Consider the following 57,671-nt stretch of genomic DNA (forward strand, 5'->3'; position numbering starts at 1 on the left):
CCGACTGGACAGTGATCGCCTTCATGCCCTGGATGGCCTTCATGCCCTGGTTCTCGTCAATGGTTACCGCAAGCCTTTGCTTTTGCTGCGGCTTTTTCTTCTCTTCCTTTGCTGCCGGCTTTATCTCGCCTGCAGGCCCAACTGCCGTTCCCTTGTCCTGCTTTGCCGCCGGCTTGTTCTTGTTTCCGCCCATATCGTAATCTCTCTGGCTTGTTATCGATTTCCCCTTTAATATATTCATATTCAAAGAAACCTTAAAACGGGAACCGTCCAAGCTCTAGCCGTGGATTTCCAGCCTCTGGTAGAGACGTTTGGCAAGATGGAGGAGACGTCCAGCAGGCTGGCCCTTACCGATCACTTGGTTGCACTGTTGAAAGAGACGCCGGCGGACCTGATAGACAAGGTGACGTACCTCATACAGGGCAAATTATATCCAGACTATGAAGGCATAGAGATGGGCCTTGCAGAGCGCATGGCGCTCCGGGCAATAGCAAGCTCGTCAAGCAGGAGCATGTCCGAAGTTGAAGCGATTTACCGTAAGAAAGGCGACATTGGAGACGCCGCACGCGAGGCGATGGAGTCAAAGGGCCAGTCGACGCTGTTTTCAGAGCAGATGACGGTAGAGCGCGTCTATTGCACTTTTGATAAGATTGCCAAGACGACTGGCCCCGGGTCGCAGGAAACGAAACTGCGCCTTGTCGCAAGCCTGCTCAACGACTCTACGCCGGACGAGGGGCGCTACATCATGAAGTTTGTCATGGGAGCGCTCAGGCTTGGCATAGCAGATTACACTGTGCTTGACGCGCTTGCCATTGCGTTTACCGGCGACAAGGCAAACAGAAAAGTTCTGGAGAACGCCTACAACGTTTCAAGCGACCTTGGCACGGTTGCAAAGCTGCTTGCGACAAAAGGTCTTGCCGCAGTCAAGGCGGTGCAGATAACCCTGTTCAAGCCCATCAGGCCGATGCTTGCCGAGCGCGTTTCCACCGCTGAAGAGGCGATGGAGCGCATGGACAGCCGCGCGGCAATAGAATACAAGCTGGACGGCGAGCGGGTCCAGATCCACAAAGGCAGAGACCGCGTCGAGCTTTTTTCACGCAGGCTGGAAAAGATAACCGACCACTACCCAGACGTCAGCAAGGCGGCAATGTCGCTTGCCTGCAAGGAGGCAATAATGGAGGGAGAGGTCGTGGCGGTAAACCTGCAGACGGGGGAATACCTGCCGTTTCAGCAGCTGATGCACCGAAGGCGCAAGCACGGAATCGAAGAGGCTATGGAAAACTACCCTGTGGTCATCAACCTTTTTGACATCCTCTACCTTGATGGCAAGAGCAGGACTGAACTGCCGTACGAAGAACGCCGCAAGCTCTTGGAAAAGACAGTCAAAGGCGCCAAGGACAACGGGATAATGCTGAAAATAGTGCCGCAGGTCGTTGCTACAGAGCCGGCAGAAATAGACCGGTTTATGGCCTCTGCGATAGAGAACGGCTGCGAAGGCGTCATGGTAAAGATGCCGTCAAGCACGTACCGCGCAGGAGCCCGCGAGTACCTGTGGGTGAAACTAAAGCGCGAATACAGAACAGAACTTGCAGACACGCTTGACCTTGTCATCGTAGGCGCGCTGCACGGTCGGGGAAGGCGCGTGGGCAAGTACGGCGCCCTGCTTTTGGCGGCGTACGACCCAAAGGAGGATATTTTCCGTAGCGTGACAAAGGTGGGGACCGGATTTACTGACATACACCTTGACCAGTTTTACCGCGAGCTGGAAAAGCACGTGATACACCAAAAGCACGCCCGAGTGGACACGGGCATGAGCATGGAAGTTTGGTTTGAGCCTGTGATTGTTATTGAAGTCATTGCGTCGGAAATTACCCTGAGCCCGTCGCACATGGCGGCGATGGATGCCATAAAGGAAGGCTATGGCCTCGCACTGCGGTTCCCCAAGTTCACAGGGAAAATCCGCGACGACAAAGAGCCCGAGGGCGCAACCACCACTGACGAGATTGTGACCATGTACCGGCGCCAGCTAAAGATCCACTCGGAAGCTGCCAAGTCAAAAGAGCAAGAGAAAAAGAAAAAGGAAAGTGAAGAAGGAGAAGAATGAATAGCGGCAGGTTAAATACGGCCGCAGTCTGACAGTAGTCCTGTAGTAATAATAGTATGAAGGTCTCGGAGCTGTGCACAATGATCCAGGATTCCATAAGGTCCGGGCGCTACCCGCTTGCGACAGAGACAGAGAAAAAATTTGCTGGCGCAATACAGGTCATGCTGAAATCCGGCACTGACGACCTGAAGGCAAAGGACATTGCAGTCGAGGTCAGGGTGCACGATTTGTACGTCGTCAACAATTACGTGCCAAACATCCAGCACCTGCCCGGAGTCATTGAAGCCGAAATTGTAGACTCGTACAGGATGATCTGCCGCAAGATAGACCGACTGGACAGCGGCGTGCAGCTGAAAAAGCTCTAGGATAGCAAAAGGTTCGTAGTCTTTGGAGAAAGAGTTCCGCATTCTGCTTGAGAAACTTTTAGACTAATTTTGAAGGCTCTCTAACTTTGTCTTGCGATCTATCATGGTGGATGCAGTTTCATAGGCCGCTGATTATATCCAGCGAAGGACTGCTTCAACAGTGTCACTGGGATTGGTATTGAAACATATTTTTGCAGATGGTGGTGCTTTTTGATGAATAATATTGATTATTTTCTCGAACATGTGGGTATGCTGCGGCAACGCCCTGATGCCCGCACCAATCAATATGCAATCAAATGTTTGTCGTGAAAGCGTGTTTGAGACAACGCTTTCAGCAGTCTCTCCAAGATCAACGAGACAGCCTTGCACTTCGTATCCTAGTTCCTTTAATCTCTTGTCTGCGTCTTGTCCTGCCGCCTGCACCTTTTTGGCATCCCATCCGGTTGTCGATTTACTGAAATCAACCAACTTGGGGTCAATGCCTATCAAGAGAACTTTTTTCCTTGTCATGCATTCATCTATGCCTTTTACTCTTTAACTTTTTGCGTTCTAGAGATTGGGTTGTGAAAGCCATGTTCAAAATTGGATTTGCAAACAAGCCATGTAGCTTGTCTAAGAATGAGGGGCTTGCACTAACTGGGGCATATATGACTGCTGCTGTAAAATGTGCTTCTCCGCATAATGAACCAAATCCATTTGAAATATCAAACTGTTCACAACATCTTTTGGCAGAAGTACAGGTGCTGGAACAGACTATACAAGTTATTTTGACACTTGGAAAGGTTGCTTTTGACGCATATTGCAAACTATTTAGAATTGAAAGATTAGCATTTACTCATGGTGCCTGCTATCGCGTAGATGATCAAAAGACTTTATTGGCTTCATATCATCCAAGTAGCGAAATACTAGTACAGGGAAGCTAACATGGCAAATGTGGGTTGATGTCTTTAAAAGAACAAGGTCACTAATAGCAAATAAATAGTTAATTTAAAATGGCTTATTGGGAATTACGTCACTGATACAATAGACAACATAAGACAAAGCGAGTGCTTATACCATGCTCTCTCACTTTGTTTTAAACGCATAGCTGTAACTAGGGCTTACTACCTTCCCATGGTCTACAATAAGATAATCTCTTTCAATAGGGCGCCCACCAAAGAATCTGACAAGACAATCCTTTGTTCCGTCTGCATACCTCCTTTGTGCTTCCAGCGTGGTACCGGAATAATGTGGAACCATTGCTTGATTTGGCATACGCCGCCATGGATGGTCTCTTGGCGCGGGTTCGGGATACCAAACGTCACCTGCATAACCTGCCAAATGGCCCTTCTCTAGTGCCTCTACAAGAGAAAGAGTATCAACGATCCTGCCTCGCGCACAATTAACAAGATATGCGCCCTTTTTCATACGGAAAAGAAGATCTCTGTTAAACAATCCATCCGTCTGGGGTGTCAAAGGAGCATTGATAGTAATGATGTCGGACTGTTCGACAAGTTGATCTAAAATGACATAACGTGTTCCAAGTACATGTTCTTCTACTGTACTCAAATGGTAATAGTCATAATATATCATTTTAACATCAAATGCCTTCAGTCTTTCGCATACACGTTGTCCAATCCTTCCCATTCCAAATATTCCCACAACTTTATCTTCCAAATCATGTGCTTTTGCCGCAATTTCTGCAATATCCCATTTTCCTTCGGGAACCTGTTGTAAGCAGGAATGTAATTACGCACAAGTGCTAAAATATGCATCACCACTTGCTCAGCCACGCTAACTACATTGCTACCGGTAATCTCGGCCATGATAATGTTGCGTGCAGCTGCTGCCTCCAAGTCAATATGATCAGAACCAACTCCTGCAGTTAGTGCCAACTTGAGTTTGGGAGCCTTTGAAATTCTTTCTTTAGTATCATAAGCTGGCCAAAACGGGGTGGTAATCAAAATATCGGTGGTAGGGAGTTGTTTGTCAAGCTCTGCTTCCTTGTCGGTTAATACAACAAATTCATGGCCTTGACTTTTGAGAAAATCTGTCAATCCTAAAGCATTCTCCGCGCAACCCAAGAGCTCTGGCGTCTTTCTTGCTATTTCGCCCCCAGGATAGAGAACTGCTACGATTTTCATAACTCTTTAAGTTAGAATAGTTTTCATGTAAGAGTTTGGTTCACGTCTTTTTAGCAAACATGATTAGAGAAACCCGTGAAGAATTGAATAGTTGGATATAAACGGCTCTTTCAGAATAAATAGTGACGGACGAAACACGCTCACTGTTCTCCTTCCTCTACTTCCTCCTCCTCTTCCTCTTCGTCTTGTTCCTGATCTTCCACTTCATGTACTTCTTCGTTCGTTTCCTCTCTTTCAGCGTCTTTATTGCTACTACTGCTCATATGATGATTCGGTATACACATATCTGATACTTAACTGGCGAGTTAGAAACAATGTACACACTGGAATTCGCATTTTTCCAAAACCAGCTTTTGATTGCCTGCAAGCCGTGTTAATGCAGCCTTCAAGTGAATGGGTCCGTCTATAACGCGACCCGAATCCGCCAACGCTGTATATGCCTGCCCAAAGTGATTAACGTAAATTTCTATAGGATCTTTAGACGTGTTCGCTTGAGGAATGCCTTATATGGATTAGAGATGATCACAGTCTATGCCGAGGTACACTACGGCGTTAAGAAAAGGGGATTTGCAAGAGGGTAAACCCGTCAGGGTCGATGTTGGCGGTAAGGCAATCGTTCTTGTTATGGTATCCGGCAAGGTTTATGCGATGGATGCGGTTTGTTCGCACGAAGGGGGTCCGCTGGAAGATGGAACGATTGAAGAATACTCTCTTATTTGTCCCTGGCACCAAGGAATTTTTGACATACGTACGGCTAAAGCGTCTCCTGAAACTGATTGGGTTACGGACCTACATTCTTACGGAGTTGTCATCGAAGACAAAAGCGGATTGATTTCAATAGACACAAATCCCAGCGCGTCTAATTCGCCTAGTAGCGTGGGTGGCGGTGGTGGTGCGAGTCATGGTATCGCGCCGCAGGAAACCGCGGTTGCGGAGGAAGATGTAGTCGTGCCAGCACGACCGCTGAAATTCGAATTGAAGTTGCTGGAGAAAGTGTCTCATGCGGGAACGGATGTCATGTCCTTTAGATTTTCTCGTACCGATGACCAGGATAAGACTAGTAATAATAAGCTAAACTACAGAGCAGGACAGTATTCCGTAGTTGATTTGGGAACCAGAGAAGACCCGGAGGGGCCAACTCGCTCTTTTACGATAGCATCTTCGCCGACAGAAAAAGATGCTATCATGATTACCACAAGGATAAGGGACACGCCATTCAAGCAAAAGCTTTCAAAGTTGGAGGAGGGAACAGCAGTAAAAATCACAGCTCCTGCCGGCAAATTTACCCTTCCTGAAGAAGACTATTCAAGGCCATTGGTGTTTTTGTCAGGCGGAATAGGAGTGACCCCGTTTAGAAGCATGATAAAATATGCTTCGGACAAGCAGTTGCCCATAAAGATAACGATGTTCGATGCCAACAGAAATAAAGCAAACATCATATTCAAAGAAGAGTTTGACAGCTGCGCAAAAGCCAATGCCAAATTGAAGATTATCTATACAATTTCAGAGGAAGAGGCAAAAATTCCATCATCGGATTGGAACGGCGAAAGGGGGTACATAGACAAGACAATGCTGACAAAATATTTAACGAAAGACGAGCTAGCCAATTCCATCTTTTACATATGCGGTCCTCCTGCCATGCTAAATGCCATGCGGCAGCTTCTGTCAGAAGAGATCAGGGTGCCTCAGGACAGGATCAAAATAGAAGTATTTACCGGCTACTAGCGCATATGCGATGATCATCGCCACTCGTCATTATCTTGGAGTGTGCCACCGTAGCAAGAAAAGTGAAACCTATTAGTTGAGATGAACGTGGATTCTATTTTGCATCTGATTTTTCTTCCTTTCTTGGCAAAGGCTTTTCGGCGTCTTCCTCTCCCTGTTTTATAAGCCTCTTTATGGTAGCAATTGAAAAATCCGCATCCTCAAAAAAGAAGTGCAAATCTTCGGATCACCTTCGAAACTCTTTATTCCAAGATATACGCATAGGTAAAACATTGTCAAAAAGTAAGAATTCTCAGCCCGCGTCGGCAGACGCTGAAGGGGTGTCGCCTCCCAGCAGAAGTGAGATTATTGCAGGATTAAACGAAGATCTTGCTAGGGAATACAAGTCGATAATTCAGTATGCGGTCTTTAGTTCCACATTAAAAGGACCGGAGTATGGAGATATTGCAGAGCAGCTAAAAAAACATGCCTCACAGGAACTTGCGCATGCGCTGGAAGTGGCTAGGCAGATTGACTACCTGGGCGGAGACCCTACGGTGAAAAGCAAAGACGCGGAATTTTCGGACGATTCAAAAAAGATGCTAGAGATAGATCTTAGAGCAGAACAAGAAACTATCAAAAACTACAGGGAAAGGATTATTCAAGCAGAACGCGGTGGGGAATTTGCCCTTTCCGAAAAACTAAGAGGCATTATCGCGCAGGAGCAAGACCATGAAATAGATCTCAAAGATGCACTCGGGCTGCGATGATATTAAGATCCCAATTGCAATGTTTGAATCGCGTTATAGAAGTATCGCAATGATTGTTTAGGCGACGTTGAGTTCGATATCGCCCATCTGATAATTTCCATCACGCGAACACGTTGAAGGAATTCCTTTCTGTTGATACAAGATCTATCGTTTGAAGCAAGACGTTGTATGGTTATGTAATATAATCAGAACACAACCTTAACGAGATTTTATTACGGCATCCAGCTTCATGCCATCTTTTATCTTTAGTACTCTTTCGAAGGATATCTGCTCTCCCGTGTTTGGAAAGCGAAGCTCATACTCTAACGGGTCAAGCCCTGCTCTTTCTAGTATCTGTTCGGCAGTAAGGAATTCTTCACGTATTGGGATGTCCTTGAATCCGACTGTGACATTCTTTGCGCTTGGACCGTCTGTTACATCTGAAACCATCTGTATGCATATTAATTATCTTGAAGGATTCAAATGATTTTCCAAGGGTGGCAACACATCATGCACATCTATCTATATATGGTCCTAATCATATTCTCCATCGCTTCTACCACCATTTGAAGAGATGTAGCGAATTCTTACCCTGCGATCTTGGTGGTGGCGGTTCTTTCTCATTCTGAAATTCTAGAATTCTTTGCCGCCTTCACTTTCTACCCTTGAAGCCATCTCGTCCAGCTCTTCCATGCCGCGGAATTTCTGGTACGTCAGTTTCTCAAGGGTTACAAGCAGGCTTTTCGCCGCGCGGAACTGGGGTATCTGCGGGTCGTCAATCTCGGCGTACAGTCCTATGCCCTGCAGGCCGGATTCCTTGGCAAGCCCAAGGATGAGGCCGTTAAAGCCCGTGATGAGCGACGAGCCGGGAGTGGGCTCTAGACCGAGGCGCTGGATCTGCCCTGCAAGCTCTTGTGTCGTTGCCGCAAAAAACGTCTTTGGGTTCTTGCCGTACTTTCTGTCGGTGTGAAAAGCGCCAAGCGTGTACACCAGCTGGGCGGAATACTGCCTTGCTATGCCGACGACGTCTTCGCACAAGTCGTAAAGTTCCTGGTTGGTCTGGGGTTGGCCCATCCCGCCTCCAAACACCACGACTGACCCGTCAGAGCCGTACCTGTACTCCCACCTTTCCCGCTGAAAGTCGATGTATCCTCCACTGTCAACGACATAGTTTGGGAACGGAATTGAGATTTGCCTGAATGGCCGCGTGCCGAGGCTTTTGTTGATAAAGTCGATGGCGATGCTCCCGACGTTGCCCATGTCCTGCATGGCCGCTATGACTATGGGCTTGCGTATGTCTGCATCCTCGACCATGACGGCCTTCATTTGCGAGATACTTTCGCAGGCGCCTGATAAAAAGCAGCAGGTAATAACAATAAAAGATTAAAAATCAGGTCCTACTTTGTAGAAAAAAGAGACTTGAGTACTGCTGGTAGCGACGGCAATAATAATGACAAAATTATCCTTTCAGACGACCACCGGGCGGCAATGGCAGGATGGAAGGCGCGGAAAGAACAGTTGCATCGCCAGCAGGAATCCGTATTCAAGGCAAACGACGAGGCAGAAAAGGTCAACCTTGTTTCCCTTTCAAAGAAAAAAAGAGAGACGGCTAGCTAGCCCGCTGCAAGCCCTGGCCTCCACCTTTTGAGCGCAAGCGAGCTTGCAGTCACAGACACAGAGCTTGCCGCCATTGCAAGGCCCGCAAGCGCAGGATAGAGCAACCCCATCGCCGCGACCGGTATCAGAACGACGTTGTAGAGAAACGCGTACGCAAGGTTTTGCTTTATCTTGCCGACCGTCTTTCTTGCAATCTCTACCGCCGAAACCACGTCACGAATGTCGCTTTTTACAAGCACGATGTTTCCTGCCTCTATCGCAAGGTCGGTACCGGAGCCAATGGCCATCCCCACGTCGGCGGCAGTGAGGGCAGGCGCGTCGTTGATTCCGTCGCCTACCATAGCCACAATGCCGTTTTTGTTGCGTATCTCGTTTATTGCGTCTACCTTGCCGGACGGGAGCACCCCTGCATAGACGCGCTCTATGCCGACTTGCCGGGCTATTTCTTCGGCTGTCCTCCTGTTGTCGCCTGTCACCATCACCGGCTCGATGCCAAGGCCCTTGAGCGCCTCAATTGCCTCCCTTGCTCCCTGCTTTGGAGCATCCATCAGGCCGATGACTCCCACAACGTCGCTATTTGCAGACACTAGCACTGCCGTCTTGCCCTGCGACTGCAGTTTTTCCACCACTGACTGCGCAGATGAACTGGTGCCCATGCCTGCCTCTTCCTCGATGAATTCTCTGCTGCCGACCCTCACCGTGACGCCATCCCATACTGCAGTCACGCCCATGCCGGGGGTAACCTGAAAGTCCGAGACTTCCTTTGGCTCTATTCCGGCGCCCTTGGCATGGCCGACTATTGCCTTTGCAAGCGGGTGCTCCGAGTAGTTTTCAGCAGTGGCGGCAAGGAGGAGCACGCCTGCATTGCTGTCCTGCACGCTCTGGCCCTGCGCGCCAATCTCTTGCTTTAGCTGAATGACGTCAGTGACCTGCGGCCTGCCCTGCGTAAGGGTGCCGGTCTTGTCAAAGACGATGGCCTTGACCTTGCTGAGCGCCTCAATCGCGTCGCCGCTTTTGAATATCACGCCATGCGCGGCGCCCTTGCCCATGCCCACCATTATCGCGGTGGGAGTGGCAAGCCCAAGCGCGCACGGGCACGCCACAACCAGTATTGCTACCGCCGGGATTATCGCCGCCTCTGTACCGGCTGATGATGCTGCAAGCGCGTACCAGACGCCAAAGGTCGCAATGGCTACCGCCATCACCGCGTACGCGAAATACCCTGCTACTCTGTCCACGAGTTTTTGCATCGTCGGCTTTTTGCCCGTCGCCTCTTCGACCAGCTTTACCACCTGCGAAAGAAACGAGTCTGAGCCAACCCTTGTCGCCTTGACAAGGAGCACCCCTTCCCTGTTCACTGTGCCTCCGATCGCGCTGTCGCCTGATTTCTTGTGCACCGGCGCCGATTCGCCGGTCGCCATCGACTCGTCGACTGCAGATTCGCCCTGCACCACGGTCGAGTCGACGGGTATCTTTTCTCCCGGCCTGACGATCATAATGTCGCCGGGCTGTATCAGTTCCACCCGAGTCTCGACTTCAGAGCCGTCTGCCTTTTTGACCCTTGCCGTCTTGGGCTGGAGCTCAAGCATCTTGCGTATCACCGCGCCTGTCTTGCCCTTTGTCTTTAGTTCCAGGTACTTGCCTAGCAGTATGAACGTAATCACAAGCGACGAGGCGTCATAGTAGATGCCATGCCAAGTTGGAACAGGAAACGTGTTGTACGCGCTGAATGCGTACGTGGCCGTAGTTCCAAGGACTACGAGCGTGTCCATGTTGGCAGACTTCATCCTTGCTATCCTGAACGCGCCAGAGTAGAACCTGCCCCCTGTGACAAACTGGACTACCGAAGCTGCTGCAAACGCAATGTACGCCGCCGCATTTGTCCCTGCAAGCGGCAGGAAAGAAAACACTTCGGGATAGCTGAACAGGACTGCTGGTATCGTGAATGCGACGCCGAGCAAGAACAAGCCCTTGAGCTTGCGCGCCTCTATGTCGTGGGCGCTTGCCTGCGCGCTCTCTCCAATGACGCTGTAGCCATAGTCGCCCACCTTTTTGCGAATGTCCGCAAGCGACACGAGCGCGGGGTTGTACTCGACAAGCACCTGCGCGTTTCCATAGTTTGCAGATGCCGACCTGACGCCTTCCATCCTTGAAACGCCCTCTTCAAGCCTCTGGGCGTCTGCCGAGTCGGTTATGCCCCCTACCTTTAGCGACACCTTTTCATAGACTACCTTGTAGCCGACCTCTTCAATCGCCTTTTCAATGTCAGGCAAGCCCACCTTTGCGGGGTCAAACTCGACTGCCGCCTTTTCGCTTGCGAGGTTGACCTCCACCTTTGACACGCCGTCAACTGTAGAAACGTGCCTCTGGATGGAATTGACGCACCCCGCGCAGTGCATCCCGCCTATCTTGAGCAGAGCTTTCTTGTTGTTGTTCTCTGCCTGGGTGCTTGCTTCTTTTTCCACGCCTGATTTGCCGGCAGCCGGTTATTTAATTACCGGACCTTACAATTGTAAAGTTTGTTGTTTTCTTGTAAATTCACGCAGTTCCTTTGCCTCTTCTCTGTACGCCTTGACTGTATGGATGCGGCCGTCAGGACACGCGACGGTCACGATGACGATATTGACTTCTGCGTCTGATGCAAACACTGCAGGCTGCACCTTTTGCACCTTGCATCCTTTATGCAGGAGCGCTTTTAGTTCGTCGATGGCTGTCGTCACAGACAACATTTCAGCGTCAAGGAGATAAAAAGCATTGAAAATTTATTATTAGCCGCGCGCTTGCAAGTGACATTATGTCGCTCTCGATGAATGACAAGCTCACTCTGCTCCAGTACGCCATAAACAAGTACGACTCGGAAAACACCATCAAGGAAAAGCTCAACGGCATCCTGTCAACAAAGGATGTCGAGCGGGGAATCGACACCCTCATCGCAACGCAGAGGGTGCGCAGGATAGGCCCTGACGTGATACAGAACAACGTCAGCCACACCGAGCTTCCAGAACTGCCCGACAACCTGAAGGAAATAGTTGACAGGATCTAGGAAGTTTTCAAGCAGGCGATGCATTCTGTCAGTATCCTTGCGGCAAGGTTCGCCGTCAGGCCGTCTGCGTCATAGTCCGGCGACAGTTCCACGATGTCAAAGCCGGCGACGTCGCAATTGCTTATCGTGCCTGTCAGCAGGTACAGCAGGTCTGCGATTGTGACTCCGCCGGGGGAAGGCACGGACACGCCGGGCGCAAACGCCGGGTCGACGCAGTCAAGGTCGATTGAAATGTATACTCTGCTTCCTGCAACCTTTTCCCTTATCATCTGCGCGACCTTGTGGACGCCAAGGTCGGTGATGTCGATTGGCGTGACCATGGCAAGGCCCGCCTTCTTTGCATTTTCGATTTCTTCGGGCTCTGCCGCCCTTGTCCCTACAAGCATGCTTTTCTTGTAATCGACACAGTTTGCCGAGTCTGTCAGAACAGAGCCGTAATAGTTCCTTGCTGACGACACGAAATCGGGGTGCGCGTCAAAATACAGCAGTGCCACTTTGCGTCCTCCGCCGGCGACAGCCTTTAAAATATCAGTGGTAAGCGAGTGGTCGCCACCAAGCGTAACTGGGATCTTGCCCGCCTCGACTATTTTTCGCGCCTGCTCGTACACGGAGTTTCTCTGCACGTTGCCTGCGTCAAAGATGCGCTTGTCCCCAAGCGTCCCGCGCATTGGAACGGTGGGTATCAGCCTGCCGTCACGTACAAAAAACTCGGATTCGTCAGACGCGGCGCGGATGGTGTCCGGCGCGGTGCTCGTGCCCCTGCGCATTGCGTGCGACCTGGATTCGTCCGGCACGCCCATCACGACGATATTTGCATCGCCAAAACTCTTGGCGTTTGCGCGGTGGAACCTTGCCAACGCCAAATACCATGTACTAACCTGCTTTTAACTTCGCACTCTGGACCGCGTGCGACCTCCACACCGTACATGAATAAGCTTTAATTTGAGGCGGGAGCTGCCCCTCTCCCATATGTCCACAATGAAGTATATCCAGCTTGAACCGCACGGCGACATTGCCGTCGTCAGGATAAACAGGCCAGAGGCGCTCAACGCCATGAACGTTGACGTCATTTCAGAGCTTTCACGCACAATAGACATACTTGCCGCCGACGATGGCATAAAGTGCGTCATCATCACGGGCGCCGGCGAGCGCGCGTTCTGCGCTGGAGCCGACATCGCCTTCATGGTAAACATCGAGCCGATGGCCGCAGAGAAATACGCGTCAGCGGCGCAGGCGGTGCTTAACAAGATAGAAAAGCTGGAAAAGCCGGTAATTGCCGCTGTAAACGGCTTTGCGCTTGGTGGCGGCTGCGAGCTGGCTATGGTCTGCGACATACGCATCGCATCCGAGAACGCCAAGATAGGCCAGCCCGAGGTAACAATCGGGATCCCGCCGGGATGGGGCGGCACGCAAAGGCTGTTGCGCATCGTCGGACCTGCAAAGGCAAAAGAGATGATCTACACCGGCAAGATGATAACTGCAGACGAAGCGGCGTCAATAGGGCTTGTCAACAAGGTAGTCAAGCTGGGCGCTGACGACCAGCTGCCGCCAGAGGCTCCAAAGGGCGACGCGGCCGCCGAAAAGGCACGCGCCGCAGAGGTGGCCAAGATACTCAACAAGAAACTGATGGCAGACTGCATGGCACTTGCCAAAGAGATAACGAAGAACAGCTTTACCGCCGTCAAGGTCAGCAAGATGCTCATAAACCGCGGCATGGACTCGGACATCGAGACGGGCCTGCGCCTAGAGATCTACGGCTGGGCACTCTGCTTTGCGCACGAGGACAGGAAGAACATGATGTCTGCCTTCCTCAACAAGGGCAAAAAGTAGAAGAACTAGACTACTATACGCGCGCCCTTGCTTGGCCCGCAGGCAAAGGTCTGGCACTTGATGCCGACCTCCATAAAGCCTGCTTCCATCGCTTTTATCACTTGTTTTCTTTTTGTTTTCCCCTTTAGAAATGCAATCACTGAAGGGCCGGCGCCGCTGATAGTCACCGCAAGCGCGCCTGCGGCAAACGCGTTCTTCCTTACGCTGTCATAGCCGGGTATCAGGTGCTTTCTTGCAGGCTCGACAATTACATCGTTGTCGATCCCGCGTGCGATCATCTCCACGTCGCCAAGTGCAAACCCTGCAACAAGGGTGCTTGCGCCAGATACGTTGTGCACCGCGCTTTTCAGAGGCACTTCTCTTGGAAGCACACTCCTTGCCACTTCTGTCTTTTTGGCCGGCACAGGAATTGCCGGCACGGCCACCACCATAAAGAGGTCTTTTGGTGGCTCGATGCGGATGAATCTGATTCCGTCCTGCCCGACGCTTGAGATTATGAATCCGCCGAGCACCGACGCCGAGACGTTGTCGTAGTGGCGTGTCCCCGCACTTGCCACCTCGCCTTCGGCCGCATACTCGACCAGCCTGTTCTTGTCTAATTTTAGTTTGTAAAGGCCGTCAAACGCAACAGCTGCTGCGGCTGCAGACGCGGCACTTGAGCCCATGCCGTACCCTGCCGGCACGCCCTTTTTCACCACTATATCAAGGTCATCAGTGATGGAAAAGTCCTGCGCCATCTTCTTGATGACAAGCCCTGCCGAGTTGGACTCGGGAACAGACGGTATTGCGCCGTCTGACATTTTTATCGTTATATTGCTGTCTTTTCCTGCCCTCTTTGTTATCGTGACCCTGTCGTACCGGGCGTCAAGAGCAAGGCCAAAGACATCGTAGCCGGGGCCAAGGTTTGCAGTAGACGAAGGCGCAACGGCCGTGCAGGATGATGACGGTTTCTTTTTCACGGCCATGCTATCCATCCTCTCCCTGATTAAGGGTTCGGGCAAGGGCGGCCGCCACGTTTACGAGCCCGTTCATGGTCGTGCTGGAAACTGCGACGAGGCCGGGAGCAAAGCCGGCGCGAGTCATGCTCCTTGACAGGTCTTTGCTCAAAAGTGAATACTCGGCGTCCTTTTCGCCGCTAAGTGCCGATTCCAGCGCCTGTGTAGAAGCCGCCCAGTCAAGTATGTCCTTCAGTCTTTCGATTACAAGATCGCGCTTGGTCAGCACGTTTATCTGCGCAGTTTTCAGGCGCAACTTTACCGCCGAGGCAAGGAGCGATATGGATACAAAGTTGATGGGCGAAGAGACGAGCGTGCCGTCAAATGCAAACACCGTTGCCTTGTTGTCCGCCTGAAGGTTTGAGATGAAATAGGGTCCGCTTGCCCGGAACGCAAACAGTTCTATCTGGCCCGGAGTGTCCACTATCAAGTAGTCGGGGTTTGCCTCGTCAACTTCTTGCTGGATCTCGTCAAGTCTGGTCGCCATCAGGTCGCTTGCCATGATGAGTGCGCCGTTGGGCCCAAGGCCATAGCTTTCCATGAGCGTGCCGATGTCGATGTAGTTGCGGATGTCAATGTCTGGCTCGTATGGAAGCGTGACTGCACCGGGGTCAAGGTTGAGGGTTGTCGGGTAGGCGCCTGTGTCTCTGTACCACTGCAACAGCCTTGAGGTCAAAAGCGACTTGCCAGAACCTGCAGTCCCGGTGACGAAAATGGCGTTTACCATCTTTTTCTCTCTTTGTAGAGTGGGCGCTTTACGAAGTATATATCTGCTTTACACATCATTTCTGTCATCAGCCAACAAAAAACTAGAATTCTAAAAGGCTTTTGACTTTGTCAAGCAGTTCGTCGTGGTTGTACGGCTTGGTGATGGGTAGGATCATCACGCTATCGTCGTGCATGGAGAAAATAAAAGTGTCAAGCATTTCGTAGCTGGTCATGACATACCCTGTCCTGCCAAACAGGTGGTCGCTTTCCTTTGTCATGCTCGCAAACACTTCTGCCCGCACGAACAACTTTTCAAGCTCCCTTGCTGGAGGGATTGGCACCCCCTGCCTGACATACCTGGCCTTCATCTCTCCCCTTGAAACGACCACTGCGGCCTGAATGTTGCCGTGAAGGGCGACGAGGGCCTTGCAAATACCGGCGTAATCCGCGGCTTGAAAATCACATCTGCCTGCTGGATTAATGTTTCTCACAGGGGATCGCGACTGCCATTCGTTATTATATATACCTCCAAAACGTACAAAAAACGGCGTTGAACTGGAGAATCGCTGCTATCCCGGCGAGCATCGTCCCATTTATCATAATGTTCCTGACTACCAAAGTCTCGCCGCAGGACATATTTGCGGTCGGCCTTGTTCCTTTCGTAGCCTCTGCAGTTGCCGCAGTTGCAAGGATAATGCTCCAGGCGTACAGGTTCAAGTATTTCGTGCGCAAGTTCATCGGCTACGATGTAAGCTCGCCCGGCAAGACCATGGCGGCAAGGCTTGCAGGCGAGTTTGTCACCTACACAACGCCTTCGTACGTGGGAGGCGAGTTTGTCAGGATAGCGTGGCTGTCAAAAAACGGCGTGCCAACAGGCAAGGCCGCGTGGGTGGCCACGATGGAGATAATTGCCGACGTGTTTGCGGTGACTATACTTGCCTTTGTCGCCGGCGCACTTGCCATCTCCCGGGGCGGGACTGCTATCGGAGTTACCGTGCTTGTAGTCGCCCTGCCGACGTTTGCGTTCTGGCTCATCCTGATACTCTACTCGGCAAAACGCAACCTGCAGGTCCCAAAGTTCATCGACAGGATTGCCCGGCGCTTTGCAAAGGACAAGGCAGACAAGTACATCACCCAGGCCAACAAGGCCCTTGACGACCTGTGCACCATGAGCCGGGAGAACTTTTCTTCAAGCAAGGTCATCAAGCCGTTTGCAATCGGCCTTGCACTGACCTTTGCGTCGTTTCTTGCGTACGGCATCTCGTTCATGGTCCTTGCCGACTCGGTCGGGGTGGGAATAGGGATGTTTGACTCGCTCATGGCAGTGGCGGCGTCAAACGCCATTGCAAACCTGCCTATTACCATAGGAGGTTCCGGCCTTGCAGAACTTGGCATCTGGGCCTACATCTCCAACCTCGCAAGCGTGCCAAACCTTGCCGCAATTGCCGCCGACTCGAAGCTCAGCGTAATCATCGCATGGAGGATAGCGACCTACCACGTGCCGCTTGTCATAATGTGGATCGCACTCATGAAGCTTGCAATAGGCAAAAGAGAAACGATGGTGCCTGCCGACGGCGAGAAGAAAAAAGAAGACTGACTAGTCCTCGTCGCCCTCGCCATCTTCGCCGGCTGATGACGATGACGGGGCAGGCATATCAGACTCGACGTCCATGAGCGCCAGCTCCTTCATCTCGAAATTGAATATGGCCTTCATGTCGAGGTTGAATTTCGTCTTTAGCAGTTCGGTGACCTTGTCGCTCAGGGGCGCGGTATAGACGTTTATCTTGAACTCGTAGACAAAACCCTTCATGAGGTCGTTTATCTTGACCTCCTTTGGCAGGCTGATTCCCTCGATGATGACCCTGCCATCGGGCATCGGCTCGTATACCTGTATGTCAAGCCTATAGTCTTTCTCGTATATCTCTAGTATGTATCCAGTCCTTGTCACGACCTCTGGCTTGCCAAACTGCGCCGACTTGATCTCGTCCTCTGCCCACTTGGGTAGCCCTTCCTCATTGCTCTGGGCCTCGGCGGTTTTTTTTGCTCTCGGCATTGTTGAATGCGTCGCATCTTGATGATTTAATGTTTTCCAATGCCGGCCGCTGATGCGCGCGTGTCTACAAAATATTACTACTTGGTTGTCTAATTATGACATTTCTATTTAACGTCGTTTTCCAAGGCTAGCAGACATGACGAGCTTCAGCAATAACTGGGTCAAGGACAATAAATCGACGATGTCTGAGAAGATAAAGGAAGGTCTCGGACCTCAACAACCACTGAAACCGAGGATCGAGTTCGCAAAGAACAAGATCCAGGCACAAAACCAGAAACTGGATACTATTCTTGAGAAACTCAAGGGCAAGGAAAAATCCTTGTTCAACCAGGTAGTTTCCGCGCTCCAGAGGCACGACACGCAAGCAGGCAAGATGGTCTCAAACGAGATTGCGCAAGTGAGAAAGACTATCAAGATGATCTCACAGCTCAAGATGGCGCTTGAGCAGATACAGATGCGCCTTGAGACGACCATCGACCTTGGCGACGTGATGGTGGCAATCGGCCCGGCAATGGGTGCTCTCACGAGAGTGAGGTCAGGCCTTGCAGGCGTGATGCCAGAAGTCGACAGGGAACTGGGCGAGATAAACGGCGTGTTCAGCGACATCATGATGAACGCTGGAAGCATGGGCAACACCTCGTTTGCCTTCGACGCATCAGGCGAAGAAGTCGACAGGATCCTTGCAGAGGCCGGCGCAGTCGCAGAGCAGAGGATGACCGAGAGCTTCCCGGATGTCCCGGTGGGCTCTGGCGCATCAAGGTCGTACGCAGGCGGAAACTCGCAGTAAGCGAGTTCCCTCCCCTTTTTCCTTTCTTTTCTTTTTCTAATTTTCTAAAAAATAATTAACTTTAGATTTTCTTGCATTGCAAGATGTAGTCAGACCAGGAGTAATAGTATATGCAACATTCCTTGTAGCACAAGTCGAGAATATCTTTTCGTTTCTACTCGAAAACAACTCGAATATGACTGTGCATGAGAAATAATACATTTATCAACAACACCAATACGCATATGGTTATGGGTAGTCTTCATGGCAAGACAGAAACTATAGCTTTTAGGCTGGATACCTCAATGATTGAAAGACTAAGAAATGAGGCAAAACAGAAGGAGATAAGCCTTAACGCTCTTGCCGGACAGATTTTCAAACAACACATAGACTGGCATTCTAATGCAGCAAAGGCGGGATTCTTGACGGTCAGAAGGGGACTGATAGTAAAACTGCTAGAATTGGCTACAGACAGCGAGCTAGTCAAGATAGCTGAATACATCGCCAAGAAAGAGACCAAGAATTTTGTCTTGATGCTAAGAAATGAGTACAATATAACGTCTGTTCTGGATGTGGTAGAAACCTGGATAAGGATAGCCGGCTATCCATATAGACATGAAGTGAACTACTCCAAGCATTTCTATACCATCCAACATGACATGGGGAAAAAGTGGTCGCTCTATATCTCAAACCAGTATCAGTTCATGTTTGAGGATTTTGGACTAAAGAAAGTAGATTTTGAAATTACTGACAGTGTGATCTCTTTCACTGTAGACACCGAGAACATGGTATGACTGTGCATACCATTTTTCTTATTTTTGCTTACCCAAGTCACTCGATTAATGAAGAGTTTCATACAGTTATTTCACACCTAGGGGATTTATTTCACAGTCAGAGACCGACCCGGTTCATGGGGATAAATGAATCTCTCGCCATGCCCACATGTGCACAAGTACTTTGGACTGCTATACTGTTCCCTCATAATCTTGCCACACAACGGACACATTGGGCCCTCTTCTTCGGGGACAGATTTCTTTCGATTCAGGCTTGAATTTGCGGTCATTCGCTAGATGTCACACACTCACCTTATGTACGGAAGTGGTCTTAGGCTTGTAGTACGCAAAGACTGCCTCGTATCCTTGACTCAAAATAACATCCTTGCGGATTTGTTGGATTTTCGACTTGGGGATATCAAACCTATAATGGTGGTGACCAAGAACAAGAATGCTCTTGTCGGCGTCTATTATCACATGACCGAGGAACTGGCCGTCTCGACTCTTTACCTTTCTACCAACTAACAATTTTGTGTGCAATTCCTTGGAGTTTGACCTGTCAGCCCTCTTTGACATCCTCGCCAATCCGGAAACGGGGAGGGCAGCTTCCCTGCTTTTCTTGTAGCGCCTCGCGATTTCATACAAAGGCAGCCCTATCAAAACCGTATCTTTTGTGCTTAGGATCTCTGATTTGAGTATATCATACCTGTCATCTCCCTCACCAAATACAACTATGACATTTGGTGTTTCTAATACTACCTGACCTATATGTGGGGTATCTAAACCACTAACCTCTCTAAATAGTAATTTCTCAGGGTAGACGATTTCTTGTCGCCTCCTATAAGTATGTAATTTCGATTATTCCCAAACTCCTTGGTGGCTGACATAATTTCGATTTCCAAGAATCTTCGCTGCAAATATCTTTGTCTTTTTGCTTCTTGCTCTAGTCCGGAGAAGGCAATTACAGCACGGACAGTGTTTGGAATCGGTCTTCAAATAGACTGTGCAAACCATGCACTTTTTCAGACCCTCTACATAAGGGCTAGTTGAGAATCCTATTTTCTTTGCTTGAATGGCTTTGCATAGCTCCTTACACTTCTTTCCCGGCATTCTTGATCACCAAGGTTCCTATAAGGTTCCATCGAAATTTTGCCATACAAACAGGCCAGAGCCATGGTGGATTCTGTCTATATGCATGGACAGTTTTATGCTATTTTCAAACCTGGATATACTATGTGGATATCGAGAACCTTGCGTATGTTTTCTCACGCTGCACAATGTCCTGTGCACTAGTTTTATGAGTGAGGTTTGCTCTGCAATACTCTGCAAACTTCAAGCTTAAGTCAATTTGTGACAGACCGGAACAAGAAGAACATGAAAGCTGCTGTTTATCGATCACATGGCAAAGATCCCAGACAAGTTGTAAGGATCGAAGATATTGATGTACCAAAACTAAAATCCAACGAAGTCCTTATAAAAGTTGAGGCTTCGGCCTATAACTACAACGACCTCTGGGGAATATGGGGAGAGCCTATCAAGATTCCGCTCCCTCATATCTCGGGATCCGATGTTGCAGGTACAGTGGTCGAAGTCGGGGATGAGGTTTCCAAGATAAAAAAGGGCGACCGGGTGGTTTCTCACCCTAACCTGACGTGTAGAGTATGCTACGAGTGCACGTCGGGCCGAGAATATGATTGCAAAGATCGGCTTGTATGGGGATTTCAAACCGGGCCGCTTTGGGGTGGATTTGCTCAGTACACCCACCTGCCAGAAGTAAATGCGGTCAAGCTACCAGATAATGTATCATTCAACGATGCTGCTGCCATTTCGATGGTTGGGATGACCGCATGGCACATGCTGGTAACAAGAGCAGGGATTAGGCCCGGCCAGACGGTATTGATAATGGGCGGAGGAAGTGGCATGGGAATAGCTGGCATACAGATTGCCAAGCTGTTCAATTGCGAAGTTATCGCTACTGCCGGTAACAAGGAGAAAATGGACAAGTGTATTGAGCTTGGTGCCGACTATGTCGTGAACCACCGCGAAGATGGCTGGCATAGGAAAGTGCGAGATATTACAAACAAGTTGGGAGTAGACGTAGTCTATGAACACATAGGCAAGACGGTATTTCCGCAGGAAATTGGACTTTTGAAGATGGGTGGTACTCTGGTTTCAACAGGCGCTACGACAGGATATGACTCGACAATCGATCTGAGATACCTTTTCTTCAGAGGCATAAACATCCTTGGAGCCACACAGGGGACAAGAGCTGGCCTAGAAGAGGTCATCAAATGGGTTAGCAAGGGCAAGATAAAGGCAGTCATTGACACGATCCTTCCCTTCAGCAATATGATAGAGGGTCATGTAAAGATGGCAGACTCGCAGCTGTTTGGGAAGATACTGACCACTCCTCAGAGGTTGTAGAGGTTGTCAGGCAATGACAGGTTTTAGATTTGGAACCGCAATAAACTGCATTGACGGGAGGACTCAGCAAGTTGTGATAGACTACATGAAACAGAGTTTTGGAGTTGATGGCGTGGACATGGTGACGTTTCCGGGCGCGGACGGAATGTTATCAAACTGGGAACGCTCGGAAGATTTAGCGCTCATAAAACAAGCGACTTCTATATCCACAGAAAGACATGGTTCAAAAGTGATAGCGGTGGTAGGACATCACGATTGTGCAGGCAATCCGGGAAACAAAGAACATCATTACGCGCACATAAGGAGGGCAGTTCAGGAAGTCCACTCGTGGAAGTTTCCAGTGCAAATCATCGGACTTTATGTCAACGATAAATGGAAAATCGAGGAGGTAAGATAATCATAATGACTCAGGACTATCTTGGAGTTAGGTTTTGTACCCGATTGTATGCTTCAGGATAGCTCATGTTATTGCATATTGCGGACATAGAAGTAGTCAAGCTTGAATCTTCGTGTCTGTGCAGCGGATTATGCAACGCTTTTGTTGCATTGGACGCTCGAAGGGAGCGATTTTCTCACATAATTATTACTTTACCGTCACTGACTTTGCCAGGTTCCTCGGATAGTCGGGATCGGCGTTCTTGGCAAGCGCGAGATAGTACGCGAGCATCTGTAGTGGTATCACTTCAACTATTGGATAGAATGCCTCTTCTGTCATGTGCGGTATTTCGACCCAGTGGTCATAGACCTCGCTCCCCGCGTCCGATATCCCGATGACGCTTGCGCCCCTTGCCTTTATCTCGTGTGCGTTGGAGAGCGAATCGTTGTAAGTTGCGTCGCGGGGGTTGAGGAGTATCACGAGCGTGTTTTTCTCCATCAGCGCAAGTGGCCCGTGCTTTAGCTCGCCGGCCGCCACGCCCTCTGCGTGCACGTACGCAAGCTCTTTCAGCTTTAGCGCGCCTTCAAGCGCTATGGGGTAGTGGGTCGACCTGCCAAGGAGGTAGATGTCGTTTACCTGCTCCATCTTGCTGGCCATCTTTTCGATGGCAAGCTGGCTTGACGCGATGACTTTTTCAACAGCCTTTACAAACTCGGCCTTTTCGCCGGCGGCAAGTGTGTCCGGCGCAAGACTTGATACAATGTTGTAGACAAGCGCAAGCTGGCCGGTAAAGCTCTTTGTAGCTGCCACTCCGATTTCCGGCCCGCAGTTGACCGACAGGAATGCGTCGCTTGCCCTTGCAAGCGAAGACGTGGTGACGTTTACAATGCCAAGTATCTTGGCGCCCTGCTTCTTGGCGATCTTGACTGACTCTAGGACGTCTGCAGTCTCGCCGCTCTGGGAAAACGCCACGAGCGCCGAGCCTTCGTCAAGACCCACAAGCCCGTCCTGCGCCTCACTTGACATGACAGTCTCGGCGCGAATCTTGGCATAGCGGGCAAGCATGTGCTTCATTATCAGAGCAGAATGATAGCTGGTGCCACTTCCGGTGATGTAGACGCTCTTTGCATCTGACAGGACCTTACAGAATTTTTCCATCATGGCCTCGTCCTGCCTCGCCGCGTTTGCGACCGTGACGCGCTGGTCGTTTATCTCCTTTAGAGTGTAGTGCGCGTACTTGCCCTTGTCGACCTCTCCAAGCTCCCAGGCGACCTGCGTTATCGGGTGGGCGACGGGGTTTCCGTCAAAATTGAAAATCTCCATCTTGCTTCCGTCGACAAGCACGATGTCATAGTTGTCAAGGAATATCGCCTTGTCCGTGTACTGTAAAAAGCCAAGCACGTCTGATGAGATGAAATAGCCGTCGTTTGCGACGCCGATGATGAGCGGCTCCTCGTACCTTGCGCCTGCAATCGTGCCGTCCTGGAAAACTGCTACAAAGGCGTACGTGCCCTTCAACCTCTTGCATGTAGCCGTAAGCGATCCCTTGATGCCCCTGTCCGCGTGTACTTCCAGAAGGTGGGCTATGACTTCGCTGTCCGTCTCACTTGAAAAGACGTGCCCTGTTTTAATGAGCTCTTCCTTTAGTTCCTTGTAGTTTTCAATGATGCCGTTGTGGACAACTGCAATGTTGTTCTTGCAGGCCGAGTGCGGGTGCGCGTTGCTGTCAGTCACGCCGCCGTGCGTGGCCCACCTTGTGTGCCCTATTCCTATCATGCCGGACATGGCGCTGATGTTGAGGCTCTTGCTGACCTCTGCCACCTTGCCGGTGCCTTTTTTCACCAGAATGTCGCCGTCCTTGAACGTGGCTACACCGACACTGTCATAGCCTCTGTACTCCATCCTCTTCAGGCTGTCAACTAGTATGGGTGCCGCGGACTGCTTGCCTTTGTAGCCGATGATTGAACACACGCATATCATTTCAATTAGGAGCTTAAAACGCTTATGAATAGAGTCTCTAACCGCTACAAAAAATGTTATAATTGTTTGTGCGTAAAACTGCCATTATTCATCAACAAAAGTTTATACCACTATAAAGAATTATATAATTCTATACAGCATATCTGTATCGCATTGGCACGCAAGTCGCTTGTTTCAGTTTCGGATTATGACGGCCAGGCATCGGCAAAGAAAATAACCGTGTTTAGAGACGTGGCGCAGATGCGCGTACTGTCAAATCCTGTGGCGTGGCGCATCATGGAACTCTTGTCAAAGGAGCCCATGTACCCCGCGCAGGTTGCAAAGGAGCTGCGCATACACGAGCAGAGCGCGTATTATTACATCCGGCGCCTCTTGCGCGCCGGCGCCGTAGAAGAGGCGGGAAGCAACCTTGTACGGGGTGGGACGGCTAGGCTGTACCAGGCGTCAAGCCCTGCGTTTGGGATAGAGCTTGACTGGGGCGAGACTGTGGTGGAAGCGCCCGGCGCCGGCCGCCATCGTGGCGCTCTGAGGTTCTTTGAAGGGTTTGTCCATGACGGCGTCTTTGACGGCCTCATCGTGGTCGGGGCGCCCGAGCCTCACGGCCAGTACAAGTCGTCTGCAAGGGACGGGCACTATGCCGTGCATCTTGCGTTCTTTCTTGGCAAGGTGTCAGGAGTCATGCCTGCAGAGTTTGCAGTCAAACTAGACGTTGACGCCAAGGCGGAAAAAGTTCTTTCTGGCAGCAACCTTGTGTCGATAGGCGGGCCGGGCACAAACATCGTGACTGCCGAGTTTAACCGGTATCTGCCGATACGCTTTGACGAGGAGAACTTTTGGTCCGGCCTTGTCGATGGCGCCGGCAGGCGGTACAGCCAGGACAACCACGGTCTGATTGCCAAGATAAAGAACCCTTATGACAACGGCAAGTCAAGCGTGATAGTTGTTGCAGGCGTCAGGTCAGCCGGCACGAAATCTGCGGTAATTGCACTGACAAACTATGGCGAGGAGATATTGAAAAGATATAAGAGCAAAGAAGACTGGGCCCTTGTCGTGCAGGGCTTTGACATGGACGCCGACGGAAAAATAGACCACGTGGATGTCGTAAGCAACAGCTAGGATGCTGGTGCTGCGCCGCCACCTTCGCCTGCTGCCTGTGCCGCCGGAAGCTCGACGTGGAGGAGTATCTTGGCCTCCTCATCCGTCTTGACGATGTAGCCTGGCCTGTTGATCTTTCGGTTGCCTATCGAGACGTGGCCGTGGCTCACTACCTGACGCGCCTGCGACGCAGACTTTGTCCCCATCCTCTTCATGACTATTGTCTGGAGCCTGCGCTCAAGCAGGTCTTCTACCTTTAGTCCGAGAATGTCATCAAGCGTCGCGCCCTCCTTTACAAGGCCGATCCTTGACAAAAAGTTAAGGAGTCTTTTTTCCTTCTCTGACCTTGCCTCCGTCGAGAGTGCAAGCAGTGCTCGCGCCTGGTTTCTGACCCTTGCCATCTCTGTCTGGGCCTTCCACAGCTCGCGCTTGTTTCTCAGGCCGTACGAACCCATGATATAAAGTTCAGCGTTAAGCTGGTCTGTAGTCCAGATTCTCCTTGGACGGTGGAACAGTTTCTTTTGCTTTCGTGGATCTCCCATTCATGACACCTCTCTATTGTTACTTTTTCGCCGGCTCCTTTGCGCCCGCTGCTGGCTTGGCTGCTGCCGGTGCCGCCGCTCCTCCTCCTGCTGCCGGTTTTGCGGCTCCAGCTGCCGGAGCTGCTGCGCCCGCTGCTGGCTTGGCTGCTGCCGGTGCTGCCGCTCCTCCTGCCGGCGCGGCTCCAGCTGCTGCCGGTGCTGCGCCTGGGACCATCTTGGTCTTCTTCACTCCGACTGCCCCGCCCTTTCTGCCTGTGGTCCTCGTGCGCTGGCCTCTCACTCTCAGGCCAAACATGTGCCTGTAGCCTCTCCAGCTCATGACCGTCTTTTCGCGGTCAACGTCGTTGCCAATTGCAAAATCAAGATCAGAAGTAATCAAGTGGTGCGTCGCGCCCGAGTCCATGTCCTTCTTGCGGTTCAGGTACCACTCTGGCACGCCGAACTTGGTCGGATTAGAGATTGCTTCTTCTATCTCGCGCAGCTCCTTCTCTGTCAGGAATCCTACGCGCATGTTTGGATTAACGTTCAGCGACTGCGTCAACACTTGAGCAAAATTGTAACCTACGCCTTTAATCTCGCTGATGGCCACAAGCAATTTCTTGCTGCCCTCAACGTCCTTTCCGGCGATTCTGAGTATGTGTTTGTACTCCGAAGCGGACAAATCATATTCACGGCGTACATTCGGCAATAAAAACCATGCTAGGCGTGCGGGCACAAAAACAATGCAATATTTACAACAAATGGCCGCTGCGCCTGTCTGCCCGTACTCTTTATTGAAGTTCAACGGCAATTTTGTAAAAATATTTTATTCTGCTGCGCGGTTTGATTCAGGTAAATCGTTATAAACTGAACACTCCCATACAAGTAGGAACGATGCCGTCAAAGAAAGAGGTTCCGCTTGCGCCAAGACTTGTAGTATCCAAGCGTGCCAAGACCGCGGAGGATCTGGAAAACGAGGAATACTTGCGCCAGCTGGAACTTGCAATAGAAAATCACTGATCAAGATAACATTGAATAACTGTAAATTTCAAGAGCCAGCCCGTAAAAGGCAGGTAATGTCCAGAGCTATCTTATAGTTCTGAATTGTTTTATAGTTCACTACCCGCATAACGACAGTGTCATGTACACTTGACGATCTCAAAACTGCCGCGTCTAGCGAAGGGGTAAACCTAATTCCCTTTTCAGACCTTCGCAAAGAAGCCACATCAATCGCTGATGATATAGCGCGCAGAAAGGAAGAGGTAGATACTAAGGGCAACGTACTGACAAGTCAGAAAGACAGCAAACTTTGGGATATAAAGCAGCTAAATGAAAAAATTGCAAACGAAGAAAAAGTAGAAGCAACTTTGCGCCGTCAAGACGACATTGATAAATGGAAAAAAGAGATTGAAGACCTTAATGGTAAAGTAAAGGACATCAACAGTCAATTGGACACGGTCCTAGATAGTGCAAGGCGACTCTATGACCTCCGTGTCTCGTTGCGAGAATGGTTTGATAAAGCTAAAAGATTGTTGTCCGACCTAAAGAGCAACCCCGAGCGGGCCTTGGGAAGTAATCCCTCTGATGAAAACAAGAAGGAGTTGGAACGCTGCGCCAATGAAATCATCAGCCGAATCGAAAGGGGTGAAAGCGGTCACAAAACAGCAGAGGATCAAGTTAAAAGACAGGTAGAGAAGCTCAAGGAAGCGCTCGACAAAACAGAATACAAATGATAATGAACACATGCATGTCAGGCAGGAATTCTCAATATCATTGAGTATCTTTAAATTTGCGAGGGACGAAAACAGCCCGTCTCACCAATGAGCAGCAGCAAGATAGAAGAAACAGTCCACCGTTCTTACACTTCAAAGCCGAAGTATTCCGAGATCATGCCCGGCGTACCAGAAGACTACAAGCAGCTAAAGACGCTTGGCGACCTTTTGAAGATCAACTACAAGCACGTAACAGTAGAGGAGCAACTGCGCGGCAACCTAGTTGCCAAGCTCAAAGCCGGCGAGCACCCGTACCCCGGCATCATCGGTTATGACGATGACGTTGTGCCGGCAGTAAACCGCGCCATACTCTCAGGCCACGACGTCCTGCTTGTGGGCCAGATCGGACAGGCCAAGACCAAGATAGCAGAGGCCATTGCCAAGAATCTGCTATCTCCCATCCCTGTCGTGCGCGGGACCGTCACAAACGACATACCGACCTCGATGCCTGAAGAGCACCTCGCCGCGCTGCTGGCAGAAAAAGAAGTCGTCAGGACCGTCCCCGAGTTTACGGTATCAAGAGAGTGCGAGGACATTATCCGCCAGGACAAGCTAGAAACAAAAATCGACTGGCTCTCTGGCGCAGACAGGTTCAAGTACATCCTTTCAACGCCTGATATTTCAGTAAAGGACCTCGTAGGGCAAATTGATGCTATCAAGATAGCGAAAAAGGGAGTCGAGCTGTACAGCATGGAGTCGTATTCGGCAGGCCAGCTCTTGCAGGCCCGCCACGGCATCCTCTGCATTGATGAACTTCCGGTGCTCGACCCAAGAAAGCAGGTGTCGCTTTTGAGTGTGCTTCAGGAGGGCAGGTTTACCACCGGCGCCTACCCCGTAGTGTTCAAGCCCGATGTCAAGATAATAGCCACTGCAAATCCGATTGACTATACCCACTCGGGCAAGATAATCGAGCCGTTGTTTGACAGGCTCAAGAGCCACGTCGACACGCATTACCCCAAGACGGTAAACGACGAGATGCTGATTATAACGCAGGAAACAAGGGTCGCAGATCCAAAGAACGTATTTCTTCCGGTCTTTATCGTAAAAGCAATTGCCAAGATAACGCAGGCGACTCGCGCCCACCACGACGTAAACCACGACAAGGGAGTCAGCGTCAGGATGGCGGTGCACTCGATGGAGATGATGATAGGGGAAGCCGAGCGCACGCGCTCTATCATCTATGGCATCAAGGCCGTTCCGCGCTTTTGCGACATACATTGCATACACCAGTCGTCCAAGTTTGAGCTTGCCGAGATGGAAGACACGCGTGAAAACCGCAGGAACGTGCTTGACTCTGTCATCGACGCCACGTTAAAGGAAGTGTCGCTAGAGTACGTGGACAAGATATCGCCGGATCAGATAGCCAAGATGAAGACCGAGTTTGCCAAGAACAAGGCGTTCCAGGTGTCGCAGGTCCTGCCAGGCGGCAAAAAGGCCGACACTTCTGATTACGAGTCGCAGCTCACAAAATTCCCGGCGCTCAAGGCGGCGGTCGCAGAGACCTTGTCTGCAATAAAGGACGAGCAAAAGCAGCTTGCCGAGCGGGCAAAACAGCTTGGCATCAGGACTGACAGCATCGCGCTTTCGGACCTTGACGGCGAGTTTACCGCTTCAGTCACAGAAGTGGTCCTTGAGGGCCTGCGCCACATCCAACCCCCGCTCCTTGACAAGAAGGACAACAGCTATGCCCTCGCCCAGTGATAAAGTACCACCGGGAAGCAAGAAATTCGTCTACTTTGCACTGGACGACGACAGCCAGAGCCAGCAGCAACAACAGCAGCAAGAAAAGGGTGGCTCGGAACTTCCAAAAGACGTTCTGGACAAACTGCTAAAGGCGATAGGCAGGGAGGCCCTGCGCGAAAAGACGCCTTCCTTGCAAGAGCTTGAGCAGAGCCTGCAGAACGCCATGTCGCAGCAGATGTCAAGCGAGCAACAAGGTCAACAGCAGGAAAAAGAGCAACAGCAGCAGAGCTCGCAGTCGGGCAGCCAGGTACAAGACGGCGACGGGATGCCGCTTGTGCGCCAGCTCATACAAAAAGGCTACCTGAAGGACTCGCCCAAGTGGCTTTCAAGCAAGGGCTTTGTCAACATCGGCGGCAGGATACTGAGCGACGTGATGAAGGCGCTCAAAGCCGGCGAGTACGGGATGCACGAGACGCACGACTATGGGCAAGGATCGATAGTGCTTGACACGAGCAAAAAGTACGAGCCCGGCGACGACATCCGGCTCTTAAACGTGCCAAAATCGTTGCTGAACACCATCCAGCGCTCGTTCAAGGACGGCAAGGAAGTAAAGCTTCCCCTGCAAATAGACATGGAGGACTTTGAAGAATATGAAACGATGCAGGACGTGCGCGTGGCAATAGTCTACTGCATCGACCTTTCGTCTACCATGCGCTATTCCACGATGTATGGCGACATGAGCAGGATAGAGGCGGCAAAACGCGCACTGTGGAGTTTGTATCTCTTGAACCGCAAGTTCTTTCCCTCCGACTCTGTGTACATTGTAGGCTTTGGGGCGCTTGCGTCAAAGGTCCTGCCGCAGGACATCCCGTACCTGAAAACGTTTGAGCCCGGCTCTGACTTTTTGCACTATACAAACTACCAGGCGGCATTTCGGCTTGCAAGCAAGATCCTGCAAAAAGACGGCGCAGAAAACAAGCGCATCGTGCTTGTCACAGACGGCCACCCAAGCGCGTGCTTTATCGACGACAAGAGCGAGCAGGACAAGATTCTGTCGCAGAGGCCGTACTCGCACTTTTACACGCCTGACAAGGACACCCTTGACACGGTCAAGGCAAACCAGAGCATGAACCTTGACGTTGCGTCCGGTGAGCTGGTATATCTGTGCTACCGCTACAGGCAGGTGGACCAGTACATCGGCGAGCGCACCATAGTGGAGGCGAAAAAGTGCCACTCTATGAAGATAGACATTGACACCATCATGATAAGCGAAGAAGACTCGCTGCTTGGCTACGTAAATGAAATGGAAAAGTACGTGAAGGGCAGGTCGTACTACATCAATCCTGCTGAAATTGATAAAGTGCTTCTGACAGACTATTTGAGCAACAAAAAGCAGCAGACTATCCGGAGCCATTCATACTAAACTCATTGTATGAAATATACGCGCCAAACTTTAAAACCTCTTTCAAGCAGGTTCTCGACAGCCAAAGTTTAGCACGTATCCTATTCAAGCTCGGGGAGATCACTCTTCCCCAGAAGAGAAACATGCGCTACACGGAATAAGCCCAAGATTGAGAAGAATTTTTACTTCTTAAAAATATAACGAAGCTACTATCGAGATTATAATAATTGTACATTGACAGCCCAAGATACTGGTAATTAGCTTACCTTGGTTCTTTCTATAAAATACCTATATAGTGCCGTGTATATGGCAATGTGGTATGCAATTGCCACTCTGGGCAAAAGAGGAGAATTCTGATGTTCTATAAGGTATCTGTCCAATTCTAATGGGAATCATTGTATTTTCTGTCTTCGCCAGCGCTAATTCTAGTTTGGCATTTGCGGTGCCTACTGCGAATCCTGATCCAGAATCCCTCGTCGAATCAAAAGTAGCGATCGAAAGATCTTTTTCCACACCACTGCTTAGGTTTAACGGCGAAACTGCCGCACAATTAATGCAGAAGATAACCTGGTTTCCAAATGGGACAACCGCGTTATCTGATGACCAAGGCAGCCAATTTACATTCACATTGGATCTCGCCGACTCTTCATTTGTACTCTTAAGCAATAGCACAATGATTGATCAGAAAGTGCTTGGAAAAGATCACCAATATGATATAGTGTGGAAGCCCCTTAGAAATTCTGATGGTGCGATAACCAAATACAAGTTTGATATCGTCGGAACCAGCGCTAACGGCCATACAATCAAGTTGCTGCTAAGCCCACAGCAAGAAATCACGGTCAATGACGATAGCTTCCTATCGCTCTCCAAGAATTATAATTCAAACTCGACTTCTCTGTTTGGTGTTGGACTTGACTGGTCGGATGCTACTTCCGCAGGGCAGCCGATTGCGTATGACAGCGAAGAGAGGACAATAAACATCCCCGTTGGTAAATCCTACTTTATCGATCCTACTACTATCTCAACGATAACAGCGGTACTTTCGCCGGGTTCGTCAGATTATTATGAAGGCGAAAGGCGTGAGGTGCGGATTGGAAACGTCCTCTTCATGTTCTACTTTGATGGTTCCAATATAGTGTATAGATCTTCTTTGGACTTTGGCGCGACATGGAGTAGCGCGACCTCTTCAGGCTCAGGAGTCATCAACGGCGATGTCCACAGATATACCGTAACGACAGAAAACGTTACAGGCACAAATTACGTCACTCTTCTTTATTTCAAGACCTCCGGTTCCAACACAAACTTTTACGGGAAGAGGGGGACTGTTGGTTTGAACACTATCACATGGAACAACGAAACCTCCATGTTCTCTGCGCCAAACTTTGCCTCCTGCGGAACGAGCGTATGCGCTGCCAGCGTAGGAGCTGTCGACACAAGCGGCATCATGTATGCCGCGTTTAGGTGGATTCCTTCGGGAGCTTCGTCTTACCAGTATCAGATAATGAAATCCGCCAATGGCGGATTAGGATGGAATACGTCGCTTAGCCAGATACCCGCTGACGTAGGGACTCGTATTGAGATGTTCTTGACGCCACTTGCGTCCGGAAAGATGCTTTTTGGATACATGCGGTATACTACTGATGACATAAAATACAGACTATGGGACGGCACTGGATGGTCCGCAGAGAATACAGTTGGCAATATAGGCTCAACGGCTAATACCATCAAGCACGTGTCGGCCGATAGTGATGGAGTCAAAAAGGCTTATGTCGCTTACCTTACCGGTGGCAACTCAGGTTCGATAAAGATAGCGAAATGGGGAAACGACGGTTCTTGGCTAGGTAACGAGACAGCCGATAGTACGCTGTCGCACACACTTCCATCAATCACCATAACAAACGATGGAGTAATTCATGTCTATAGTCTCTCTGGAAACAAGGTTTACGACACAACAAAGATCCTTAATTCTTGGCAAACCCCTACAAATCCATTCGGGACAACCTTCACGTCTCCGGCACAGCTTACCTCCGGCTCAGGCTATCCTATGGCCTTGTGGATAGAAGGTTCATCATCGCCATTTAACCTAAGGTTTGACAGGACTGATTGGGATGTGGATCGGGACGGAATATACAACAACTGGGAGGTCAATGGGATCGATTCAAACTGGGACGGAACCGTAGACTTTTTACCCTCCTCAAGTCAGGCCCACAAAGACATTTTTGTAGAGATCGACTATATGCAAAATCACCAACCAGATTCCGGCGCGATAAATAATGTGACTAACGCATTTGCTAACGCCCCAATCACCAATCCCGATAGTACCACTGGCATCACATTGCATCTAAACCTGGATGAACAAGTTACCCATAGTGATACAACATCTTGGCCGACTGGATTCAATTCGATTAAGCCAACGCATTTCGGTACGGCAACCGAGCGGGCAGCAGCCAATCATGACAATATTCTTAATGCGAAGAAGAAAATCTACCACTATAATTTGTGGGTACATAGCATTACTCTTAACGGTCCGAGTGGGGTCGGAGAGCTACTTGGCAATGACTTCATGGTCTCGATGGGAAGCTATAATGCTTCAAATCCAAGCCAAGACCTTGCGGGAAGCAGGGAGCACCAAGCTGGCACGTTAATGCACGAGCTAGGCCATAACCTAGGGCTTCATCACGGTGGGGGCGTCGATATCAATTGCAAGCCTAATTACCTGAGCGTGATGAACTATGCTTTCCAGCTGCCGACATTTGTTTCTGATAGGCCACTCGATTATTCCAGATCCCAATTGTTAACACTCGACGAAATTAATCTCGATGAACTCGATGGAGTATCTGCAAGCACTCCATCAGGCTTAAAAACAGTTTATGGCAAGCCTGGTGACTTTCCGGTAGTTAGTGACCCTGTACCTACGGGTCAGGGGATCGACTGGAATCGCGACGAGTTTCTTGGTGATGATGGTGTGGAACAAAGCATCAACTTTTTCGATATTCCCGATTGCGATAGCTTAGATCTTACATCATTGACTGGATATAATGATTGGGCAAATGTCCAGCTCGCATTCACTTCATCCGGAACATATGCCAATGGTACAAGCGTAAAAGTAGTCGACAACGAGATGACAAGGGAAATAGTCCAGAAGATGCAGCTGATGACGCTTGATACGATTGACCATTTACTGCAGAATGCGAATGCTACATCATTCCGTGATACTAATGATGCTGCCGCCGAGAAGAAAACTCTTCATGATGTCCTTGATAATCCGGTTTCTGGCGCAAAAGCCGCTGTTCGCCAAGATAATTATGGGAAGGTTGTAGCTATACTAGAGAGAATTCGCGCAAAACTTGACGCCTCAGTCGGAGGTGACCCACACGATGATATGATTGTTAACCAGAAAGAGCAGACGCGCATCCTGCAGCAGTTAGACAATGTCATAACTTCTTTCAAAAAAGCATGGCAATAACTACGGGTACAGCCATCTAGAATGAGGATTCAACATCCTTTAATATCTAGTTGACGCCTCAGGATCGTTGCGAGTCGCTCTTGCGACTGTGTTCGGCATCTTGTTGTTTGCTCTTCTGTCAGGAGTACGACCTTCTTTCGGTCAGCAGCAGGATGATGATCAGAATTTTGCAAATATATCAGCTGAGCGGGTCATATCTCTTGGGCACACTTTTAGTGCTCTAGATATTGGAATAGACCTATCTGGACAGATCCTCTTCTTAACAGACCGCAGTAATAGAACACTAGTACTTTATGACTTAGAAAACAATGTCACGAAGAGCATAGACGTAGAGCATTATACATCTATGGTTGCGGTCGATTCAGCAACCAAGAAGGCATATGTCACGAACGGATGCGACTGTCCTGCGGCACATGACGTGACTGTAATAGATTATTCTAAAGGAGTCGGATCTGCTAAGGTGGAAGCCACTATCACAAACGTGAGCAAAAGAGCATCGCCAATCGCGATCAACGATGACACCGGCAAGATATATGTCGGCTCCAGTTCAAACGCCCTGACTGTGATAGATGGCACTACAAACAAAGTTGTCGGCACGATAGGAGAGGGAAGGATCAATGTTTCGGGAATAGACATCAACCCAAAAACCAATCAAGTCTATGTAATTGACAATAGTACAACATTGTACAAGATAGATGGCGCAACAAACAAAATTCTTGGCAATATTATGATCGGACTTCCTTCTTCAGCTCCTAAAGAAGGAGGCAACGAAGGAGATAGTAGTAAAGGCAGATTAATTCCGACGGCAATTGCGGTTAATCCAAACACGAATGTAGTATATGTCATCAATCAGAAAGTGCCCAAGCCTATTCCACTCGGAGAAGAAGCGCCTTTGTTTAATACTGCATACCTGGTTGCAGTAAACGGCACGTCCAATACCATAATTAACCCTAACATCGCCACTCTGAATAGTATTGATTTCGACATAGCAGTAAACAATGATACGAATACAGTATATGTGCTAGGTCTTCGCAACACCGGACTCATTAAAGTTGATGGTACTACAAACAGTGTATCTCTCGAGCAGGATTTCTCTGATCTGAAGGATTCCTTTCGTCACGTTGTAGTTGATGAAAGTACGAACAAATTCTATCTGTCAGGCCGGACTGGTATCTTTGAAGTGTCAGAGAATAACAACAAGGCAAACGCACCAGAGTTTCGTGACTTTGTCATGCTAATACCCGCGCTTGCAATCGCAGCGGCGGTGATAACTACGCGTTTACTAAGAGAGTTCTAGCTTGATTAATGCTGAGTTGGATATACAATAAGACGGCCGATAGATTTGCGCGGGAAGCCTGCCTCGGAGTCTGACCTCTAGGCGCTATTACTTTTACATAAGCGGGCCAGTCGACAGCGAATTTTTATAAAGCCCGGCCAATAGACAATTAACTAAAAACAGGTATTCTCATTTGGCATCCGATTTTTGGTTAACTCATTTACCTTTTAGTTTGAACCATCTGGCGATCACTAAACTTAATATAATGAGATGAATTTGCTTTGTCTACGCAACGAAACATGCTGGCTGTTTTTGATGTAGAAGGCGTTCTACTCGACGCCGAATATCTTCCCGTCCTCGCCTCGATTATGGGACCTGAAAAGGAAAAGGAGATCTGGGACATTACCAAGGCCGGCATCCGCGGCGAGATAAACTGGGAGGAAGGCCTTGTCAGGCGCGTCCATGCCCTGCGCGGCATCGACCATGACAAGGCAAAAGAGATCGCCGAAAACCTGCCCATAATGCCCGGAGCAAAAGAGCTGTGCAGCGCGCTAAAGAACGCGGGATGGAGAATGATTGCTGTCTCTGGCGGCTTTACCATAATCACCGACAGACTGAAGCATGACCTTGGCATTGACAAGATATTCTCAAACGAACTGATATTCAAGAACAACAAGCTTGAAGACGTAAAACTAAACGTCACGTCGGACAAGGCGGCCGCCATCAAGTCCACGGTACAGGAATGGGGCGTGCGCAGGGACGACATCGTGGTGGTAGTCGACGGCGCAAACGACCTGAAGCTGTTCGCGCTTGCAGGCTATACCGTCGGCTTTTGCCCGGTGGAGATAGTGAAGGAAAGGGCCGACGACACCATCGAGCGACGCGACCTGAGCCTGCTTTTGCACTTGCTGGAGAAAAAGTACGGCAAGGCCGTGCTTGCCACAACAAGCAAATAGTAACTTTGCATGTTTATATCGCAACTTCATGCAATTGATGAACGTTGGAAAAAAGAAGGCGCGTTTCATCCGGCACAAAGTGGGAATCTGCAGTAGGGTATTCCCGGGCAGTTCGCGCAGGCTCTGTGGTACACGTTTCGGGAACGACAGCGACTGACGAAGAGGGAAACATTGTCGGCATCGGCGATCCGTACGTGCAGGCCGTGCAGGCCATAATGAACATCGAGTCCGCGCTCTTGCAGCTTGGATCAAGCCTGGAGGAGGTAGTAAGGACGCGGATATACGTAAAAAACATCGGCGACTGGGAAAAGATAGGCGCGGCTCATGCCAAGTTCTTTGACAAGACGCGGCCTGCAACATCGATGGTTGAGGTCAGCCGGTTCATCGACCCCGACATCCTTGTCGAGATAGAGGCAGAAGCAATCTCTGGCCAATGATAATAATCGGCTAGTTTTTGTAACCCGTAATATCATCCTCATCTATCTGCGTTGCCTGCAATAATAACAGTCATCCCTGTCAAAGTCAATGGCGACATTGCACCCAAGAGCGACCTTGGCTCGACAATCCTTGAATCGCTTGGCGCAAATGGCATAGAGCTGCAGGACGGCGACATCTTGGTAGTCGCGCAAAAAGCCGTATCAAAGGCGGAGGGGCGCATCATCGACCTGGCAAAGGTCAAGCCGTCAAGGAAAGCAATCCGTCTTGCCAAGGAGCTGCATAAAGACCCCCGGATAGTGCAGCTGATACTGGACGAGGCAAGGGAAATAGTGACTATAAAAAACGGCATCATTATCACAGAGACAAGGCACGGCTTTATCTGCGCCAATTCGGGAGTTGACCAGAGCAACCTTGCCAGAGACAATGCCGCCATACTGCTTCCGGCCAACCCGGACTCTTCTGCAAGGAGGCTGCGCGAGTTTGTCAAAAAGCAACAAAACAGGAATGTTGCCGTGGTAATAACCGATACTTTTGGCAGGCCGTTTCGGGAAGGCCAGACAAACATCGCAGTTGGGGTTGCCGGCATCAAGCCCATCAAGAACTATATCGGAAAAAAAGACATGTTTGGCAGGAAACTGCGCGTGACTGAAATCGCAGTCGCAGACGAAATAGCGTCGGCGGCAGAGCTTACAATGGGAAAATCCGCCGGCATCCCTGTTGTACTGGTGCGCGGCTATGAATTCGAGCATGTCAGCAGGGCATCCGTAAAAGACCTGTTGCGGCCAAAAAAGCAGGATATTTTCCGGCACACAGGCAATCGTTAAGTACGTCTGAAACAAAAAATTGCAACCCGGATGAGCAGCGACAAATGTTTTACACAAGAATCAGGCAAACACGTGCACGTACGCGCTTTTTACTTTCCTGTTTGCTTTGGAACTTCTAGATCTACAAACTTTATCAGTTCATCGTTTGCCTTTTCCTTTTCTTCGATGTTTAATCCGTGCCCGCTATTCTCAAACCTGACCAATCTTGAGCCTTCTATTCCCCTGTTCATTACATTTGCAAGATCAAAAGGACAGATCTTGTCGTTAACGCCGTGAAATATTGCCACTGGCAACTTTCTTTCGCTGATTTTCCGCATGTCATCACGGAGATCCGCATCACGCAGCTCTTCCAGACACTTTACTGTGGCGTACGGCGATGCCTGCATGTTTATTGCAAACAGCCAGTTCCTAGTCTCTTGGCTTTGGGAGTCTTCGCTGCGAAAAAAGATCTTGATAAAATCGTGGACCATCTTTGCCCTGTCGTTTAAAGACTGCGCGATAAGGCTGTCGCAGTCTGACTTGTCAAGGCCGTATGGAAAGTCCTCCCTTTTTGTAAAACATGGAGCGGCCGCGCCCATGAATATAACTTTTGAAATTCGGCCAGAAGAAAGGTACTTGGCGGCATGGTGCATTGCTATTGCGCCTCCCATCGAGAACCCAACTAGCGTTACGCCATGCAAATCAAGCGCAGTCATTACATCCTCAATATCGTCCGCAAATGTATCGTAAGTGTATTCTCCATACCATGGCTTGTCCGACCTTCCAAAGCCTCTGAGGTCCATGCCAATGCAGCGATATCCTTTCTTTTGCAACTGCATGAATTGATATTCAAACATCCCGTGGCTCGGCCATCCGTGGATAAACACTATCGTGGGTTTGCCGCCTGTTCCTTTCCGCGTGTCTTCCACGTAAAGCGATACCTCGTCGTTGACCTTGACCAGGGACATGCCAAGAAGAGTGCGTGTGTGTAAATTAATGGGTTTTGCAAATTAATTCAGGTGGATTGTCAGGTGGCAAAAATAATGATGCTTCTGCAGCGATTTTCATTTTTTCGATGTATTATGCTGTGCAAATCTATCATTTTTTCAACACAAAACCTGTAGTTAGGAAAAGCCAAGGCTTTTCCAAAAACACTTAATATAACGCTGTTGTCAAGTATTCCTGTTCATTAGTATATGAGTACCAGCAGTAGTAGCAGCCCAACAAAGTCAATTGACGTGAGGGGACTTTACTGCCCCGAGCCTGTCTTCCGGACAAAGATGGAAATTGAGCGCCTGTCAATCGGCGATGTCTTGAAAATAGTCGCCGACGACCCGGAATCCGAGGAAGACATTTCAAGGTGGGTCAAGCGCAACGGCCACGAGCTTTTGGCCATCAACAAGACCCAGAAGGACCTGGAGTTCATAATCAAAAAGGCGAAATAGGAAAAATGACAACAACCGCAGCAGTTGCAAGCCCGGACGTTGTGCAGCGCATCGGCCAGACTCCACTTGTAGAGCTAAAATCGTTTTCAACAAAGAACGTCAAGATGTACGCAAAACTTGAATGGCACAACCCGTTTGGCTCTGTCAAGGACCGCGCCGCATACTGGATGATAAAGGACGCTGAAAAGCGCGGCATCTTGAAAAAAGACAAAAGCATAATCATCGAGCCAACGTCCGGCAACACCGGCATTGCACTTACCGGCATCGCAACTGCGCTTGGCTACAAGGTGGAAATAGTAATCCCAGAAAAGGTAAGCGAGGAGACGAAAAACATCCTGCGGCACCTTGGCGCGACCCTGCACGAGACCTCTGACGACCTGTGCCCAAGGGTAGGCGCAGGCACCGACCAGAGCATCGCACTTGCCAAGGCAATTTCCAAGCCAAGGCCTGACATTTACTACATGCCAAACCAGTACGAGAACGATGCCAACTTTCTTGCCCACTATGAAAGCACGGGGCCTGAAATCTGGAAGCAGACAAACGGCGCCATCACCCATTTTCTGACAGGCTGCGGCACCGGCGGTACGATAACTGGCACGGCGACGTACCTGAAGGAAAAGAACAAGAGCGTCAAGGTAGTGGCAGTGCAGGCGCAAAAGAACCACCTGTTACAAGGACTGAGGAACTTTGAAGAGTCGGCAATGCCTGACCTGTTCAAAAAGCGCCAGTCGGTGGTGGACGAGTGGTTCACCGCGACAAACAAGGGCTCGTTTGATGCGGCAAGGCTGCTTGCGGAAAAAGAGGGACTCCTTGTGGGGCCTTCGTCTGGCTCTGTCATGGAGTCAATGCTTGCAACCGCGCAAAAGATGGACTCGGGCGTGCTCGTAGGGATATTTGCAGACGACGGCCGCAAGTTCAAGAGCCTCTACGTGCGCGAAGGCGTCTTTGCCGAGCAGGAGTATGACCGTGCCCTGAAAAACGCCAGGCACATGTCGAGCCTGGCCTACAGCCTCTAAACTGAACTAGAGTATTCTTCTAGTGGATACAAACATAAGCTCAATAGGCTGAATCAACAAGCAACGTGTGATGCGCCATTCCCTGACAGCAATGGCTCTGTCAGCAGCATTGGTGGCGTTTCTTGTTTTTGCAGGGATGCTTCAAAACGTCTTTGCGCCTATTCCGCTCATTGAACAACTTCAAGGATACCTTGATCCTGAGACAAAACTGTACGTGGGCATGGGCGAAATCGTCAACTATTCTGCAGACAGCTATCCTATGGGAAACGTAAAACTGGACCTAGAGTTTCAGGGCGACAATGGCCGCGTGCATTATTCAGAGCCGACCGTAACCAACCTGCTTCCTGTCAAAGGTGGCTTTAGCATCCCGCCGGGGATGGCTCTGCCGTTTGTCATAGTCTTGAATGATACCAGTCTTTCTTCCAAGGTAAAGTCAATCGAAGACGTAGCTTCTCAAACAGGAAGCGGCACATGGAAGCCTGCCGACTTGGTGGTTACGCCCGGCCAAATCCATTCAATATCTGAAAGCGAGTTTGACGGAGTGAAATACAAGACGTGGGCCATAGAGGGAACAATACTCAACAATTACACCCAGCCTACCACACACGTCTACGTTGTGGCTGGCATACACGAAGGCTACAGGCTGGTTGGAGTTGCAGGCTACTCGCAAAAGGACAAGCAGCCACTCACGCTAGGTGGGATGGAGAAAAAGAATTTCACACTGTATGCGACGATGCCGGCAAACGTCAATCCAGACCGCGTCAACTTTCTCGCCGAATCTGACGATTCTTCAATGATGCGGGACAATTACCTGCCAATCCTGTCAAAGTACAGCGTTAATGGCGTGCCTGTAGGCTCTGTCGATAATGTTATCATCGATAACAAAACTGTCACTTTTACCGCTGAACTTTCAAACTTTGCAAGAAAGGACGTGGATTTTGATGTGGTGTTTCAGGTGCTAAAGGTGCCGTTTAGCGGGCAGTATGGCAACACAATAAACGATGACTTGCTTTTGCAGCAAAGCACCACCGCAGACCTGCAAGTCCTTCACTCGTCAATAAACGCGCTAGGTACTGCCACGGTTGACTATTCATGGACGGCTGACTCAGGCGGCTACTATGCGTACGCGATTTATGTTGTAAATGACTTGGACTCGCCAAAGATGCTTTCGAAACCTTTCATGTACAAGGTGTCCGGCTATCCTCCGCGCTTTTTGGCAAGCGACATGCTGCACGTGAAATAAAAGTTGAATTACTTTTTCTTGTTGTTGCTGTGCCTTTTTTCAGAAAGCCACCTTTCGACGTCGATTGCGGCCATGCAGCCAAATCCTGCGGCAGTGACTGCCTGCCTGTAGCGGTGGTCGTGGACGTCGCCTGCTGCAAACACGCCCTCGACGCTTGTCCTTGTATTTTCCTTGAGAACCATATAGCCCTTGTCGTCAAGCTCCACCTGGTCCTTAAATATCGACGTGTTGGGCTCATGGCCGATAGCAACAAAGAGGCCTCCTGCCTTGACCGTCGTCTCTTTGCCCGTTTTCAGGTTCTTTAGCGATACCGTGGCGACCTTTTTGTCGCCCTTGATGTCGGTGACGACGTTGTTCCACAGGAACTCGATCTTGGGGTTCTCCTTTGCCTTTTCCTGCATTATCGCGCTTGCGCGCAGGGTATCGCGCCTGTGCACGAGTTTTACAGACTTGCCAAACTTTGTCAGAAACGTTGCCTCCTCCACTGCAGTGTCTCCGCCGCCAACGACCACAATGTCCTCGCCCTTGAAGAATGGACCGTCGCACGTTGCGCAGTACGAAACGCCCCTGCCTCCAAACTGCTGCTCTGCAGGTATGCCGAGTTTCCTGGGCGACGCGCCGGTGCAGATAATGACTGCGTCAGAGTCGTACGTTTCAGAGTGGGTGGTTATCTTGAATGGCCTCTGCTTGAAATCGACCTGCGTGACTTCGTCGTCTATGATTACTGCGCCAAAGCGCTCGGCCTGCTGGCGCATGTTCATCATAAGCTCCGGCCCGAATATGCCGCTTGGAAATCCGGGATAGTTCTCGACCTCGCTTGTGGTCATCAGCTGGCCGCCAGGGAGCGTGCCGGAGATTACAAGGACTGAAAGTTTTGCGCGGGAGGTGTAAACGCCGGCCGTATAGCCTGCGGGACCCGAGCCAATTATAATGACGTCGTAATGCTTTTGAATGGTTTCGGCCAAACTGGTCAGGCTGATTTTCGGTTGACCTCTTAATAATCCGTTCGGAGGGTGGTTTTGTATTATTGTTGTTAGATTATTTGCATTAAACATCTAAAAAACCTGAAGAATTTATATCGACAACTAGACACGGTCAAATCATTCCTTTTGCAGCAAGCCGGCGGTTGAATTTATTGGCAAGCGACCTGTGTTTTAGACAGAGCATTGGATTTTCCACCTGCGTGCGTATCAGATCTTCCTGCCAGTGGGCGTTGTACAGCCTGCAGGCGTCGCTTTCGCAGAAAGGCTCGCCGTCGGCGACAAAGAAAAACAGCGCCTGAAGCACATAGCCTGCAGCGACTTCTGTCATCCTCTTGTCGCCATAGTCGATGAACCTGCCTGCAAGTTTTTTCTTTAGCGAATTGATGTCAGCACCGAACTGAGAAATGTAAAACTCCCTTGGCTTGGCAGGCGCTTCCACGATGCCCGTGGTCGAAATTATCGACGGCGTCCCGCATATCACCGCCCTTGCGTGGTAGCGCCAGTCATCTTCTGAAAACGTGCACGTCAAAAGGTCTGTGAATATTATGTGAACATCTGTCTGAAACGCCGGCGCAAGAATGCGCTGGAGCTCAAAGCCGTCGTACAACGCCGTCGGCCTGCCGTACAGGTCGAAATCCTGGTGCTCTTTTGGCTGGCGCTCAAACGGCTGTTTTATTTCAGAAACCCTTGCGCGCTCGATGTCTATTCTGTGATGCTCAAAGAAGAACGGCTTGCAAACGTCAAGAATGCAGTTTGTAAAGACCTGCGCCACGTCACTGATTATCCTGTCAAGATCAATTCCTGATGATGAAGAGGGCTCGGGGTAAAAGTGGACGCGGTGGAAATCCAACAAAAAGAAAAGAGGAGAATCGGTATTTTACTTTGTCTTGATCTTGGGCAGGTTTTATTATTATCACTTGGATGATACTGAGAGTTGTTTTGCCCTGTCAATAGAAAGCATGAGTAATAAGGCAAGTCTTGACTCCGTAAAATAATGTCGCTCCGCGTGAGAAATACAGGTGTTTATATGGCAGACCTTCCTACTGTAAGATAGTCATCCCGTTATAGTATTGCAAGTTTCAACACTCTGTTCTGTTTGCAATCGCAACAGTCTGGTTTCAGACCAAGAATCTGGCGAAGTTGTCTGTAGTAACTGCGGTCTGGTATTGTCAGATAAGGCGTCAGAAACCCGCGCAGAATGGCGCGACTTTGGCTCAGAGTCGGAAAAGAGGATCCGGACAGGTAGACACACTTCACTGGCAAGACATGATATGGGATTATCCACAACCATTGGCAAGACAAACAGGGATGCAAGCGGAAGGCTCATTGATGCGGAAAATCGCCATATGATTGACAGACTGAGAGTGTGGGACCATCGGATACAACTCGGTGCACCTTCTGAAAGAGGTCTGACAAAGGCTTTCGACGAACTGAACCGGACACGGGTAAAGCTGAGTCTATCAGAGACGATGGTAGAAAAAGCAGCTTATCTTTACAGAAAGGCCTATGAGAGGAAGCTGGTACGGGGAAGGAGCATCTCTTCACTCCTTGGGGCGTGCATTTACTTGGCGTGTAGAGAACTGGATACACCTATAACGCTCAAGGATATCACCGCTGCCGGCAATATCAAACGACGGGATGTTTCGCGGAGTTATAGGCTCTTACTTACTGAACTTGACATCAAAGTCCCACTGGTTGATCCGATGAGGTGCGTTGCCAAGATAGCAAACAAGGCGCAGCTAAACGAGAGGATTCTCAGACAGGCATTATCTCTTATGCGCGACGTTGCTGGAACCGGGGTGCAGGTTGGTAAGGCGCCAATGTGCTTTGCCGCAACAGTCCTTTACATTGCCTGCAGAAAAAGCGGCAGCAACATAACGCAGAGAAACATTGCTGAAGCAGCTGGAGTGACTGAAGTCAGCATCAGAAACAGGGTAAGAGAATTCACAAAAGGGCTTGATTCGATCGACACCACTACCGCTGTCCCTTCAAGTCCAATTTCTGACGCTTGATTTTTACGGTGAGTTATATGTGCGTGCGACATTTATTACATTGTGAATATGGACTATGCAGTCTTCTTTTTCGGCATTGGCCATGCCAATAGTAAACTCACTAGGAGCATCTGGCTACCCTGCGCTGCAGACCTTCCTATCGCACATATTGGATAAAAATAGACTCTTCTATTCTGGGAAGAGGCTGTTCTTTATTCTCTTGGCCGCGGTAACTTTTGAAATGCTCGAAGAAGTGTTTTAAAAAAGCAGCAGAAAGGTTTGTTTGTACGAATCGAACTGTGGATGGAAAAGATTCCACATCCCGTCCATCAGTCCGTCCCTTTTTTCATCATACGTCAAGTCTTTGACACTGTCAAGTCCAATTGCGGGAGACGAGGGCCAATTAGTGATGCCAAGCTGTAACACGACATTTCTTCATTGATGTTTCTTCACTTATATCGACAAAAGTGTAAGAATGAGTTGTCGTGAAGGCAGGAGGCAGGGTTGGAGATCGAATCATCTCCTCCTATATTACCAAAGCTGTTAAAACACTATTCTAGGTTTAATGAAGCGGCTCTCAATCTCCTCCAACCTCTGCATTGAGCCGTTACCTTTCCTTAGCTCAGAAAAAGAAGAATCATCATGGACCTTTCGTAGCATACGGACGACCTCTTTTTCTGTCACCCCGTGCTTGACATCGTATTCTATTTGTCTGCAGATGTGGTTCAGTCCGCCGTATTTCTTGTGATTCCTTTTCTCAAAAGCAGAAGCAGTTTCAGATAGGCCCTTTACGTACTTTACAACGGTCTTTTGCATGTGTTCAACATGCCATTCTTTCATTGGAAAACTATTTTGCACAGAAAACTTACCGGTAAAAGTAGCACAAGCCCGCTTATAACTCCAGCTTACGAGTTTGGAAGCAGTTGCATATCAAAAAACCTTCATTGCAGGGCACTGGCATACAAGCTATACAGATTTCCAGTCTTGCTACCTACGTAGCTCCAGACCTCGGGAGGGAGAGGTAATAGCTCGAACAAGCCTTTCTGTCGCTCATCCAATACGTCGTACACATATTGGCCAATTACAATTTGATTTGGTTGTGCAAGACCTGTAATCTTGGATGCCATGCTAATAGTATAGCCAAGAATATCCTGGTGCGCTTTTTTCGTGTTTATCTGTCTATCGTCAATGACTAAAGACTGAACATCCCATCCGTATTGCACCACCACGTTTTCTCCCACGTCTATTCCGATACGAACCTCAAGTTCAGGGTAGCCTTCTTGATTCAGGATGACGTTGAATCCTTCTTTCACTGCCCTGACCATAGACCTTGCACAGTGCATTGCATTTGTGCACGGCATGTACGGATTAGATTTATCCGGAACGACAAAAAATGCAAGTATTGCATCACCCAAGTACTTTAGCACATGCCCACCGTATGCCGATACCACAAGGGACATTTCATGCGTAAACCCGCGGATTATAGCGGCTAACCTGTCTACTGGCAGCGTCATTGAGAGCTTTGTAGAGCCCACTATGTCAATGTACAGTATCACGAAAGTAGCTTTAGATTCGGCCATTTTTTCAAGAACGCTTTGCGTGTCTTCATTTGATATGTTAAATTCCATTTCTCCTTTCAATGACTTCCACATTGCCAGTTGAGCCGACTTGATGATGTTCTCTATGTTGACAACTGCATCAAGGTAAAACATTCCTATTGAAGATGTATCTGAGGCCTGTTTGATGGATTTTCTTTTCTTCTCATCTTCTGCTATGGCATCTTTTATGATGCTATCGACTTCTTCTCTGCTAATATCAAGCTGCATTGCAATTGTGTCTGGAAAAAGGCCTGCATGGTACAGATTCATTGCAGCTTGCTTTGTTGTTGCTCTCAATCTGGACTCGTGCACCTTTGTTGAGCATATTATTGCATTCTCATTCTTATTAATACGTCGGCTGCCGTACCCTTCCATGATCAATTCACCATATTGTTTGTCCTACGGAATATCGCGTCAGTACAGCAGCTTGAGGGCATCTGGAAATCAAAATCAATCAGAACAATTTAATGTACTGCCATCATACAGGGTATGTTTAACGCTTTGGCCCTTGGTTTTGCCTATGCATTCACAATCTGGCAGCAAGCGCATCGTTCTTTTCAGGCGTAAGATGCGAGTGTCGGCTAGGCTGATCTTCTTCTATAACCTGATTTTGTTTGCACACTTTTCTTTGTAGAGTTTTTGCTTCTCTTTCTTATTTTTTCCATCGTTATTGCTATCACTTTAGTAGGAGCGTTGTTGTACTTAAGAATGCATGATGGTGATGTCGATGATGGCATCTAAACTTCTCAGATAAGGTGCTTGTCCAAGCAGAGCTGGATAAGACCTTGTCTCGCAAGTAAATGCTGTGAATGTTGTTGCTTGTTTTTTTTGCACAACTTAATAGACGCTTACGTCAGATCATATAATGTGACTTCTGCAATCGTGCTACTTAATTGCCGTTTCCCTTTTGATGCTAGGATTATCGATGAGCTCAACAAGTTGTCCGCCGTAACTTATGTTTACAGAACATCGGGGATCTATGACTTGATATTGAAGGTTACTGCAAATACGGAAAACGAACTTCATAAAACAGTTGGCACCGAGATAGGCACAATCCGCAATGTCGATTCTATTCTCACAATGGTTATTGCCTAGAAAAGCGTCAGATGGCCGCATGTGCTCAAGCGCAGTGCCGCCACATTTCTGTAGATTCGCATATGGTCATATGCTAAATTCTGGAAAGAACATTATGCACCACGTATCCCTTGCGACACAAGTATGGAGTAGCATCCCAAGCCGCATTCCTCGCACAAGGGCTTCATGCTCTTGGCGTCAGCGCTGCCAATGCAGCAAGGCTGCTTTACTCTTCCCATATGGTCAAGCGATAGTATTGCCCACGACGGGCAGTCTACAGGTGTTGTGCCGGTGCCTCCCCAATTGCCTTTCATGAGCGATAACTGCTTGACCGGATTGACTACAAAATCTGGATATTTTCTCTTCATCTCAATAAGTTTGTCGACAACCTGATTTCGCACAACTCCAAAGGGGAGCATCAATGGATCTCCCTTTACAAAAGGTGTGTGGAACTGAAAACCAATTTTGTTTACTTTTCCCCTCCATTCTTCTATCAATTCTTCAACAGTCATGTAGTTTAGCGAGTTTATGGTCATAGAGATCCAAATGTCAGTCCATGCAGGCCTTCCGTCGCGGTCTGGGCCTGCAACGTAGTCCAGTATGTTCTTCTTTGTCATGGCATATGACCCTTCTCCTCTTATACTGTCATGCACCTTCTCGGTTCCATCCATCGACACCCAGTAGAAATACAGCCCGTTAAAGCGTCTTAGCGGAAAAGTCGCGTTTGTCACAACACAGACCCTGCGAGGCATTTCCTTGCAAAAGATCTCTATGACATCTGGCCGTAATGTAGGCTCACCTCCGACAAGCGTGGTGACAAATATCTTTTGTTTATTGAATTTGTCCCTGATGATTCTGCGCCAGTCTTCGGCTGTCAAATCTTGTTCGCCTTTCTTGCGGTTGAGCCACCAGTAGCAGTGCGTGCAGTGCAGGTTGCAAATGTTGTTGACGTCTACAGAGCCGTACATGGGCTGCTTGCTCTTGAAAAGGCGATAAGCGATAATCTTTTTGAAAATGCTGATGTAAAAGGGCATCTCCCGCAGCAGTTCTGTTATGCCGCGACCGTAGATCAGGTTTACCACGGTATAATATAGGTCTCTTTCTGATAATAAAGAGTCTCTGTATACATGGTAACTCTCATATGAAAAAACGAACAAAGACCCTTTTGTCAACAAAAACAGAAAATGGCTGATTTGTAAATCTTCGGCGCTCGGCACATAGGAGGACCGAAGACAGAAGACTAGTTCATCAAATCAAAGAGTCCCGGCGACGTATTGTTAGTATCTTGATGATAGATTTTGTGGGGAAGTCCGCTTATGCCATTCTTGATTCACTTATTGCGATTTATCACACTTCTATTGAGTCGATGTTTAAAAATATCTGGCATCGCCAGTTCAGAAACAACTCTGCATGAGCATGGATATATGGTAGGTCATGTCATAATAAGACAGTAGATTCTAAATGTCAAGAATCCAGATATTTAAAAGGAACTCGACTTTCGTGGATCTACCAGATCTAGTAGAGGAGATAAGTAACATCGGGCTGGAAGAGACTTTGAAAAAATACTACAACCCACCATTCGAACACGATGCCAAGAGTATAGTTGCAGGTCCTAGTTTCATGCACTACCTGAACCGGCTATTCAAGACGCAAATAGCTGCGGGAGACATCTTACAATTTGAATCGAGCGACTATCACAAGTATTTCATGTTCTCACCAACTGGAACATGGGATGAGATAATCAAGCTACAATAAAACGCACAAATATGCGAATGTTTGTTCTTTTGCTTGACGGAAATCACAAACAAGACTCCTGTAGAATTGGATAATATGCAACTCATCAAGATCCTGCTTAACTAAATTAAGTCGTGGTTATATGCCAGTTAAATAACTGATAATAATGTCAAGACCTTTTAGAACAACGCCGATACAAGTCAAGAGGAACCACTCTCCCGGAGATTGTGGCATATGTTCAGGAACCGCGACAACAGAAGCCTTATTCGAGTTGAGAGGCTGTATAGTAGTTCGGAAATATTGTGACAAGTGCCTGCCTGATGCAGAGTATGAGGTGCCTCTGTAGCAGAGAAAGTCTCGTTTATCTGGGGATTTTTAGAATCTATAATGGATATGTGGACTTTTGGCCATACATCATTTGAAATTCCATCAATTAGCTTCGCCGTACCAATCTTTCCTACTCCCTACCAGGGATACGATTCTACGGTAAAAGTCCTCAAGCTCGTATAATGATAAATTCAAACTCTTCAAGGTATTGATATCTAATCCAAGCACTCGGAGGTTTTCATAGATTTCTTTTTTTATTATTTCTTCATCCAATTGCACAGCATATACTCAACTTACCTCCATTCTGATGGCTACAATCAATACTATTCGATAATAGTCAGTTGTCCCTGTAGTTAAACTTGCGGGGTATTGCGCACTTTCTGACTTCTAATTGTGTCCGTCAACTATTCTCTAATGCATCCAGCTCGGCTCGAAGGATTGTGTACGCTCTGGAAACCGAGTTTCCTTATCTGATACCTTTTTGCCTTAATGCAATTTCGACTAACAGCTTGTTGATGTTGCAAGGTGCTGTCTTGAACATCCGTTGTGTTGCTTCAGCTGTAAGCTTGATAATCGGATTGCACTTGTATGATATGCGGCGGGCATTCCTCCTCAAATGGTCGACTATTCTTTCTTCTATTCTATCGACCATTAAATACTAACTTGGACTACTCCAAGATAACCAAGCTAGCACTTTAGAGAGAGGGAGAGGCAGCAAATTACGAGAGCCATCCATGTAAATATTACAATCTCGGTCATGCAATTTTTGCTTAAATACGAGTAATGTGTATATTATTTTGATGAATAGAAGAATGCGGTTTTCCCAAGGTGGCAAATGTGAATGCATTTGTCATAGCAGGCCAAATACCGACTACTGCGGTTATTGTTCGCAGTCTCACAGAAGATTTGTACGCTAACTCTCGGTGATATTGGCATAATTTAGCTACTGCTGACTTTATGATGGCAAACATTTTGACTCTGTCTGGGTTGTCGCTTTGTGTAGCTCCACAGTTTCAATCTTTTTTCCTACTTGACAGCTGTACAATAATTGATTTCAGTTTGTGTATGCCGTACCCTGTTTTGGCCGATATTGCCATTGCGTCCTGCACTCCGAGGTCATCTGCAATTTGTGATATTGCCTCTTCAGAACCCATCACCTTGTCGCACTTTGTAAAGACCACTAGAACCTTGGACCCATTCGCTTTCAGCTCTTTCAGAATATTCATGCATGTGATGTACTTTATACGAATGCTTCGCATGTCCTCCGATGCATCTATCAAAAGAAGCACCAGTGCGGCTGTCAGCGATTCCTCAAGGGTCGATTTGAAAGCGTCTATCATGTACGTCGGAAGCCTGCTGATGAAGCCGACTGTATCTGTGAGCAAAATGTCATTGCTGACGGTGCCGCCAACCCGGAATGCCTGGGTGGTAGTAGAAAGTGTCGTGAATAGACTGCTCGAAGTCTCCCTATGTTCTTCCGTAAGCAAGTTGAAAAGTGTGCTCTTGCCACAGCTCGTGTACCCTACCAGAGATACAACGGGAAGGTTGTCCTTTGCCCTCTGATGGTGGTCCAGCCGCTTATAAGAATCTTCTAATTTTTGCTTATAACTACTTAATCTTGGCCATAGGCCAAAATCAAATCACGCACTGCGCAAAAGCAGAAAGGACAAGTCTGCGGATGTTGCTTATGATAAATGAACATATTCAGCCAGATGCCCCAGAATTTCCTTGACGATCTCCTGGCGTTTTATCTGCCTCCTCCTGCAACCTGACGTAACTGTTTACTGATGTTTGACCTTTTCCCTGTCTCCGTTAAACCAGTCGCAGTTAGAGTGCAAATTGATGCATCTTCCAATCCTTTTCTTGCCCGCTCAAACACACATACACACGTATATCTTGTGAGAAAATCCTTTCCTCAGAGCGTCTTCAGCTACTTTTCCTCACTTTGATTGCCAGTTATCCAGTTCTCCGGCGACAATCATAGTCAAGCATGACCTGACGTTGGCGATGAGGTGAAACTTTCTAACTATGCCCATTATTCCATCGTTTGAATCGGTGTGAAGCTTGGCCACTATGTCATAGATTCCTGAAACACCTGTAGCTTCAGAAACGCCAGAAATTGCTCTCATATCATCCAATACATTTTTTTCTGATCCAATATCGCAATTCAAAAAACAAAAGCAAGTGTCATGATTAGGTTATGTTCCACTACTATAAAAGGCCAGTAGCAGATCCTTCGAGGGAAGAATGATAGCGGAAGCGAAATTTGATGCTTTTATGCGTGAAACGCATTTAAGCGGATTGATACTGCAGCTGCAGTGGCAAAACCGTTTCAAACAAGACCTGCGGCGGTAGGCACAAAGGGAACTAAAGGATTCTGCGTTTTGTGTGCGGCGACTGCAACAACAGAGGCGTTATTCAAGCTAGAGGGTGCGACTTTGGTTCAGAGATACTGTGACCAGTGTCTTATAAAGGCAAACTACGAGCTTCCACGAAACTAATCAGTTGGCTTTAGTTCATTTTAGCACGTATATCCCTCCTAGATGGCTTGCGGCCTATGGGTGCTTTGGCAGCAGCCGCTGCGATAACTTAGCCAGACGGTGAATTGCCATCGTATCGCATAGAACTCGCCAGCGGTGATTGGCGCTTTCGATTTATTATCTGATTTGAGAGCCGTCTATTGCATCCATTATAACCTGTGCACCACGAGTGCCAAAATTTGCCTTGCAATAGTTTTCATTACGCAATTTTGAGTCAAGTTTGCCCGCCTTGATAAGAGCTGAGAGCCTGTTCACAGCAGTTAGGAAATTTATCGACGACGTCCATGTCAGAATGACTTCGCATTTGTCGCATACCTGCATCTTTGCATTGCGTGCAAATATCTCGCCGCAAAAGACACATGTACCGTACACCATTGATTTCCCTGTACGTGGCGCGTTTATGCCAAAATGGACCATATTGAAGCAACCACGACACAGGTGCTTTGCGCATTTCAGGCAGCTATGATATTCTTCTTCTTTGTTGCAGGATTCACAGAGAACCAAAGACCATCGCTCTATCCTCTGATCTCTCTGTACACTCCATCTCGGAACTCTAGAAAATTGATTTCCGTGTTGTCCGTGCTCGCTCCCAGCTGCTTTTTTGTTGCAAGGTTTGACGGACTGCAATCATACCCGTAGGAGGATGAATAATACGCACTGCGCACGCTCGGATACGCTGCAAAGACATCGTTCATTATGCTGAGGAAATTGTTAAGCGACTTGGCGTCAGTTGCGCTTCTGCTTGCGTCATTATTTTGCATGCCTACAGCCACCAGCTCTTCTGTGCTGCGACTAAAGATACAGACATCGAAAATGTATTCCTGATCTGACCTGCCATGAAGCTTGTCGGACAATACAAACTTGTATGAAACAGGAGGAAATTTTGTGGATAGTAACACCGCGAATCTGAACCTTGAAGAAGAGTCATCACAATCGAGAAAAATCTGCTTTAGCTGAATCAGAGATTGGTCGTTCATTCTAGATATCAATGAAGGTTTCTTGCTTCTTCCATGCACTTCTCTTGTACCGCTGACAACGTCGCCACAATTGCACTCTTCTGCCACAAGCTGCAAGATCTGAATAGGAATGCGATAATTTGCAAGACGGGACTCTATCTTCAGTCGTTCTTTTTGAGATAATAACCGCTGTTCAACTAGGGACAAATATATTAAATCTATACAACATGGCGACTATTAAACCCGGGTATGTAGGCCTCTTCATCCAAACAGCCTTGTTGTAATCAAACCGATAAAATATACTGTGGCGACAGCCTTGACGATTTTGCCGGCTGTCATTGCTATCGTAAACTTGCGAAAATCATAGCTCTTTGCTCCTGCTATCATGATTATAATATCGCCAAAGACAGGAATCCACGGGGCTGCAACCAAAGCAAGCCATCCGTACTTTGTTAATATTTCATGACTCTTTTTATTCTGCTTGTTTTCCTCTTGGCTCTTGGGTTTCAAGAAGCGAAATACTTTGTCTCCTGACTTGCCGATAAAGTAGCTGAGAAATCCTCCAGCAACAGTACCCGCAGCCAGAGTAAGGAAAACTAGGAACTTGTCCTGACCTGCTGCCAAAAGAGCCGATACTGCAATCTCTATTGGGAGAGGCAAAGCAGTAGACGCAAGCACGCTATTGACGAAAAGCCCTGTAAGGCCAAATTCTATAAAGATTGGATTGGTTGCAAGCTTGCTAATTATTTCCTGCACATACTGGAGATATTGGTCAACAATCACCTCTTGTTCACTTCCAACAACAACTCTGATGCAGAGGTCTCATGTTCTGTTCCTAGTTCCTAGTGATATCTGACCCTTGTGAATAGTTAAATGCGCCAGCTATTTCACTCCTATAACACCGGCTATCTTTTCCTCCATTGCATTTTTGGGCATTAAATGGACGGTTAAAGCGACTGGCAGATAATAACCCCTCTGGCAGTATGGAAAAGGAGAAAACCTTCTGATGGTCGATTCTACCTGAGCCTACTCTCTTTTGGCCTAAGCGCCCCAGCAACTTCATCGTATGCTTTACGAAAGGCTCTACCCTTTTCGGTAGTTCGGTACAACCTTGTTTCTGCTGCATATTCCAGCATGCCGTTGTCTATTAGAATTGCAAGATATTGTTTTAGCTGCTGTAGTGAAACAAAGGATTTGTACATTATCATTGTCTGATTAACCTCTCCGCCCTCTGCTTCTTCAAGCATAGCAGAAAGAATTTGGTGTACACTTCTATTTTTCATTATATTTTTTCGACTCATTCTATAGTGGCAGAAGTGATACTAATGATGATCTATAGCTGACGCAGAAGGATAGGGCCGAGTATCGTTCTTCTGTCTTCATCATTCGGTGGACAGGGCCATAAAACAATCCAAATCATCAAACCCTAAGCTCATCTAAAATTTGAATAAAAAGGAAAAGTGGGGTAAGAAACGTAGTCTTACTTGCGCCCGCCCGAGCTTATTTTCGGCGGGTTTGGCATCTCCTTCAGCTTGCCAAGCGCCACTTCTGCCGCCTTTTTGCCAGAGAAGAGCATCGCTCCAAAGGTCGGACCCATCCTCGGAAGGCCGTGCGTCTCAGTGACTGACATGCCTGCCGCAATGAGGCCTGGAAACACCTCGCCGGTAAAGTTGACTACGTTGTCCTCGCTTCCCTCAACCCACATCGGGTCCATGCCCTTCCACTTGACATATCCGCGGTCCATCAAGCGCTTTACTGCCACAGAGTCGTGGCCGGACGCGTCGATCACCAGCTTGCTTTCAAGGGCAACCGGGTCCACGCACGTGATGTTCCTTGGAAGCGCGGAAACTGGCATCCAGTTCACTACCACGCCGGCGACGCGCTTGTTCTTGAGCACAAGGTCGTCAAATTTTGTAAGCTGGAGGAACCTTACTCCTGCATCACATGCAGACGCTATCAGTTTAGAACATGCGTGCGGGCCCCACGTTGCATAAAGGCCGTCGCTAATCTTTCTGTATGGCACGCCAATCTCGTCCCAGAGCTTTTGCGCCGGTGCCCTCACGGTGACGGGATTCATCATGTATCCGCCCACCCAGTAGCCGCCTCCGATGTAGTTGTTCTGCTCTACTATCAGGGTGCGCACCCCCGCCTTGGCAAGGTCGCGGCCTGCGGTAAGACCTGCGGGTCCTGCGCCGATGATAATGACATCAGAATCGACAAACTCGTTCATGGTCTCGTTAAACATCTGGGCAATCGTCCTCGTGATCTCTTTCTCGCTAGCGTCTGAGAATATCTTGGCCATTATTGCTAGCTGATGCTGGTGGATATTAATAGATTGAGATTGTTATTGGCCACAAGAATCATGGCTAATGGCAAAAAATACCCACTTGCTCTCTCTTGACTATGGAAGCATGTCTTGGTCGTTATTAAAGCTGCCATCCTTTATGCGTATAGGGACAAGAGCAGTAAATGTACATAGTAGCAAGGCCGACAAATAATTGGAAAAAAAGGAGGGCGCCACCTACGATCGGCACAAGTTAATAGAACTTGGAATAAACCCCGAGCTCTTGAAAGACCTGAACGACGAGCAGGCAAAAGAGCTTCTAAAGGCAATCATCTATCTTATAGTCAAAAAGCAAGATGGCTACGCATGAAAAAAACGCTAGTAGAATAGTAGTTATGCATGACTTGCTATCATGATGTATTTTGCAAAGTCGCCAACCCTTGAATAGGTGGCATAATGATCAAGGTCAAGCTCTGATTGCACCTTTTCACAGACGTCTGCGAGAAACTTTTCGCCCAGCGGCCCAATCAACCCGATAAAGGCGCGCTCAAAAACTGCAGGGTGCTCAACTATCGCTGTCCTAATGTCAATCTTATTGTTCAAATAATTCTGGGTTATTTTCTTTATCAGCAGATCATAGACGCTCCATCCAAAAGTCTCCTTGAGACCAGACAATACAGCATCTGCTATCGCTTCCTGACGGGGCCTTAATGCCATGATTATGTCGCCGTCTATAGTGTCAGGAACAAGCATTTAACCTTTATTGGGTATTCCTATACAGGAATGATACAGGACACGCGCTTGTACAATATCGGTTGTTTTGCTTAGTACCGTGTGTTTGGAATTTCGCACTCCGCCTTGGATGAACATTCATCGCAATATCTCCGAAGCATCAGAAACTCGCCCGTCTTGAACAGCACTTCTTTCGTAGCCAAGGCGTTGCATGAAATACAGTATTGGAAGGCTCTACCCTTCCTTTGTACTATAGATCTTATTTGATATGGCTTTAGCATGAGAGATTAGCTAAAGTACCGTATTAAAAACTCTAAGCATACAAAACACAAGAACTATTGCACTGAGCGAATCTTATTGCATCTTCGAAGGGAATCTAGTTGTACAAAAGACGCAGCTGCGCTTATACGCGCAGTGCCGATATTCAATACGTGTTGAAGTTAAAAAGCACGTTTCTTTCATTTTTCTTTTGGCAAGTGTGATTCCTGCAGCGTTGCATTGGAAACACCATCATATGATGATGTCCATTATATGTTACTGAAGAACATTTCTACGTGAACATCTCGACAAAGTCGGCATAGGCCTTGCGCACCTTGGCCTTCTTTGGCGGGTTCTTGAATCCGTACGCGTTTATCGCTGGCACCTTCTTGGCGACCGGGATTTTGGCCATCGACGCCCTGACCACATCGATAAGCACGTTGCCGGCGTTTGCTCCGTCACTTGTCCTCAGAGTCAGGTCCATGATTATCTTGCTTCCAAGGAACCCCTCGCTTGACATCCAGTAATAGCTGTTGCGCGAGTCGCCAAGGAAATCGGTGTATTCAGTCGTGCCCGCCACGGACTCGAACTCGTACGGGGCTTCCATGCCTATTGCGCCAGTCTTCATGCCGCGCTTTAGCATCTTTATGCGCTCGTCCATCGTGCGCTTTGTCTCTTCGCTTCCGCCGACGTCTAATTGATAGCTTTTGCTGACGTGCACGCCCCGCTCTACCATAAAGTCGATCATGCCTTTGTGAAAGGCCGTCCCGCCAAACTGACTGAGGAGGTCATCGCCGGCAAGCACCAGCTTTTTTTGCGCAAACTTGGCCGCAAGCGGAGAATTTGCAAGTTTTGCCGGAGTCGCGTTGACAAACGACGCGCCCGCCTTTAATGCGGCTCTGGCGTATTCTGCAGATGACTTGTCCATGCCTGACGATATCAGGTTCAGGACAATGTCGGCACGAGAATCTTCAAGCGCCCTTGCAAAATCTGGTGGGCTGGTTGTCGCAGGTTTCTGCCCATCATAAGCGTTGTCAAGCGCAAGCCCCGCATCGACAGACACCTTGGATGAAACTTCGCAGTACTTTTTCGTGCTTGAAGTTGCAACCTCTGCAAGCGGCCTGCCGACCTTGGCTGGATTGACATCAAAGGCGGCAACTATTTTCACGTTTGAAGGGTGAAAGCCTGCCACCTTTTGGTGCCACAGGCCGACAGCGTTCTTTGAATTGTTGCTACTACTATTGCCATAATATTGTACACCCTGGACAAAAGTTGCTCCTACATTGCCTACGCCAATGACGGCAACCCTGATGTCTGCCATTTGTGAGGCAATAAAGTAGGTGAAGATTTAATCTTTTGCTGGCTTCGTTACTGGACCCTGGCGCACCTTCATGTCAATTCTGCCTATCATGTCGATCATGGCAGCTTTGTTGGCGTTGAGGTATTCCTGGCCCCTGTCGCGAAGTTTGATCTGCGCAAGCCTCAGGTCGCGGTGCTCCTCAAAGAACTGCTCTATCATGGCGCTTCCGTGCTTGGCAGGACTTATCAGCTCGTCAAAACACTGCTTGGTTGCTTCCAGGTCGCCGTGCTCAACTGCCTCTTTGGCCTTGCCGAGGACCTCGCTGATGTCCTTGAGCTGCTGTACGGGGGCAGACACTTGTTTTTCCTTGCCAAACAGGCCGACGCGCTTTGTGACGCCGATCTTGGCGGCGATGTCTCTTGTAATCTCGTAGTACTCCTCCATGCCGGTGATGTTGCGCTTTTCCCTCTTTGTCAGCAAGCCCTTCATTGTCAGCCTCATTATCGCGTCTTCGACTTCGATCTTGTCGATGCCGGTCAGCCAGACAATCTTGCCGACATAGTCGTAGCCCTGCCTGATCGATTCTAGGACGACAACTTCGATAATCCTGCGAAATCCTTCTTCTGCGCGGGCGTTTTCAAAGTCTCTGTCCTTGACTGCCTTGCGCGCGTTTGCAATGTCTATTTCAATAGAACGCTTTAACGATTCAAGGCCCTCGTCAACCTTGCCTGATAATGTAAGATAGCAGGCCCTGTTGTACCACGCCATGCCGTCGTTTGGGTCGATGTCTATTGCCTTTTCGCAGCATTCAATGGCCTTCTCGTGGTTCTTTAGCTTGTAGTACGCCAGGCCCTTGAGGTTCCACGCCTCTGCGTTGTTGACGTCGACTTCAAGCGCCCTGTCGTAGGAAGAAATTGCAACGGTGTATTCGCTCATATGAAAGTGCGCGTATCCTTTCTTGACCCACGCGTCTACGTACTTGGGGTCGATCCTAAGCGCCAGCTCAAAGCACCTTACGGCGTCGAGCATCTTGTCGTTGGACATGTAGTTCTGTCCCTTCTTGAACAGGTCGCGCTTTTGGAATTCAGCGTCTGAGTAATTCGGAACCTGCTCGCGCTCGGAACGGGCTTCCTCGTCCTTTTTGCTGCTACTATTGCCCTTTCCAAAG

61 protein-coding genes and 1 pseudogene (2 of these 62 only partly in view) are annotated in these 57,671 nt (G+C 48.7%); 30 read left to right on the forward strand and 32 right to left on the reverse strand.

Translation table 11 applies throughout. From position 1 onward, the window contains the following. Window positions 1-193 carry the 5' portion of a MarR family transcriptional regulator gene (locus tag NTE_RS09815; protein WP_158385402.1) on the reverse strand. Its footprint begins 125 nt before the window's first position, so the window shows 193 of its 318 coding nt (coding positions 1-193); the start codon lies at window positions 191-193; its stop codon lies beyond the left edge, outside the window. A gap of 90 nt (window positions 194-283) precedes the next feature. Here NTE_RS09815 and NTE_RS09820 point away from each other — a divergent pair, with 90 nt between their 5' ends. Together NTE_RS09820 and NTE_RS09825 are read left to right on the forward strand one after the other, a co-directional pair. Continuing rightward, window positions 284-2,104 carry an ATP-dependent DNA ligase gene (locus tag NTE_RS09820; protein WP_148700859.1) on the forward strand — a complete coding sequence of 607 codons (1,821 nt, stop codon included), beginning with the start codon at window positions 284-286 and terminating at the stop codon, window positions 2,102-2,104. A gap of 80 nt (window positions 2,105-2,184) precedes the next feature. Further along, the gene (locus NTE_RS09825; protein WP_148700860.1) at window positions 2,185-2,469 is read left to right on the forward strand and encodes a hypothetical protein; all 285 of its coding nucleotides are present in this window, start codon (window positions 2,185-2,187) and stop codon (window positions 2,467-2,469) included. Between the two features lie 132 nt (window positions 2,470-2,601). On the opposite strand, the gene NTE_RS09830 is transcribed toward NTE_RS09825, so the two are convergent. Further along, window positions 2,602-2,958 (reverse strand): hypothetical protein, encoded by a 357-nt coding sequence (locus tag NTE_RS09830; protein WP_148700861.1) that lies wholly within the window; start codon window positions 2,956-2,958, stop codon window positions 2,602-2,604. A gap of 83 nt (window positions 2,959-3,041) precedes the next feature. Here NTE_RS09830 and NTE_RS09835 point away from each other — a divergent pair, with 83 nt between their 5' ends. Further along, complete coding sequence (locus tag NTE_RS09835) at window positions 3,042-3,392, forward strand: uracil-DNA glycosylase family protein (protein ID WP_226987269.1); 351 nt, start codon at window positions 3,042-3,044, stop codon at window positions 3,390-3,392. Window positions 3,393-3,534: 142 nt separating this feature from the next. Here the strand turns inward: NTE_RS09835 and NTE_RS17615 are convergent. Together NTE_RS17615 and NTE_RS17345 are read right to left on the reverse strand one after the other, a co-directional pair. After that, window positions 3,535-4,592: pseudogene (locus NTE_RS17615) on the reverse strand (NAD-dependent formate dehydrogenase). Between the two features lie 140 nt (window positions 4,593-4,732). Beyond that, on the reverse strand, window positions 4,733-4,855 hold the full coding sequence (locus NTE_RS17345) for a hypothetical protein (protein WP_264357901.1): 123 nt from the start codon (window positions 4,853-4,855) through the stop codon (window positions 4,733-4,735). A 268-nt stretch (window positions 4,856-5,123) separates the two neighbouring features. On the opposite strand from NTE_RS17345, the gene NTE_RS09845 reads away from it, so the two are divergent. Together NTE_RS09845 and NTE_RS09850 are read left to right on the forward strand one after the other, a co-directional pair. Further along, window positions 5,124-6,317: a Rieske 2Fe-2S domain-containing protein gene (locus NTE_RS09845; protein ID WP_148700863.1), complete on the forward strand. Its 1,194-nt coding sequence runs from the start codon at window positions 5,124-5,126 to the stop codon at window positions 6,315-6,317. Window positions 6,318-6,490: 173 nt separating this feature from the next. Then, window positions 6,491-7,066: a ferritin-like domain-containing protein gene (locus tag NTE_RS09850; protein WP_148700864.1), complete on the forward strand. Its 576-nt coding sequence runs from the start codon at window positions 6,491-6,493 to the stop codon at window positions 7,064-7,066. 198 nt (window positions 7,067-7,264) lie between these two features. Here the strand turns inward: NTE_RS09850 and NTE_RS09855 are convergent, their stop codons facing one another. Both NTE_RS09855 and NTE_RS09860 read right to left on the reverse strand, forming a co-directional pair. Then, a complete protein-coding gene (locus NTE_RS09855; RefSeq protein ID WP_148700865.1) occupies window positions 7,265-7,495 on the reverse strand; it encodes a hypothetical protein in 231 nt (76 codons plus the stop codon). A 183-nt stretch (window positions 7,496-7,678) separates the two neighbouring features. Next, complete coding sequence (locus tag NTE_RS09860) at window positions 7,679-8,371, reverse strand: PAC2 family protein (RefSeq protein ID WP_148700866.1); 693 nt, start codon at window positions 8,369-8,371, stop codon at window positions 7,679-7,681. 93 nt (window positions 8,372-8,464) lie between these two features. On the opposite strand from NTE_RS09860, the gene NTE_RS09865 reads away from it, so the two are divergent. Next, window positions 8,465-8,662: a hypothetical protein gene (locus tag NTE_RS09865; RefSeq protein ID WP_148700867.1), complete on the forward strand. Its 198-nt coding sequence runs from the start codon at window positions 8,465-8,467 to the stop codon at window positions 8,660-8,662. On the opposite strand, the gene NTE_RS09870 is transcribed toward NTE_RS09865, so the two are convergent. Continuing rightward, the gene (locus NTE_RS09870) at window positions 8,659-11,127 is read right to left on the reverse strand and encodes a heavy metal translocating P-type ATPase (RefSeq protein ID WP_148700868.1); all 2,469 of its coding nucleotides are present in this window, start codon (window positions 11,125-11,127) and stop codon (window positions 8,659-8,661) included. The genes NTE_RS09865 and NTE_RS09870 overlap by 4 nt on opposite strands. A gap of 39 nt (window positions 11,128-11,166) precedes the next feature. Next, window positions 11,167-11,382, reverse strand: coding sequence for a hypothetical protein (locus NTE_RS09875; protein ID WP_148700869.1), 216 nt, complete (start codon window positions 11,380-11,382; stop codon window positions 11,167-11,169). Between the two features lie 74 nt (window positions 11,383-11,456). Here NTE_RS09875 and NTE_RS09880 point away from each other — a divergent pair, with 74 nt between their 5' ends. Further along, the gene (locus NTE_RS09880; protein WP_148700870.1) at window positions 11,457-11,705 is read left to right on the forward strand and encodes a hypothetical protein; all 249 of its coding nucleotides are present in this window, start codon (window positions 11,457-11,459) and stop codon (window positions 11,703-11,705) included. Here the strand turns inward: NTE_RS09880 and NTE_RS09885 are convergent. Beyond that, complete coding sequence (locus NTE_RS09885; protein ID WP_148700871.1) at window positions 11,702-12,568, reverse strand: arginase family protein; 867 nt, start codon at window positions 12,566-12,568, stop codon at window positions 11,702-11,704. The genes NTE_RS09880 and NTE_RS09885 overlap by 4 nt on opposite strands. A gap of 115 nt (window positions 12,569-12,683) precedes the next feature. On the opposite strand from NTE_RS09885, the gene NTE_RS09890 reads away from it, so the two are divergent. Then, window positions 12,684-13,535, forward strand: a complete 852-nt coding sequence (locus NTE_RS09890) for an enoyl-CoA hydratase/isomerase family protein (protein ID WP_148702119.1) — start codon at window positions 12,684-12,686, stop codon at window positions 13,533-13,535. 5 nt (window positions 13,536-13,540) lie between these two features. Here the strand turns inward: NTE_RS09890 and NTE_RS09895 are convergent, their stop codons facing one another. From NTE_RS09895 to NTE_RS09905, 3 genes are all read right to left on the reverse strand, one after another. Then, window positions 13,541-14,500 (reverse strand): homoserine kinase, encoded by a 960-nt coding sequence (locus NTE_RS09895; RefSeq protein WP_148700872.1) that lies wholly within the window; start codon window positions 14,498-14,500, stop codon window positions 13,541-13,543. A gap of 1 nt (window position 14,501) precedes the next feature. Beyond that, window positions 14,502-15,257 (reverse strand): ATP/GTP-binding protein, encoded by a 756-nt coding sequence (locus NTE_RS09900; protein WP_148700873.1) that lies wholly within the window; start codon window positions 15,255-15,257, stop codon window positions 14,502-14,504. An 82-nt stretch (window positions 15,258-15,339) separates the two neighbouring features. Then, entirely contained in the window at window positions 15,340-15,729 is a 390-nt protein-coding gene (locus NTE_RS09905) for a hypothetical protein (protein ID WP_148700874.1), read from the reverse strand. 59 nt (window positions 15,730-15,788) lie between these two features. On the opposite strand from NTE_RS09905, the gene NTE_RS09910 reads away from it, so the two are divergent. Further along, window positions 15,789-16,835 carry a lysylphosphatidylglycerol synthase transmembrane domain-containing protein gene (locus tag NTE_RS09910; protein ID WP_148700875.1) on the forward strand — a complete coding sequence of 349 codons (1,047 nt, stop codon included), beginning with the start codon at window positions 15,789-15,791 and terminating at the stop codon, window positions 16,833-16,835. On the opposite strand, the gene NTE_RS09915 is transcribed toward NTE_RS09910, so the two are convergent. Beyond that, window positions 16,836-17,291 (reverse strand): hypothetical protein, encoded by a 456-nt coding sequence (locus NTE_RS09915; RefSeq protein ID WP_148700876.1) that lies wholly within the window; start codon window positions 17,289-17,291, stop codon window positions 16,836-16,838. A gap of 136 nt (window positions 17,292-17,427) precedes the next feature. On the opposite strand from NTE_RS09915, the gene NTE_RS09920 reads away from it, so the two are divergent. Together NTE_RS09920 and NTE_RS09925 are read left to right on the forward strand one after the other, a co-directional pair. Further along, on the forward strand, window positions 17,428-18,078 hold the full coding sequence (locus tag NTE_RS09920; RefSeq protein WP_148700877.1) for a Snf7 family protein: 651 nt from the start codon (window positions 17,428-17,430) through the stop codon (window positions 18,076-18,078). A gap of 224 nt (window positions 18,079-18,302) precedes the next feature. Beyond that, window positions 18,303-18,851 (forward strand): hypothetical protein, encoded by a 549-nt coding sequence (locus NTE_RS09925; RefSeq protein ID WP_148700878.1) that lies wholly within the window; start codon window positions 18,303-18,305, stop codon window positions 18,849-18,851. Window positions 18,852-19,130: 279 nt separating this feature from the next. Here NTE_RS09925 and NTE_RS09930 read toward each other — a convergent pair whose 3' ends face one another. Further along, window positions 19,131-19,490, reverse strand: a complete 360-nt coding sequence (locus NTE_RS09930) for a hypothetical protein (protein ID WP_148700879.1) — start codon at window positions 19,488-19,490, stop codon at window positions 19,131-19,133. Window positions 19,491-20,204: 714 nt separating this feature from the next. Between NTE_RS09930 and NTE_RS09940 the strand changes: the two genes are divergently transcribed. Continuing rightward, window positions 20,205-21,254 carry a zinc-binding dehydrogenase gene (locus NTE_RS09940; protein WP_148700881.1) on the forward strand — a complete coding sequence of 350 codons (1,050 nt, stop codon included), beginning with the start codon at window positions 20,205-20,207 and terminating at the stop codon, window positions 21,252-21,254. Window positions 21,255-21,267: 13 nt separating this feature from the next. Beyond that, entirely contained in the window at window positions 21,268-21,651 is a 384-nt protein-coding gene (locus NTE_RS09945) for a carbonic anhydrase (protein ID WP_148700882.1), read from the forward strand. 186 nt (window positions 21,652-21,837) lie between these two features. Here NTE_RS09945 and glmS read toward each other — a convergent pair whose 3' ends face one another. Next, a complete protein-coding gene (glmS, locus tag NTE_RS09950; protein WP_148700883.1) occupies window positions 21,838-23,601 on the reverse strand; it encodes a glutamine--fructose-6-phosphate transaminase (isomerizing) in 1,764 nt (587 codons plus the stop codon). 162 nt (window positions 23,602-23,763) lie between these two features. On the opposite strand from glmS, the gene NTE_RS09955 reads away from it, so the two are divergent. Next, window positions 23,764-24,726 (forward strand): helix-turn-helix domain-containing protein, encoded by a 963-nt coding sequence (locus NTE_RS09955; RefSeq protein ID WP_158385404.1) that lies wholly within the window; start codon window positions 23,764-23,766, stop codon window positions 24,724-24,726. On the opposite strand, the gene NTE_RS09960 is transcribed toward NTE_RS09955, so the two are convergent. Together NTE_RS09960 and NTE_RS09965 are read right to left on the reverse strand one after the other, a co-directional pair. After that, on the reverse strand, window positions 24,723-25,247 hold the full coding sequence (locus NTE_RS09960; RefSeq protein ID WP_148700885.1) for a 30S ribosomal protein S4: 525 nt from the start codon (window positions 25,245-25,247) through the stop codon (window positions 24,723-24,725). The genes NTE_RS09955 and NTE_RS09960 overlap by 4 nt on opposite strands. 19 nt (window positions 25,248-25,266) lie before the next feature. Beyond that, on the reverse strand, window positions 25,267-25,908 hold the full coding sequence (locus NTE_RS09965) for a 30S ribosomal protein S13 (protein ID WP_148700886.1): 642 nt from the start codon (window positions 25,906-25,908) through the stop codon (window positions 25,267-25,269). A gap of 212 nt (window positions 25,909-26,120) precedes the next feature. Here NTE_RS09965 and NTE_RS17350 point away from each other — a divergent pair, with 212 nt between their 5' ends. The 9 genes from NTE_RS17350 to cofE all read left to right on the forward strand — a co-directional run bounded on the left by NTE_RS17350 (window position 26,121) and on the right by cofE (window position 37,043). Then, a complete protein-coding gene (locus tag NTE_RS17350) occupies window positions 26,121-26,246 on the forward strand; it encodes a hypothetical protein (protein ID WP_264357902.1) in 126 nt (41 codons plus the stop codon). A 116-nt stretch (window positions 26,247-26,362) separates the two neighbouring features. Continuing rightward, complete coding sequence (locus NTE_RS09970; protein ID WP_148700887.1) at window positions 26,363-26,959, forward strand: hypothetical protein; 597 nt, start codon at window positions 26,363-26,365, stop codon at window positions 26,957-26,959. 87 nt (window positions 26,960-27,046) lie between these two features. Next, on the forward strand, window positions 27,047-28,699 hold the full coding sequence (locus NTE_RS09975) for an AAA family ATPase (protein ID WP_148700888.1): 1,653 nt from the start codon (window positions 27,047-27,049) through the stop codon (window positions 28,697-28,699). After that, window positions 28,683-30,104 carry a VWA domain-containing protein gene (locus NTE_RS09980; RefSeq protein WP_148700889.1) on the forward strand — a complete coding sequence of 474 codons (1,422 nt, stop codon included), beginning with the start codon at window positions 28,683-28,685 and terminating at the stop codon, window positions 30,102-30,104. Before NTE_RS09975 ends, NTE_RS09980 begins: the two co-directional genes overlap by 17 nt. A 364-nt stretch (window positions 30,105-30,468) precedes the next feature. Next, the gene (locus NTE_RS09985; RefSeq protein ID WP_148700890.1) at window positions 30,469-33,549 is read left to right on the forward strand and encodes a M12 family metallo-peptidase; all 3,081 of its coding nucleotides are present in this window, start codon (window positions 30,469-30,471) and stop codon (window positions 33,547-33,549) included. Between the two features lie 67 nt (window positions 33,550-33,616). Beyond that, window positions 33,617-34,846, forward strand: a complete 1,230-nt coding sequence (locus tag NTE_RS09990) for a YncE family protein (protein WP_148700891.1) — start codon at window positions 33,617-33,619, stop codon at window positions 34,844-34,846. Between the two features lie 278 nt (window positions 34,847-35,124). Then, window positions 35,125-35,781: a phosphoserine phosphatase SerB gene (gene serB, locus NTE_RS09995; protein ID WP_148702120.1), complete on the forward strand. Its 657-nt coding sequence runs from the start codon at window positions 35,125-35,127 to the stop codon at window positions 35,779-35,781. A gap of 44 nt (window positions 35,782-35,825) precedes the next feature. After that, complete coding sequence (locus NTE_RS10000; RefSeq protein WP_148700892.1) at window positions 35,826-36,218, forward strand: RidA family protein; 393 nt, start codon at window positions 35,826-35,828, stop codon at window positions 36,216-36,218. 51 nt (window positions 36,219-36,269) lie between these two features. Then, window positions 36,270-37,043: a coenzyme F420-0:L-glutamate ligase gene (gene cofE, locus NTE_RS10005; RefSeq protein WP_226986947.1), complete on the forward strand. Its 774-nt coding sequence runs from the start codon at window positions 36,270-36,272 to the stop codon at window positions 37,041-37,043. Between the two features lie 89 nt (window positions 37,044-37,132). On the opposite strand, the gene NTE_RS10010 is transcribed toward cofE, so the two are convergent. Further along, the gene (locus NTE_RS10010) at window positions 37,133-37,990 is read right to left on the reverse strand and encodes an alpha/beta fold hydrolase (RefSeq protein WP_148700893.1); all 858 of its coding nucleotides are present in this window, start codon (window positions 37,988-37,990) and stop codon (window positions 37,133-37,135) included. A 228-nt stretch (window positions 37,991-38,218) separates the two neighbouring features. Between NTE_RS10010 and NTE_RS10015 the strand changes: the two genes are divergently transcribed. From NTE_RS10015 to NTE_RS10025, 3 genes are all read left to right on the forward strand, one after another. Further along, window positions 38,219-38,467, forward strand: a complete 249-nt coding sequence (locus NTE_RS10015) for a sulfurtransferase TusA family protein (RefSeq protein WP_148700894.1) — start codon at window positions 38,219-38,221, stop codon at window positions 38,465-38,467. 5 nt (window positions 38,468-38,472) lie between these two features. Further along, entirely contained in the window at window positions 38,473-39,483 is a 1,011-nt protein-coding gene (locus NTE_RS10020; protein ID WP_148700895.1) for a PLP-dependent cysteine synthase family protein, read from the forward strand. Between the two features lie 67 nt (window positions 39,484-39,550). Then, entirely contained in the window at window positions 39,551-40,726 is a 1,176-nt protein-coding gene (locus NTE_RS10025; protein ID WP_148700896.1) for a hypothetical protein, read from the forward strand. Between the two features lie 8 nt (window positions 40,727-40,734). On the opposite strand, the gene trxB is transcribed toward NTE_RS10025, so the two are convergent. Continuing rightward, window positions 40,735-41,691 carry a thioredoxin-disulfide reductase gene (trxB, locus tag NTE_RS10030; protein ID WP_226986948.1) on the reverse strand — a complete coding sequence of 319 codons (957 nt, stop codon included), beginning with the start codon at window positions 41,689-41,691 and terminating at the stop codon, window positions 40,735-40,737. A gap of 130 nt (window positions 41,692-41,821) precedes the next feature. Further along, a complete protein-coding gene (locus tag NTE_RS10035) occupies window positions 41,822-42,559 on the reverse strand; it encodes a DUF6775 family putative metallopeptidase (RefSeq protein ID WP_148700898.1) in 738 nt (245 codons plus the stop codon). Between the two features lie 220 nt (window positions 42,560-42,779). Here NTE_RS10035 and NTE_RS10040 point away from each other — a divergent pair, with 220 nt between their 5' ends. Further along, entirely contained in the window at window positions 42,780-43,721 is a 942-nt protein-coding gene (locus NTE_RS10040; protein WP_226986949.1) for a transcription initiation factor IIB, read from the forward strand. A 522-nt stretch (window positions 43,722-44,243) separates the two neighbouring features. Here the strand turns inward: NTE_RS10040 and NTE_RS10045 are convergent. Continuing rightward, a complete protein-coding gene (locus NTE_RS10045; protein WP_148700900.1) occupies window positions 44,244-44,558 on the reverse strand; it encodes a hypothetical protein in 315 nt (104 codons plus the stop codon). A gap of 83 nt (window positions 44,559-44,641) precedes the next feature. Next, a complete protein-coding gene (locus tag NTE_RS10050) occupies window positions 44,642-45,673 on the reverse strand; it encodes an adenylate/guanylate cyclase domain-containing protein (protein ID WP_148700901.1) in 1,032 nt (343 codons plus the stop codon). Window positions 45,674-46,180: 507 nt separating this feature from the next. Between NTE_RS10050 and NTE_RS10055 the strand changes: the two genes are divergently transcribed. Continuing rightward, window positions 46,181-46,393, forward strand: coding sequence for an Lrp/AsnC ligand binding domain-containing protein (locus NTE_RS10055; protein WP_226987271.1), 213 nt, complete (start codon window positions 46,181-46,183; stop codon window positions 46,391-46,393). Window positions 46,394-46,485: 92 nt separating this feature from the next. Here the strand turns inward: NTE_RS10055 and NTE_RS10060 are convergent, their stop codons facing one another. Next, window positions 46,486-47,454 (reverse strand): radical SAM protein, encoded by a 969-nt coding sequence (locus tag NTE_RS10060; protein ID WP_193354068.1) that lies wholly within the window; start codon window positions 47,452-47,454, stop codon window positions 46,486-46,488. A gap of 379 nt (window positions 47,455-47,833) precedes the next feature. Between NTE_RS10060 and NTE_RS10065 the strand changes: the two genes are divergently transcribed. Continuing rightward, window positions 47,834-48,127, forward strand: coding sequence for a hypothetical protein (locus NTE_RS10065; RefSeq protein ID WP_148700903.1), 294 nt, complete (start codon window positions 47,834-47,836; stop codon window positions 48,125-48,127). 1,319 nt (window positions 48,128-49,446) lie between these two features. Here NTE_RS10065 and NTE_RS10070 read toward each other — a convergent pair. The 6 genes from NTE_RS10070 to NTE_RS10095 form a co-directional block, all read right to left on the reverse strand. Continuing rightward, a complete protein-coding gene (locus tag NTE_RS10070; protein WP_148700904.1) occupies window positions 49,447-50,007 on the reverse strand; it encodes a GTPase in 561 nt (186 codons plus the stop codon). A 366-nt stretch (window positions 50,008-50,373) separates the two neighbouring features. Beyond that, on the reverse strand, window positions 50,374-50,604 hold the full coding sequence (locus tag NTE_RS10075) for an Lrp/AsnC ligand binding domain-containing protein (RefSeq protein ID WP_226986950.1): 231 nt from the start codon (window positions 50,602-50,604) through the stop codon (window positions 50,374-50,376). Window positions 50,605-51,488: 884 nt separating this feature from the next. Next, a complete protein-coding gene (locus NTE_RS10080; protein ID WP_148700906.1) occupies window positions 51,489-51,827 on the reverse strand; it encodes a hypothetical protein in 339 nt (112 codons plus the stop codon). Window positions 51,828-52,190: 363 nt separating this feature from the next. After that, complete coding sequence (locus NTE_RS10085) at window positions 52,191-52,712, reverse strand: YqaA family protein (RefSeq protein WP_158385410.1); 522 nt, start codon at window positions 52,710-52,712, stop codon at window positions 52,191-52,193. A gap of 233 nt (window positions 52,713-52,945) precedes the next feature. Beyond that, window positions 52,946-53,230, reverse strand: a complete 285-nt coding sequence (locus NTE_RS10090) for an Sso10a family chromatin protein (protein ID WP_338031170.1) — start codon at window positions 53,228-53,230, stop codon at window positions 52,946-52,948. Between the two features lie 179 nt (window positions 53,231-53,409). Further along, a complete protein-coding gene (locus NTE_RS10095) occupies window positions 53,410-54,231 on the reverse strand; it encodes a sulfide-dependent adenosine diphosphate thiazole synthase (RefSeq protein WP_148700909.1) in 822 nt (273 codons plus the stop codon). A gap of 196 nt (window positions 54,232-54,427) precedes the next feature. Between NTE_RS10095 and NTE_RS16645 the strand changes: the two genes are divergently transcribed. After that, window positions 54,428-54,583 carry a hypothetical protein gene (locus tag NTE_RS16645; RefSeq protein ID WP_158385413.1) on the forward strand — a complete coding sequence of 52 codons (156 nt, stop codon included), beginning with the start codon at window positions 54,428-54,430 and terminating at the stop codon, window positions 54,581-54,583. Between the two features lie 23 nt (window positions 54,584-54,606). Here NTE_RS16645 and NTE_RS10100 read toward each other — a convergent pair whose 3' ends face one another. The 3 genes from NTE_RS10100 to NTE_RS10110 all read right to left on the reverse strand — a co-directional run. Further along, window positions 54,607-54,966 carry a hypothetical protein gene (locus tag NTE_RS10100; RefSeq protein ID WP_148700910.1) on the reverse strand — a complete coding sequence of 120 codons (360 nt, stop codon included), beginning with the start codon at window positions 54,964-54,966 and terminating at the stop codon, window positions 54,607-54,609. A 529-nt stretch (window positions 54,967-55,495) separates the two neighbouring features. Beyond that, window positions 55,496-56,524 (reverse strand): hypothetical protein, encoded by a 1,029-nt coding sequence (locus NTE_RS10105; protein WP_148700911.1) that lies wholly within the window; start codon window positions 56,522-56,524, stop codon window positions 55,496-55,498. A 27-nt stretch (window positions 56,525-56,551) separates the two neighbouring features. Next, window positions 56,552-57,671: the 3' portion of a tetratricopeptide repeat protein gene (locus tag NTE_RS10110; protein ID WP_226987272.1), read on the reverse strand. Its footprint extends 11 nt past the window's final position; only the last 1,120 of its 1,131 coding nucleotides appear in the window; its start codon lies beyond the right edge, outside the window; its stop codon occupies window positions 56,552-56,554.

Source organism: Candidatus Nitrososphaera evergladensis SR1 (genome assembly GCF_000730285.1).
GTDB lineage: Archaea > Thermoproteota > Nitrososphaeria > Nitrososphaerales > Nitrososphaeraceae > Nitrososphaera > Nitrososphaera evergladensis.

Coding starts and splice junctions, on each gene's coding strand:
- NTE_RS09940 (WP_148700881.1), top strand. CDS start 20,205: ATGAAAGCTGCTGTTTATCGATCACATGGCAAAGATCCCAGACAAGTT.
- NTE_RS10105 (WP_148700911.1), bottom strand. CDS start 56,524: ATGGCAGACATCAGGGTTGCCGTCATTGGCGTAGGCAATGTAGGAGCA.
- NTE_RS10065 (WP_148700903.1), top strand. CDS start 47,834: ATGTCAAGAATCCAGATATTTAAAAGGAACTCGACTTTCGTGGATCTA.
- NTE_RS09845 (WP_148700863.1), top strand. CDS start 5,124: ATGCCGAGGTACACTACGGCGTTAAGAAAAGGGGATTTGCAAGAGGGT.
- NTE_RS09980 (WP_148700889.1), top strand. CDS start 28,683: ATGCCCTCGCCCAGTGATAAAGTACCACCGGGAAGCAAGAAATTCGTC.
- NTE_RS09915 (WP_148700876.1), bottom strand. CDS start 17,291: ATGCCGAGAGCAAAAAAAACCGCCGAGGCCCAGAGCAATGAGGAAGGG.
- NTE_RS09890 (WP_148702119.1), top strand. CDS start 12,684: ATGAAGTATATCCAGCTTGAACCGCACGGCGACATTGCCGTCGTCAGG.
- NTE_RS17350 (WP_264357902.1), top strand. CDS start 26,121: ATGCCGTCAAAGAAAGAGGTTCCGCTTGCGCCAAGACTTGTAGTATCC.
- NTE_RS10015 (WP_148700894.1), top strand. CDS start 38,219: ATGAGTACCAGCAGTAGTAGCAGCCCAACAAAGTCAATTGACGTGAGG.
- NTE_RS09880 (WP_148700870.1), top strand. CDS start 11,457: ATGTCGCTCTCGATGAATGACAAGCTCACTCTGCTCCAGTACGCCATA.
- NTE_RS09895 (WP_148700872.1), bottom strand. CDS start 14,500: ATGGCCGTGAAAAAGAAACCGTCATCATCCTGCACGGCCGTTGCGCCT.
- NTE_RS10020 (WP_148700895.1), top strand. CDS start 38,473: ATGACAACAACCGCAGCAGTTGCAAGCCCGGACGTTGTGCAGCGCATC.
- NTE_RS09855 (WP_148700865.1), bottom strand. CDS start 7,495: ATGGTTTCAGATGTAACAGACGGTCCAAGCGCAAAGAATGTCACAGTC.
- NTE_RS09850 (WP_148700864.1), top strand. CDS start 6,491: ATGGTAGCAATTGAAAAATCCGCATCCTCAAAAAAGAAGTGCAAATCT.
- NTE_RS17345 (WP_264357901.1), bottom strand. CDS start 4,855: ATGAGCAGTAGTAGCAATAAAGACGCTGAAAGAGAGGAAACGAACGAA.
- NTE_RS10095 (WP_148700909.1), bottom strand. CDS start 54,231: ATGGCCAAGATATTCTCAGACGCTAGCGAGAAAGAGATCACGAGGACG.
- NTE_RS09825 (WP_148700860.1), top strand. CDS start 2,185: ATGATCCAGGATTCCATAAGGTCCGGGCGCTACCCGCTTGCGACAGAG.
- NTE_RS10010 (WP_148700893.1), bottom strand. CDS start 37,990: ATGTCCCTGGTCAAGGTCAACGACGAGGTATCGCTTTACGTGGAAGAC.
- NTE_RS10050 (WP_148700901.1), bottom strand. CDS start 45,673: ATGGAAGGGTACGGCAGCCGACGTATTAATAAGAATGAGAATGCAATA.
- NTE_RS09900 (WP_148700873.1), bottom strand. CDS start 15,257: ATGGTAAACGCCATTTTCGTCACCGGGACTGCAGGTTCTGGCAAGTCG.
- NTE_RS10100 (WP_148700910.1), bottom strand. CDS start 54,966: ATGCTTGTTCCTGACACTATAGACGGCGACATAATCATGGCATTAAGG.
- NTE_RS09860 (WP_148700866.1), bottom strand. CDS start 8,371: ATGAAGGCCGTCATGGTCGAGGATGCAGACATACGCAAGCCCATAGTC.
- NTE_RS09835 (WP_226987269.1), top strand. CDS start 3,042: ATGTTCAAAATTGGATTTGCAAACAAGCCATGTAGCTTGTCTAAGAAT.
- NTE_RS09920 (WP_148700877.1), top strand. CDS start 17,428: ATGACGAGCTTCAGCAATAACTGGGTCAAGGACAATAAATCGACGATG.
- NTE_RS10090 (WP_338031170.1), bottom strand. CDS start 53,230: ATGAGTCGAAAAAATATAATGAAAAATAGAAGTGTACACCAAATTCTT.
- NTE_RS09945 (WP_148700882.1), top strand. CDS start 21,268: ATGACAGGTTTTAGATTTGGAACCGCAATAAACTGCATTGACGGGAGG.
- NTE_RS09975 (WP_148700888.1), top strand. CDS start 27,047: ATGAGCAGCAGCAAGATAGAAGAAACAGTCCACCGTTCTTACACTTCA.
- NTE_RS09925 (WP_148700878.1), top strand. CDS start 18,303: ATGGTTATGGGTAGTCTTCATGGCAAGACAGAAACTATAGCTTTTAGG.
- NTE_RS09985 (WP_148700890.1), top strand. CDS start 30,469: ATGGGAATCATTGTATTTTCTGTCTTCGCCAGCGCTAATTCTAGTTTG.
- serB (WP_148702120.1), top strand. CDS start 35,125: ATGCTGGCTGTTTTTGATGTAGAAGGCGTTCTACTCGACGCCGAATAT.
- NTE_RS09960 (WP_148700885.1), bottom strand. CDS start 25,247: ATGGGAGATCCACGAAAGCAAAAGAAACTGTTCCACCGTCCAAGGAGA.